The organism is Oceaniovalibus sp. ACAM 378, assembly GCF_008085915.1.
GTDB lineage: Bacteria > Pseudomonadota > Alphaproteobacteria > Rhodobacterales > Rhodobacteraceae > Oceaniglobus.
Map to the genome: position 1 here is coordinate 1 of NZ_VSJK01000022.1, position 57,671 is coordinate 57,671.

The following is a 57,671-nucleotide window of genomic DNA, read 5'->3' on the forward strand; positions in this document are numbered from 1 at the left end:
GGGATCGAGATCGTCTTATTGTCTGGCGTTTCGGCAGCCAGCCCCATCATGATCCGCGCGAACACCCCCATGTCACTCCACCGTTTCCAGCGGTTATAAAGTGTCTTGTGCGGACCATATTCCCTGGGTGCGTCCCGCCAGCGCAACCCATTGCGATCGATGAAGATAATACCACTCAGCACACGCCGGTCATCGACGCGTCGCCCCATGGCTCTTCGGGAAAGATCGCCGGAGCCGTGCCATCTGCGCTTCGCTCAGCCAGTAAAGATTGCTCATAAAGCCCCCCTCTCGATTTGGGAGCTTGAATCATGGAGAAATTGCAGCCTCAAGCCGTTTAATGGGTCCTGAGCCTAAGCCCCTCGACCACATCCGCAACACGACCGTGCAGATGGTCTTCATTCACGAAAACGCCCAGCGAAAATATGCGCCCTTCGTCAACGGCCCGCTGTGGAATCACACTGCGGCCTGTCAGGTTCGACAGCTTTTCAAAAAACGCAATTAAGTTTCATGTGTTAGCTATAACTGTCGCGTGCCGCAGAAGGGATGGGCAACTTACGAAATTCGGTCTACGCAAAATCGGCCCATTGCGGACGGTCGCATTTATGCCTCGAACGAGGGTCCCATCGTCCATAAAGGGCGGGGATGGGAGATTCGCTGCGGTTATTCTCGCCATTAGGTTTCAGTCTCACCTTAGACGGTGATGCCACCAATTTCTGATAGATGCGCAAGCACCTCTGCGAGTCCCTCTCCAGATTTAAGTGAGCAGAATACGGTTGGCAGCGTAGGTCTCATTCGGGCGCTGTCGCGGACCATCACATCGAGCGATGCACCGACATAAGGCGCAAGATCGGTTTTATTTATCACCAGTATATCGGACTTTGTGATCGCAGGGCCGCCTTTGCGCGGGATCTCTTCGCCGGCTGCGACGTCGATCACATACAAGGTCACATCGGCCAGTTCGGGGCTGAAAGTCGCGGACAGATTGTCACCACCACTTTCGATGAACACGATCTCGACACCCGGATGGCGTGCCACCATTTCCGCCACCGCCGCCAGATTGATTGAGGCGTCTTCGCGGATCGCGGTATGGGGGCAACCGCCGGTCTCCACCCCGATGATGCGGTCCTGCGGTAGCACCTGCATGCGCATCAGGGCTTCGGCGTCTTCTTGCGTGTAGATGTCGTTGGTGATCACCGCCACAGACAACTTGTCACGCAAGGCTTTGCACAGGGCGGCGGTCAGCGTCGTCTTGCCCGCCCCGACCGGACCACCGATACCCACCCGAAGCGGGCCGTTTCTGCCTGTCATGTGCGAAAAATCCTCGAATACTGGGTTTCGTGTTTCATTGATGCGATATCGCTCATGAAGGCAGTGGAGGAGAGGTCGTCCAAAGTGCCCTTCATGGCTGTATCAGCGATGTCGATGCATGTCGCTGCGAGGTCTTTGATCACGATCTGGCCCTCGGTCTGACCCAAGGGGATAAGCCGCATCCCAGCCGCCGCCAGATTTGAGATGAAGGCATGCAGAAAGACCTGCAGCGTCTGATCAAGGGGCAGGCTCTGCATCCGAGCAGCGCATCCGACAGCGACCGGATAGGTCATCGCGGGCATGTCGGTATCCCAGACATCACGGGTGGCGCGGCAGAAGGCCTCGCCTTGCAGGACCGTCTCCCTCAGCCGTTCGACGGAGGGCGCGAAGGCACGGGCAAGGGCGTCAACCTCGCTGGTATCCTCAGCCCTGTACGCCGCGCAGAGGAACAAGGCGTCGGTCCGGCCTGCACCGTGCCGCAAGACAGTTTCAAGCCATGCTTTCAGCGTTTCGCGGTCGGTAACTTGCCGCGCATCGACGGCCCATTCCAACCCGTGACTATAAGCAAATGCCCCGACCGGATAGGAGGGTGAGAGCCATTGAACCAGTGTGAGTAGCTGGTCAGTGCGCATGGTCGTGAACGTGACCATGATCGTGCCCATGCGTGCGCCCGTGACCATAGGCACCGCCCTCGGGCCGGAAGGGAGCTGTGACTTCGCGTACCTCGGCACCGATCAGGTGCAGCATCTTGCGGATCACATGATCGCGCTGGATCAACAGCTTGTCGGCCTCAATCTGGCAAGGGGTGTGACGGTTGCCCACATGCCAGGCGATCCGCACCAGATCGACGCCCGTCACCTCCAGCAGTTCCTCATCCGCCGCGACGACTTCGACAAGGCGACCATCCTCCAGTTCAAAGGCGTCCCCGTGATCCAGAGAGGTCGTATGCGCCAGATCAACGAGAAAGCGGGTGCCTTGGGTCGACGTGAGCACTTTGCGCCGCAGGAAACGGCCATCGTAGGTCAGTTCGATCGTATCGAAGGCATCCGTCCACTCGGCAGCGCGGCGGATATTCTGGCTTGGGATAGGGGGCATGGGATCTCTCAAAAAAGGAAGTATCGTTGGGCCATCGGCAGGACCGACGCGGGCTCGCAGGTCAGCAACTCGCCGTCGGCACGGACCTCGTAGGTCTCGGGGTTCACGTCGATCTTCGGGGTGGCCGTGTTGAGCAACAGGTCCTTCTTGCCGATGTTGCGGGTGTTGCGCACGGCGATGGTTTGCTTGGCGAGCCCGAGGCTTTTACCGATCCCGTCGGCTTGGGCCGCTTCGCTGACAAACACCACTGCCGAGTTCTCCACAGACCGCCCGAAAGCCCCGAACATCGGACGGGAATAGACCGGCTGCGGTGTCGGGATCGACGCATTCGGGTCGCCCATCTGCGCCATGACGATGCTGCCGCCGAGCAAGACCATTTCGGGTTTGACGCCGAAAAAGGCGGGCTTCCACAGCACCAGATCGGCGCGTTTGCCCTCTTCGATACTGCCTATCTCGCGGGAAATGCCGTGGGCAATGGCGGGGTTGATCGTGTATTTCGCGATATAGCGGCGGACACGGAAATTGTCATTGTCGCCGGTTTCCTCGGCCAGTCGTCCGCGCTGTTTCTTCATCTTGTCGGCGGTCTGCCATGTGCGGATCAGCACCTCGCCGACGCGGCCCATGGCCTGACTATCCGACGCGATGATGCTGAACGCGCCCATGTCGTGCAGAATATCCTCGGCGGCGATGGTTTCGCGCCGGATACGGCTTTCGGCAAAGGCCACATCCTCGGGGATGGATTTATCAAGGTGGTGACAGACCATCAGCATATCGAGATGCTCTTCGAGGGTGTTGACGGTAAACGGGCGCGTCGGGTTGGTGGAAGAAGGCAGGACATGCTCTTCGCCGCAGATTTTTATGATATCCGGCGCATGGCCGCCGCCCGCACCTTCGGTATGAAAGGCGTGGATCGTGCGCCCTTTCAGCGCCGCGATCGTGTGTTCGACAAAGCCGGATTCATTGAGCGTATCGGTGTGGATCATCACCTGCACGTCCATCGCGTCGGCCACTGACAGGCAACAATCGATGGCCGCAGGCGTGGTGCCCCAGTCTTCGTGCAGTTTCAACGCGCAGGCCCCCGCCTTCACCTGTTCCTCAAGCGCCGCTGGCAGCGAAGCGTTGCCTTTTCCTGCAAAGGCGAGGTTCATCGGAAAAGCATCTGCGGCTTGCAGCATGCGCCCGATATGCCAGCCGCCGGGGGTGCAGGTGGTCGCCAGCGTGCCATGGGCGGGGCCGGTGCCGCCGCCGAGCATGGTGGTCAGGCCGGAGTGCAAGGCGTCCTCGATCTGCTGCGGGCAGATGAAATGGATGTGGCAGTCAAAGCCGCCTGCGGTGAGTATCCTGCCCTCGCCGGCGATGATCTCGGTTCCCGGCCCGATGATGATGTCCACGCCCGGTTGGGTGTCGGGGTTGCCTGCCTTGCCGATCTTGGCGATCCGCCCGTCTTTGAGGCCGACATCGGCCTTGTAGATGCCCGAATGGTCCACGATCAGCGCATTGGTAATCACGGTATCGACCGCTCCGCCTGCGCGGGTTACCTGAGACTGCCCCATGCCATCGCGGATCACTTTGCCGCCGCCGAACTTGACCTCCTCGCCATAGCTGAGCGTTTTGCGGCCCGCCCGCTCTGCGGTCAGGTCCCGCTCCACCTCGATGATGAGTTCGGTATCGGCAAGGCGCACCTTATCGCCGGTCGTGGGGCCGAACATGGCGGCATAGTCGCCGCGTTTGATGGTTGCCGGCATCAGAGATCCCCCATCACGGCCTGATTAAAGCCGAATATCCGGCGCGCACCGGCGATCGGGATCAGTTGAACTTCACGACGCTGGCCGGGTTCGAACCGCACGGCAGTGCCCGCCGCAATGTCGAGACGGCAGCCACGGGCCGCGTCACGGTCAAATGTCAGGGCCGGATTGCTTTCGGCAAAATGGTAGTGGCTGCCGACCTGCACCGGACGGTCGCCGGTATTAGCTACCATCAGCGTGATCGCTTGCCGGTCAGGGTTCAGTGTCAGGCTACCTTCGGCGGGAAACACCTCGCCGGGGATCATGATCGCGAAACCGCTTTGCGGCGGTGCAGGACGACCAGTGAAATAATGCTGGCCGCGGCGAGACATGCCGCAAGCCAGTTGAATTCACCTGTGTGGGTGTGTGCCGATGGCTCGACATGCGCCATTGCGGGCGCGGCCATTACGGCAGCAAAAATGCCGGAAAGGAAAACCTGTGGACGGATCATTGTGGGCGGTCCTTATCTGATGGGGTTGTGAACGGTGACGAGTTTGGTCCCGTCGGGGAATGTGGCTTCCACCTGCACTTCCGGGATCATCTCGGAGATGCCTTCCATGCATTGCGCGCGCGTGATGACATGGGCTCCTGCCTGCATCATATCCGCGACGCTGCGGCCATCGCGCGCGCCTTCAACCACCGCATCAGTGATCAGCGCGATCGCTTCGGGGTGGTTCAGCTTCACTCCCCGCGCAAGACGCTTGCGGGCCACTTCGGCCGCCATCGAAATCAGCAGTTTGTCGCGTTCGCGAGGGGTCAGTTGCATGTCAGGTTATCCATGATCGGGGGAGCGCGTCGACGCTGAGTTGACGCAGGATCGGCATGAGCGATCGCCGCAATTCAAAGCTGTCTGGCGCAAGTATACGCGCCACCAAAAGATCGGGGCCGAGCAGGCTGGCCCCTGCCGAGTTAGGTAAAAGCGCGCGCAATTTGGGCAAATGCACCTCGGCATCGGGGGCGACATAGACGACCGTCGCCAATGCACCGGCCCCCGCAGCGATGTTCGCGGAGGCAAGATGCGCCGTCACATCGCCTTGCAAGGTGATGGCGTCGAGGTAAAGTGGCCGCCCTCCGCGCCGGACCTCGATGCGGTCTTTGAAGTTGATCTTGCGGAGCACCTCACCCATTGCGGCACGGCCAAACACCAAAGGCTCGACCAGCAACAGGGACGCCCCTTCGTCCAGATCGACCGACAACCGCCGCCGCAGCGCGCAGGCTTCATAGAGGATCGTCTCTTGCGGCAACCAATGGAGCGTCGCACCCTGTTTCACCATGAGCCGGTTGCGGATATTTGCGACTTGACCCGGCTGTGCGCGGTAGGCGCGTTCGGCGGCCTGAGTGGTCAGGGTGAGGAAGGCATCTTCTTCGGCGCAGGCTTTCAGGGCGAAGTCATCGCCCCCCGTCACCCCGCCTGCCGTGTTGATCACGATGGCCTGCAAGGCGGCGCTATCTGGCCGCGGGAAGAGCAACTTCATCGCGCCGGATTGGCGCAGATCGGCGATCGCCGAGCGGTCAGCCAGCCGCTTTGCCCGCACCATGACGGCACCGATGGCACGCGGTTGCGCCGCGGGACAGGCAGCTGTGGGTATGATCGCCTCGCGTGTAATCTGTCGCGTTCCATACATGGATTGGGCCTGTTCGTACCCACCACAGGCATGGTGCCGTGTCATCGATTCGGAGCATTTGCGCCTGTGCGCCTCGTGCGATGCAATAATTTTGAGCACCAATTTGCCGAACAGGTCAAAATTTAGGCATATGGTGACGAAGTTGACTGTGATCGGGGCATGACGCTTGCCAGTTTCGCTGCAACGCAGAAACGATCACCTTGCCATCCCGGCTGCTCACTTTGTCGGAAAAGGTGTGTGGTAACCGGACGAAGTGAAGCCCGACCCGGCCACCACACGGATTGCAACAATTAAGTTGCGGGATTGACGTAGGGCACTCAGCGCTGACGCGCAAGATCGCCTGCGCTCGTCCTGCGGGGAGAAACATCATGAATACCCTTAATTCCGTACTGGCCGGTACGCTTGCCTTTACCGGTTTTGCGGCTCCGGCACTTGCCGCCGATTGCCCGATCAAAGTCGGCGTCCTGCACTCGCTGTCCGGCACCATGGCTATTTCGGAAACAACGCTGAAAGACACCATGTTGATGTTGATCGAACAGCAGAACGCCAAGGGTGGCCTGCTCGGTTGCGATCTTGAGGCGGTTGTGGTCGATCCTGCCTCGGATTGGCCGCTGTTTGCCGAAAAGGCGCGCGAGTTGTTGTCTGTTCACGAGGTTGATGTGATTTTCGGCAACTGGACTTCGGTCAGCCGCAAATCGGTTCTGCCTGTGATTGAGGAGCTTAACGGTCTGCTGTTCTACCCCGTGCAATACGAGGGTGAAGAAAGCTCCAAGAACGTGTTCTACACCGGCGCGGCACCCAACCAGCAGGCGATCCCCGCCACGGACTATTTCCTCGAAGAGCTTGGCGTCGAAAAGTTTGCGCTGCTGGGAACCGATTATGTGTATCCGCGGACGACAAACAACATTCTCGAGAGTTATCTGAAGTCCAAGGGCATCGCCGAAGGCGACATCTTTCTGAACTATACGCCTTTCGGTCACTCTGATTGGTCCAAAATCGTGGCCGACGTCGTGGCTCTTGGCGCAGACGGCAAGAAGGTCGGCGTGATCTCGACCATCAACGGCGACGCGAACATCGGCTTTTACAAAGAACTGGCCGCAGCAGGCATTTCCGCTGACGACATCCCCGTTATCGCCTTCTCAGTGGGCGAGGAAGAACTCTCGGGTCTTGATACCACCAACCTCGTCGGCCATCTTGCCGCATGGAACTACTTCCAGTCTGCCGAAGCCGAGGCCAACACCAGCTTCATTGAAGCGTGGAAGGCCAGGATGGGTGAAGAGCGCGTGACCAACGATCCGATGGAGGCGCATTACATCGGCTTCAACATGTGGGTGAACGCGGCCACAGCGGCGGAATCAACTGAGGTCGACGCTGTGCGTGCCAAGATGTACGGGCAGGAATTTCCTAACCTGACAGGCGGCACCGCCGTGATGCTGCCGAACCATCACCTCGCCAAGCCAGTGCTGATCGGGGAAATTCAGGCCGACGGGCAGTTCGATATTGTCAGCCAGACTGCCGAAGTCCCCGGCGACGCATGGACCGATTTCCTGCCAGAAAGCGCGCGGCTGACCTCGGATTGGAAAGATCTGGACTGCGGGATGTACAACACAGAGACCAAAACCTGTGTCCAGACGTTGTCCAACTACTGATCACTGACACCGAGTAGCGGAAGGGGCGCGTTGTCCCTCCCGATCCTTGCGGGATTTTTTCATGAAACACCTATTGATTGTGGCCCTCGCTCTGGCGATGACCTGCTCGCTTGCGCGCGCTCAAGAAGCACCGATACAGGCGATCCTTCAGGCGCAAGCTGCGTTGATCATGGAAAATTCGCGCAGGACTGTCGCTCCGGCAATCGCCGCCGTGTCGGACAGCGGATTGCCTCAGGCGCAAGACGTTTTGCAGGCTTGGCAGGGCAAGAAGCTTTGGCAACGCACCTCGGATGGGCTGTTTTTTCGGGCCGAGAAGGCCGAGGGCAAGACCTATAAGCTCTATGATTTCGACACGCGCGAGACTGCCGGATCTGCTCCTGCCTCTGATCTGGAACAGATCAAACCCAATAGCGGCATCCGCGCTTTGATCGGCTCGGCGCTGGTCCAATTCCAGTTGCAGGATGCCGATCCCAAGAGGCGGCTTGCCGCACTCACGTCGGTGCAGCGCAACCCCAGTGCGGATGTGCTGGAACCGCTCAGAGGGTCGATCGCAGCAGAGACTGATCCGACGATCCGTGCCATGAAAGTCAGGGCCGAGCGTTTGCTGACCATCGCCTACGATCCCGATGAGGCCGAGCGGATCAAGGCCATTTCCGAGATGTCCGGCGACCTTGGTGTTGATCTTCGGGCCACGCTCAACCCTTTACTCGCAACCCGCAGGGCGGTTTTTGCGGGCGCGCCGCCAGAGACACTCAACATTGCCGAAACGCTGGTGCCGGGAGCCTCTGTCGAGGTGATGCAGGCCTATGACATGCTGGTGGAGGCCGACCTTGCCCCGTCCCGGGTGACGGACGCGCAGGTGCGCAACGCGCTGGCAGAGAACGCCAAGGGTGGCATGGTCGGGGGCATCCCGATCCGCCAATTGGATGATCCCGACATGCGGCAGCGCGCCTATCGTGCTTTGTCCGCTGCGGGCACCGTGCCGCCTGCACCGGATGCCGCGCAGATCGCAGGGGCGCTGGAGGCGCATAGCATCGTCGACGTCTATCTGGAGCCCTCGCGAACAATGACAAACGCCGTTTCCGAGGCGCTGGATACCATCGCGCTGACGGTCGGCGTGAACCAGACGGTCGACCTTATTCTTGATGGGCTGTCGCTCACGTCGATCTACTTTCTCGCGGCCATCGGGCTCGCCATCACCTTTGGCGTGATGGGCGTCATCAATATGGCGCATGGCGAGTTTATCATGATGGGTGCCTACACCGGTTATGTGGTGCAGCAGATTATCCCGAACCACACCGCCAGCATTCTCGTGGCGATTCCGGCGGCCTTTGCGGTGACCTTTGCTGCCGGTGTGGTGATGGAGCGGCTGGTGATCCGCTGGCTTTATAATCGCCCCTTGGAGACCCTGCTTGCGACCTTTGGCGTCTCCATTGCGCTGCAGCAATTGGCCAAAAACATCTTCGGGACGCAGGCGCGCCCGCTGACCGCTCCGGCGTGGCTGGATGGCGCCTGGGTGATCAACGATGTGGTGGCGATCAGCTTTATCCGCATTGCCATCTTTGTGCTCGCCGTGTTTTTCCTCGGCGTTTATCTGTTCATCATGCGGCGCACGCGGTTGGGCCTGGAGACTCGCGCGGTGACGCAAAACCCGCGCATGGCCTCGTCGATGGGGATCAACCTCAACAAGGTCAACATGCTGACCTTCGGCCTTGGCTCCGGCATTGCGGGGGTCGCTGGGGTTGCCATCGGGCTTTTTGCCAAGGTCACCTCCGAGCTGGGCAGCGACTATATCGTGCAAAGCTTCATGACGGTGGTTGTCGGCGGCGTCGGAAATATCTGGGGCACGCTGGCGGGGGCCGCGATGATCGGTTTTCTGCAAAAGGGCATCGAATGGTTCAACCCGTCCAACACGCTGGCGGCGCAGACCTTCATGATCGTGTTCATCATCATATTCATTCAGTTCCGGCCAAGGGGCATCATCGCCCTCAAGGGCCGCGCGGCGGGGGATTGACGCTATGCACCTTTTTCACAAGCGCGGTGCTTCGACCGTGATCTTTCTCGCGCTGTTGGTGGCCTTTACCATTGTCGTGACGCTCTTGTCCGAGGGCATGGGGGTCGGAATAATCTCCACCAGTTTTGTCAAGACGCTGGGCAAGACCCTCTGCCTCGCGCTTGTTGCAATCTCGATGGATCTTGTCTGGGGCTATGCGGGGATTTTGAGCCTCGGGCATTTCGCCCTTTTCGGGCTGGGCGGTTATATGATCGGCATGTGGCTGATGTACGAGCGCACTCGCGAGATCGTCGTCAGTTCTCTGGCCGACGCGCCAATTCCACCCACAGTGCAAGAGGTGTCCGACGCCATCGCCAATCAAATCTTTGGCGTGGTGGGAAGTACGGAATTCCCGTTGATCTGGGCTTTTGCGGACAGTCTGTTGGCACAGCTTATGCTGGTGGTTCTGGTGCCGGGGGTGCTGGCAGGGGTATTTGGCTGGCTGGCCTTTCGCAGCCGTGTGGCCGGTGTCTATCTGTCCATCCTGACGCAGGCGATGACGTTGGCGCTGTCGCTTTACCTGTTCCAGAACGACAACGGGTTGCGCGGCAACAATGGTCTTTCCGGTTTGCAAAACCTGCCGGGGCTGTCGGATGTGTCACAAGCCGTGGTGTCTGTCTGGTTCCTCTGGGGTGCAGCACTTGCGTTGGGGCTGGGCTATTTGCTGGCGGTCTGGGTCGTGTTTGGCAAGTTCGGCTCGGTCTTGCGCGGCATCAGGGACGACGAGGCCCGTGTGCGTTTCCTCGGCTATCCGGTGGAGACCTACAAGCTGGTGCTTTTCACCGGCACCGCCTGCATGGCCGGTATCGCAGGTGCGCTTTATTATCCCCAGGCTGGCATCGTCAACCCCGCAGAGATGGCCCCCATCGCCTCGATCTATCTTGCGGTCTGGGTCGCCATTGGCGGGCGGGGGCGGCTTTATGGCGCGGTGATTGGGGCGGCTTTTGTCAGCCTTGTGTCGTCGTGGTTCACCGGCGGTCAGGCACCTGACGTATCGCTGGGGTTTTACACGATCAAATGGGTGGACTGGTGGTTGGTTGTGCTCGGACTGTCCTTCGTTCTCGTCACGCTTTTTGCTCCCAAAGGGATTGGCGGTCTGTTCGACCTGTTGGAACGGCGCACCGCCCCTGACCGGCATGGCGCCGATCTGGGCCCTGATCAGGGTGCGCTGCGCGAAAAGGAGGCAAGCGAATGAGCACGTTGCTTGAAGTCTCCGGCGTTTCGGTCAGCTTTGACGGTTTTCGGGCCATAAATAATCTGTCGTTTCACATCGGTCCGGCAGAGATGCGCGCGATCATTGGGCCGAACGGAGCCGGCAAGACCACGTTCATGGATATCGTGACCGGCAAAACCAAGCCGGACAAGGGGCGGGTGATTTGGGGCGCACGCCACCTGTCATTGCTGGGACTGTCAGAGGCCCGCATCGCCAGAGAAGGCATCGGGCGCAAGTTTCAAAAGCCGACCGTCTTTGAAGACCAAAGCGTGCAGGAAAATCTGCTCATGGCGCTGAAGAACCCGCGCGGGCCGCTGTCGGTGTTGTTCTACCGCCCGTTGGCCGCACATCTGGCACGGGTCGCGGCGCTGGCCGAAGAAATCGGGCTGGCAGATCATCTTCACCGCAAATCGGGCGCGTTGAGCCATGGCCAGAAGCAATGGCTGGAGATCGGCATGTTGCTCGCGCAAGAACCGAAGCTGCTGCTCGTTGACGAGCCCGCCGCTGGAATGACCCCAGCAGAGCGCGAGCATACCACAAATATTCTGGTTGAAGCGGCCAAGACACGGGCCGTTGTCGTGGTCGAACACGACATGGAATTTGTCCGCCGCCTTGGCTGCAAGGTCACCGTTCTGCATGAGGGCTCTGTGCTGGCAGAAGGCAGTCTCGATCACGTTACGGCCAATAAGGAGGTCATTGATGTCTATCTCGGGCGCTAAATCATGTTGAGCGTGCAGGATCTGACCCTGCATTACGGTCGCTCTCAGATCCTCAACGGTATCAGCCTTGAGGCGGGACGCGGCGAAGTCACCTGTGTGATGGGCACCAATGGCGTGGGCAAGACCAGCCTGATCAAGGCGATCTGTGGGACGCATGCAAGATCCGGCGGCACGATCTCGCTCGATGGTGAGGTGCTGCCTGTACTGCCACCACACCTGCTTGCCCGGCGCGGTATCGCCTGCGTTCCGCAGGGCCGTGAGATCTTCCCTTTGCTGACAGTCAAAGAGAACCTCGAGACCGGCTTTGGGTGCCTGCCCGCTGCTGACCGGCGGATACCTGAAGAGATATTTGATCTCTTCCCGGTGCTGAACGAGATGAAATCACGTCGGGGGGGCGACCTGTCAGGTGGCCAACAACAACAGCTGGCCATTGCCCGCGCCTTGATCACCCGCCCCAAGCTGTTGCTTCTGGATGAACCGACCGAGGGCATTCAACCGAACATCATTCAACAGATCGGACGTGTAATCAGCCAGCTCCGCGAGGAAGGGCAGATGGCGATCGTGTTGGTCGAACAGTACTTCGAGTTTGCGTACGAACTGGCCGATCGATTCATCGCTCTGCAGCGTGGAGAAGTGATCCTCACGGGCGGGAAAGGCGATTTTTCGAAAGGGGATTTGCTGTCGAAAGTCTCGATATAGCATCGGACAATTAGAAAGCGCTGTGACGCTGTCTACCGTAAGCGCCAAAAGGTGATCAGCGATTTGTTGCAGTGGCGCCCTCTATTGCATCGGCGTTTGAGCTGGCTCTCTGCTTTGTAGTTCGCCCACTTAAAGCGTTATCGACAACGCAAAGGCCGCTTCCCGCTGTGCCCAATTGACTATGGCCGAGAGCGCCGCGAATGTCCGGTTCCCGCCGATTCTGTTGAAAAACTCCGTGCTGCCGCCGCAGAAATTGGCCCGTTGATTGGAGGCAAGCGCCTTTCCTGTCATGCGTTTTGCATTTGCTGCGGTGCAGGAAGGATCTTGGCGAGTTTGCGGAGGTTTTGGGCGGTGGCAGCGAGTAGAGATTCGTCATTTGCGCCATTTGGGCCGCGCAATCGGAGTCTTCCCAACCCCAGCATGCGCTTGAGGTGGGCGAACAGCATCTCGACCTTCTTGCGCAGTTTCATTGAGATTTCATATTGCTTGGTTTTGGCCCCTCTCGTGCATGTAAACATGCACTGCCGGGCAGTGGATGTCGCGTGCAACCTGACGGGCGTCTTCGTGATCTTCGTGGGTGATCTTGCGCGCGTCAGCACTCGGGCAGCATTTCAACTTGGATGGCATGCCTGGCAGGTCAGCTTCAGCGCCTGATACTTTGCGACACCCTTGCCGGTCGGGCCACGGTTCGGGTCCGAGTAGTTGCGGCGGAATTGCTTGAGTGCCTCGCCTTCAGGACAGATGTATTGGTTGTTCTCCGCGCCCCATTCAAAGTCGGCGCGAGACCATGTTTTCTTGTCTCCTTCATAGCAAACATTGCTCGAAAGAGACCGGAACTAAACCGTGGCAAGATCAACCTGGTCAAGAAACAGCCTTACTACCTACCGGGATGTGACACCTAGCTTCCACCACTACTATGGCACTGATAAATAGCCACCTCTCCACTTGACTATACTCCCGCCGGAGGCGCCGTCGCCCCCCCAAGTCAAGATAACTTTGCAATAATACAAGGCCCGTCCCGAAACCGGGCGCACTCCGATTTCGGTAAATTCAAGTCACCGTCTTCACGCTTTACAGCGCCAGGACCAGCACAATAATCGACACCGACAACAGTCCCATCCCCAGCCATTCGCGCCGCGATATCTTCTCCCGGAACACCAGAACCGAAGCTGCCAGCGAGAACAGCAGTTCCACCTGTCCCAAAGCGTTGACATAGGCGGCGTTCTGCAACGTGAATGCCGTAAACCAGCAAAACGACCCGATCATCGAAGTGACGCCGACAACACCGGCGATCCGCCAGGCACCGATCACCGCGCCGATCTGCCCGGGTTCGCGCCACCGCAGCCCCACCGCCATCACCAGACACTGACAGGCTGTGACAATTGCCAGAGTGCTGCCTGCCCGCAGGATTACATCGCCACTGTCCAGCGCCAGCGATGCTCCGCGATATCCTACAGCGGAAAATGCAAAGAATACGCCCGACAAAAGCCCCAGCCCGGCGGCACGGTTGAAAAATCGCCGCCGCCACGACCCCTGCCCGCCCGGCATGTCTGCCAACAGCAGCACCCCCAGAAACCCGAGTCCAATGGCCAGCGCTCCGCGCGGCGATACGGATTCCCCCAGAACCACGGTCGAAAGCAGCGCAGTCTGCACCACCTCGGTTTTTTTGAAGGTGATGCCGACCGCAAAATTGCGATGCGCGAACAGGGCAACGATGCACATGGTCGCCATGATCTGTGCCGCACCACCCACCATCGAGAACAGCCAGAACCGCGGGTTCGTCCCGGGCAGAGCCTGCCCCGAGATCTGCGCATAGCCAACGATCAGCACCGCCACCAAAGGTGCTGAAAACAGAAACCGCGCAAAGGTCGCCCCGGCGGTGGAAAGCGCCGTGGATTTAAGGTGCTTTTGCGCCATGAAGCGCAGGGTCTGCGCAAAGGCGGCGGCGAGGGTGATGGGTATCCAGGGGTCCATTCCGATCCCTTGCCACGGAGCGTGCCGCACCGCCAGTCCGGCACGCAGAGATATTCAGTTATACCCGTCCTGTTCGCGCAGATAGTCCCGTCTCAAAGGCACTCTATCCCCCGGAACCTGTTGCACCCGGATCACCGTCGGCCCACCGCACGGCCGATCCCCTCGGGACGCGGCAGGGCTGCGTGGGCTGCAGCAAGTGCCGCAATCCGGTCTGCCACAGGTGGTCGGGGCCGGACGACACGGCGGGTCTCCAACGACACGTGCAGCAGGAAATGCTCGGCCGTCGCCAACAGCCGGTCAGCTTCGAACATCTGATGAAACAGATGCATCTTGGCCCCCTCACCCCTCAGACACAGGGTCTCGATCCGAATGCGCGCAGCTGCCTTCACCTCGTCCACATGGCGGATATGGGTTTCTGCGGTAAAAAAGCTGTGGCCGGCGGCGATATAAGCGGCATCGCAACCGGCAATCTCCATGAAACGGTCCGTGGCATCGCCAAAGGCCTGAAGGTACCGCGCCTCGTTCATGTGTCCGTTGTAATCGGTCCAGTCCAGCGGCACCGCCCGGTCTGAGGTGATCATCGGTGCCTCGGGTTTCGCAACGACAGCCGCCAGTGCCTGTTCGTGGCGTCGCAGGACCGCGCCCGCGCCCCAGTTCTGCGCCTTCAACCCGCGCAGGATGGTGACAAGGTTCGTGTCTCGAATCCGCTGAAGCTCGCGGATCGAATGCAGGCCCGATAGCGCACCCGACTGTTCGGCAACCGTATTGGTCAGGCCGTCCGCCGGACCGGGTGCATCGTTCGGACCGCCCGACGGCTGTGACAGGCTGCGGCCAGATTGTTCTGTGCAAAGCCGCGTTCCGGCGTCGCCCCCGGCAATGCGACAGGATTCGAACAGCCCCATCTGTGCCCAGCGCAGGCCGAACCCCATGCGGATCGCGTCATCAATCTCGGACGTCGTTGCCACCCCGTCGCGGATCATCCGCAACGCTTCGCGCCAGACGGATTGCAGCAGACGGTCGGCGATACGCCCATCGGTTTCGGCGCGCAGCCGCAACGGATACATCCCCAGCGAGGAGAGAAGCGCACAAGCCCGATCGAGGAGCGGCCCTTCGGTGCCCGCCACCTCGACAAGTGGCAGCAGGTACACCGGGTTGCACGGATGCACGACAATGATCTGTCCGGGGCGCAGCGCCCCCTGGCTCAACTGCGACAGGCCGAACCCAGCAGTCGACGAGCCGATAACCGCATCGGGCCTGCAATCTGCCTGTATCGCCACAAAGACCCGGTGCTTCAGGTCCAAATGTTCGGGCACGCTCTCCTGCACCCAATCGGCACCCGACACTGCATCACCAAGGCAGGTGTGAAAGCTCAGCCGTCCCTCGGGCGGCATCGCCACGTCAATCAGACCGGGCAGCGCGGCGCGGGCATTGGTCAGAACCTCGGCCAGCTTGCGCTCGGCCTCCGGGTCCGGGTCGAACACCCGCACATCCCACCCCATCAGCAGAAATCGCGCCGTCCAGCCGCCGCCGATCACCCCGCTGCCGATGATCGCCGCGACCCGGCTCACTGTTTGTGCACCATCTCAAGCCGCGTCAGGTCATAGCCATTGAAATCAAGGATCTCCCGCGCCGCCGCCAGCCTGTCGGGCGGGATCACCGGGTCGCGGTTCAGGATCCACCCCGCCCGGCCCGACGGCACGCCAATCACTGCCGTGCGATATCCTTCGTCGACCCACAGCACCCAGTAAGGCGATGACAGGGACGGCGCAGAGTCGAACTGCACGTCAAGCCGCCCGGGCCCGATCATCCGTGCCGAGCCTTCGATCTGTCTGACCGGGCTGTCCGCGCCGCCCTCGCGACAGGTGTTCACCACCGCAAACGTGCCATCGGTGCGCGACGTGTATTGCGCCACGGTGGCACCGCACCCGTTCTGGAACGGAACAGGATAACGCGCGATTTCATACCAGCGCCCGGCGAACCGCTCCGGCTCGAACAGGGCGATGGATGAAAACGGCGCATTGGCATCACGGTAACTGGCGGATGGCCCCGGCGCAGGCGGATTGGCCGCGCATCCAGCCAAAAGTACAAACATCACGATCAATCGATGCATATTGTCGCCGCCTGTCCGCTTTGGGTCAGTACTTCGTTACAGCCAAACAAGGGCGTAACCGGCGCACAGGATTGCGACCGAGCCAGACACAGACCTTCGCAATCGCCCGCGGCCCGGCAAATCCTGCCGCCATCGCGCGTGTCGGTGTAGCAGGCAAAGCGCCCGCCGATGCCGCCCTGCCCCCACCGCCCGCCGCGGGCCGTACAGGCCGCCTGTTCCCGCTCGATCGCGCGGGGGTCATAGCCTTTCAGCCCCGTGTCAGGCGGCGCAGAATCGCCCTGACACGACCCCAGCCCGATCATCAGTACCAGCGCCAGTCGCATCATTCTTTGCCCCTTTTCCTGATCCGTTCGCGCAGGGCATCCGCCATCACCCGGCCCAACACCGCATGGGATTGCACCGAAAGATGCACGCCGTCCAGCGGATCAACCGCCACATGGGCGCCGGCATCGATGAAACCGGCGTCAAGTCGCGCAGTCTCCTGCATCATGTGCACGAACATCCCCGCGCCGCGCGCTTCCGCACCCTCGAACATCCCCCCAAGGCATCCGACCTCGCGCACTGCCGGAGGACAGATCACCATCACGTCCTTGGCCGTTCCGGTCGCGCGCACCGCTTCCACCAGCTTTCCGACGCTCAGCGCGATATCGATGGCAGGAACGTTGAATCGCAATTTCAGATCATTGGTGCCCAGCATGATGATCACGATGTCCAACGGCGCGTGGCTGTGCAGGACGGCGGGAAGCACCGTCAGCCCGTTGCGCCATGCGCCCTCGATCGGGTCGTCATGCACCGTGGTCCGCCCGGGCAGGGCCTCGGTGATCACCTCGAATCCATCGCCCAAAGCACGCGACATCACGCCCGGCCAGCGCTGCTGCGGTGGCATCCGCTGCCATGCGCCGCGCTCCCCCATGGGCGGGGTGCCATGGGAATTGCTGTCGCCGTAAATCAGGATCACCGTCATTGCAGCACTTGCGGGCTGCAGTTCTCGAACATGCCCGCACCGGTGACGATGCAGGCGATCAACACTTCGCGGTTCTTTTGCAATGGCATCGCGCGTCCCTCCCGGCTTTCCGCAGGGAAGGCGATTTTAGCGCCGCATGCAACCCTCGGTCCGCCACCGGCCGTCGGGATAAAGATCACTCCTGCCACATTCCTGAGCCGCACATCACATACACGGCACGGTCCAGCCATAATCGTCCCCTTTTCTGCCGCGTCAAAACGCAATCTGTTCCGTTAATTATTGAGAGCCTGTTGCCGCACCCCAGCAGAGACCAAAACCGGTCGAGCAGATACCGGCTTGAGCCATGGCAAGTCCCGTTCTTGCCTCGGCGTGACCGACCCGTGGGCCGAAAACCGCCTCGCTGCCCGGGGTCAGAAATCTAGGGCGGTGTATGCGGCCAGACACCACAGGCGCGGCAGCGCACAGCCCGGCGAGGGGGGACAGGGCGGGTGGGCGGACCTGCGAGACGGGCTGTCCCGCAACACCGCAGCCCATGCATCAACGCTTGATCAGGCTCCACTGGGTCACCGGAACAGAGGGACGCCACCCGCGCAATTCGCCTTCGGTTTCCGCCCGGCACACCTGCAACCGCACAAGAGTCCCGCCATGGGCGTGGTGCAGCGCAAACAATTCCGCCTCCGACTCCAACGTCACGGCATTGGCCACCAGTCGCCCCAACGGTTTCAGCGCAGCGTAAGCCGCCTCGAATACCTCACGCGACAACCCGCCGCCGATAAAGATCGCGTCGGGTGCGGGCAATCCGGTCAGGGCGGCGGGTGCCTCGCCCTCGATCAGATCCAGACGCGGCGCACCCAGAGCCAGCGCATTCGCGGCGGCCATGGCACGGCGGTCGGCCCGGGGCTCGATCCCGATGGCGCGCGCATAGCGTGCGGCGCGCATCCATTCCACCGCAACCGATCCGCTGCCGGTTCCGATGTCCCACAACAGCGCACCGCGCATCGGCATCAGCTTGGCCAACGTAGCGGCGCGCACTTCTTGCCGGGTCATCGTGCCGTCGTGCTGGAACAGATCATCGGACAGCCCCGGCACCCGCGGCAAAAGCGCCGCATCGGGTGCGGCAACACAATCGACCGCCAAGGTGGTAAAGGCCGGCACCTCATGCGCCCATGTTCCCGCCGTCCCGTCGAACCGTTGTTCCTGATCGCCCCCCATGGCGGACAGCACGGTCATCGGGCTGCGTCCGAAACCGCGATCTGTCAGAAACCGGGCGATCCGCGCCGGGGTTTCAACACCCGTGGTCAGGATCAGCAACCGCTGGTCGGGCTGAATGAACGCAATCATCTGCTCCACCGGGCGGCCATGCACAGTCAGCGTTTCAACATCCGCCATCGACCATCCCATCCGCGCCGCAGCCAGTTGGAACGCAGAAATCTGCGGATAATAAGTGATTTCGGAGGGCGCAATCGTTCGCCCGATCCGCGCCCCGATCGAAAACCACAAGGGATCGCCAGAAGCCAGCACGACCACCCGCCGCCCGGCATATCCTTTCAGCATGTCGATCAGCGCCTCAAAGGGCGATGGCCAGGAGACACGTTCGGCGGTGATCTGATCGGACAGACAGGCGTGCCGGTCGCCGCCGACGATGATCTCCGCCGCCTCAAGAATGGCCCGGGTGGCTGGAGCCAGCCCGCCCACGCCATCTTCGCCAATGCCGACGATGTGCAGCCACGGCGCGCTCATCGCTTTTGCCCGCCGTTTTTGTGCCACGAAGAGCGACCGACAGGAAGCGATGAGTGGTCCACCGGCGTGGCCGTATCCAGACCGACGGCCAGCGCATTCACCGCCGCCGCCGCCATTGGTGATCCGCCGCGCCTCCCGCGCAGCGCGACAAACTCACAGCCCCGCGAATTGCTCGCCAGTTCTGCCTTGCTTTCGGCCGCGCCAACGAACCCCACCGCAAACCCGAGGATCACCGCAGGCTTTGGCCATCCGGCATCCAACCCCTCAAGCAGGCGGAACAGCGCTGTGGGCGAAGTACCGATCGCCACCACCGCCCCCTCCAGCCGCTCCCGCCACAGGGTCACCGCCGCAGCCGAAGGCGTCATTCCCTGTTCGCGCGCCAGACCGGCCGTCGCGGGATCGTTCAGCGTGCAGATCACGTCGTTGTCCTTCGGCAATTGCGCCCTGACGATCCCCGCCGCCACGGTTTCGCAATCGCACAATACCGGCGCACCACCCAACAGCGCGCCGTGGCCCGCCCGAAATGCATCCGGCGAAAACGCCAGCCTGTCGGCGATTTCAACCATACCGCAGGCTTGGATCATGTGGATCGCCAAATTGTCCATCCCCGGCGGAAACCGCTCCAGCCGCGCCTCGGCCCGGACAGTGGCAAGGGATTTCGCAAGAATCGCGGCAGTGTCGGTTTCGTAAGGGCGCATGGCACTCTCAGTCTTTGGTCGGGTGGCATCCGGATCGAATAGCGGCTGCATGCAACATCTTCGGGCAGGTTCTGGCCGCACCGGGGTGTTCCTGCCTGCGCCGATAGGCCGACGCCCGGTACCCGCCGGGACATCGTCTGCACCGGGTATAGGCGGCGGCCCGAAGCGGTGCAATGACGGATGGGCAAGTCCCGACCAAGCGCGACCTGTGCCCTGATGCGCAGGTCCCGTGCGACCATGCGCGTGGCCGACTGCATCGATGCGCACTAGATGTCACAGCATCGCACAGGGAGAATGATATGGGACAGCTGGTCGACGGCGTCTGGACAAATGACTGGTACGACACGAAATCGACCGGAGGAAAGTTTGAGCGGCAGGACGCATCGTTCCGCAACTGGATCACCGCCGACGGCAGCGCGGGTCCGTCCGGCGACAAAGGCTTCCGGGCCGAGCCGGGGCGTTACCATCTTTATGTCTCCTACGCCTGCCCATGGGCCAACCGGGCTCTGTTCTTTCTGGCACTGAAAGGATTGACCGAGATGATCGACGTGTCGGTCGTGCATCCAGACATGCTGGACCAGGGCTGGACCTTTGACACGGATTTCCCCGGCGCAACCGGCGATCGACAGTTCGGGCTGCCCTTTGCCCGCGACATCTATCTCAAGGCTAAACCCGGCATGACCGGGCGGGTCACGGTGCCGATCCTGTGGGACAAACAGCGCGCCACCATCGTGAGCAACGAAAGCTCGGAAATCATCCGCATGTTCAACTCGGCCTTCGACGACATCACCGGCAACACCGATGATTACTGGCCCGAAGATCTGCGCGGCACCATCGAGTCGCTGAACGTTCGCATCTACGACACGGTGAACAACGGCGTCTACAAAGCCGGGTTCGCCACCGCCCAAAAGCCCTATGACTCGGCGGTCCACGCGCTGTTCGACACCTTGGATTGGCTGGAACAACGGCTGGGCGAAAACCGCTATCTGACCGGCGACAGGATCACCGAGGCCGACTGGCGCCTGTTCTCGACGCTGGTGCGGTTCGATCTGGTCTATCACCTGCATTTCAAATGCAACCGTAACCGGATCGTCGATTTCCCCAACCTTTGGGCCTATACGCGCGAATTGTACCAATGGCCGGGAATTGCCGAGACCGTAAAGTTCGACCACATCGTGCGCCACTATCACTACAGCCACGACACCATCAATCCGCACAGGATCATCCCCATCAACCCCTCGCCCGACTGGCATGCGCCCCATGGCCGTGATCGACAGTGACTCCGCTGGCGGCACGGGATCGCCTGAAACGGTGGTGAGTTTGCGTCTGGTCAGGCTCGGTGCTGCGCTGGATCACGTCCTGTCAACGGTCTGCCGGGCAATCAGTCGGAATATCGACATGGCATTTCGCGAAATCGCCGTTTCGTCTCGACGGCACGGCGGCGCCCGGTTCAGTCGGTCGGCCTAATGTTTGGTTATGTTCGAATTTTCGAACAGATCGGGGGCCCCAACCGCGATCCGGGCCGTTGCATTCGTCAACAGCGTCATAAATTTGCGCCGGGCAAAACCCGACGTTGCGCTGACGGGCCACGGCGACCGGCTGTCCGCAAGCAACGGCTGATCGCCCATGAAGTCGAAAGTGCGGCGCGAGTATTTCGACAAAGAAGAAGTTGAAGTTGATGTACCGGCTTCTTCTTTGCCTAAATACTCGCGCCGCAGGCAATCCGCCCTATGCCGCCCAGTCCCAACCATTGGTAAAGTTGCCCAATACCTCGGCCACCTTCGCGTCCTCGGTGTCCTTGTCGCGCGTCACTTTGGCAACAAGGCCGCGTTTCTTGTCCTCGACCACTTCGACAATCCGCGCCGCGACGCCCGCCTCGGTAAGGGCGGCGTCATAGACACGCGCAATGGCGCGTTTGCGCAGATCGGGTTTGAAGACCTTTCCCACTGCGGTTTTCGGCAATTCATCGACGATTTCGATGTATTTCGGCATGGCGGCGCGTTCGTGGACGTGGTCGCGGGCATATTGCATCAGGGTTTCCACCGTGCAGTCCGAGCCGGTCACCAGCTCGACATAGGCGCAGGGCAATTCGCCGGAATGGGCGTCGGGCTGGCCTATGGCACCGACAAAGGCGACCGCCTCGTGCCCGGCCAGCGCCTCTTCGATTTCGGCGGGGTCGATATTGTGACCGCCACGGATGATCAGATCCTTCGCGCGACCGGTGATCCAGATATATCCGTCGGAATCGATCCGCCCCAGATCGCCGGTGCGCAGATAGATGTCATCGTGGAAAAGATCGTGGTTCTTGTCCGTTTCGGTATAGGTCGAACCGGCGAAAACTCCCGGGCTGGCGACACAGATTTCGCCAACCGTATCGACCTCGCATTCCTGCATGCCACCCGGCAACCTTTTCAGGATTTTCACTTCGCAATAGGGAAACGGGATACCGACCGAGCCGATCTTCTTCACGCCATCGATCGGATTTATCGACACCAGACAGGTCGCCTCGGTCAATCCATAGCCCTCACAGACCGCCACTCCGGTTGCCTTTTCGAACCGTTTGTACAGTTCGACCGGCAAGGGCGACGACCCCGAAAATGCCTGTTTGATCGATGAAACATCGGCGTTCACCGGTCGTTGCATCAGCGCGGAAATCGCTGTTGGAACGGTGATCACGAAGCTGATCTTCCAGCGTTCGACCAGTTTCCAGAAATTGTCGAACACGCCTTCGCCGCGATACCCCTGTGGTGTCGGAAACACCACATGCGCCCCCGATGAAATCATCGCCATCAGGATCACATGGCAAGCAAAGACATGGAACAGCGGCAGCGGACAGATCACGTTGTCCTTTTCCGTAAACAGCAGCTGATGCCCCAGCCAGCCGTTGTACACCATCCCCGAAACCTTGTGCTGTGCCACCTTGGGCATGCCGGTGGTCCCACCCGTGTGGAAGAATGCCGCAACCCGGTCGGTTTCCGGGTCATCGAAGGATAGAGTATCGCGCCGTTTGGCCAATTCGGTCATGAAATCCAGCACCTGCGCGCTGTGGCTGACCGGGTTCCTTGGCCGGATGAACGGCACGATCCAGCTTTTCGGCGGGGTCAGATACCGGTTCAGGTCGACCTCAAGAACGGTTTTCACGTTCGGCGCCAGTTTCAGCGCAGCAGCGGTTTTCTGGGCGACGTCGGTCTTCGGAAAGGCCTTGAGCGTCACCAGCACCTTTGCCCCGGTTTGGCGCAGGATCGCGGCGATCTGTTCTGTATCCAGCAGCGGATTGATCGGATTGGCGATGCCCGCAATGGTACCGCCGAGCAGCGTCACCGCCGCCTCAAGGCAGTTGGGCAGCACATAGGCCACCACGTCGTCCGGTCCGATTCCGAGATCGCGAAACAGGTTCGCCGCCTGTGTGCATTGGCGGTGATACTGGGCCCAGGTCAGGGTTTCCGCCTTGTCGGTTGGCCCCGACTGCAATTGAAAGGTAATCGCCCGGCGGGCCCCGTGCCGTTCGGCAACCGATGTCAGGAACCGGTGCATGGTGCGCGCAACATCGCGCTCTTCCCAAGTCGATTCAGCCTCGATTGCGGCGCGATCAGCATATCCGGCAAACTGGCCCATTGCGGCGTCTCCTCCCGTTCTTCGGCGCGATTTCGCTCACGCTCGTGTGGGGCAGGATGATCGGAAATCCAGCGCGGGGCAAGCGGCGCGACGTTGCGTCGGCCTTTGGCGTGACGAAAGGTTACTCGGCGGCCAAACCATCGGTAAATTGCATCCGCGCCAGCCGGGCATACAGCCCGTCCTGCGCCACAAGATCGTCATGGGTGCCCTGAGCGATGATCCGGCCGTCTTCGAACACCAGAATGCGATCGGCCTTCTTAACGGTTGCCAGACGGTGCGCGACGATCAGCGTCGTGCGCCCCTCGCTCAGCCGGTCCACTGCCTGTTGCACCGCGCGTTCGGATTCAGCATCCAGCGACGATGTCGCCTCGTCCAGCAACAGCACAGGCGCATCGCGCAGGATTGCGCGGGCGATGGCGATCCGTTGCTTCTGGCCGCCCGACAGCATCACGCCGCGTTCGCCCACATAGGTGTCATACCCTTCGGGCAGCGCGGCCAGAAAATCATGGGCGGCGGCGGCGCGGGCGGCGTCTTCGACCTCAGCGTCCGTGGCATCGGGGCGACCGAAACGGATGTTTTCCCGCGCGCTGGCTGCAAAAATTACCGGATCCTGCGGCACCAACGCCATATGGGCGCGGAACGCGTGGCGGTTCATCGTCGAAAGCTCGGTGCCATCCAGCGTGATCCGTCCGCTGTCGGGATCATAGAACCGCAGCAAAAGCTGAATGACCGTCGTCTTGCCTGCCCCCGAAGGACCGACCAGCGCCACGGTTTCCCCCGGCGCAATATCAAGCGACACACCGTCCAGCGCCGCAGTTGCGGGCCGGGAGGGATAGCGGAACACGACGTTGTCGAAGGCGATTGCGCCCCGGACCGGGCTGGCAGGCGCAACCGGTTCCGCCGGATCGTTCACCGTATCCACCGTGTTCAACAGCTCGACCAGCCGTTCTGTCGCCCCCGCCGCACGCTGCAATTCGCCCCAGATCTCTGACAATGCGGCAACCCCACCGGCCACCATCACGGCATAGATGACGAATTGCACCAATTCTCCGACGCTCATCAGGTCGGCGCGCACATCCCGCGCACCGATCCACAGCACACCGACGATGCCGGTAAAGATCAATGCAATCACGATCACCGTCATCGACGCACGGGTTGCGATGCGTTTTCTTGCGGCGTCAAAGCTTTTCTCGGTCACGTCGGAAAAGGCCCGGCGACTCAGGCTTTCGTGGGTAAAGGCCTGCACCGTCTGAACCGAGGTCAGGGTCTCGCTAGCGCTGCCCGAAGACGCCGCGATCCAGTCCTGATTTTCACGGCTCAGCACGCGCAACCGCCGGCCCAGCACGATGATCGGAACGATCACCGCAGGCACGATCAACATGACCATCGCCGACAGTTTGACCGAGGTGAAAAACAACAGGACCAGCCCGCCAATCAGAATAAGCGCATTGCGCAGGGCAATCGACACCGAAGAGCCGATGACCGACAGGATCAGCGTTGTATCGGTGGTAATGCGCGACAGAACCTCGCCCGTCATGATCTTTTCATAAAACGCCGGCGACATGCCGATCACCCGGTCGAACACCGCCTTGCGGATATCGGCCACCACACGTTCACCCAGCCGGGTGACAAAATAATACCGCAGCCCGGTCCCCACGGCCAACAGACCGGCAATCGCCAAAGCGGCCAGAAAATATCCGTCAAGCAGCCGAACAGCACTGGTTTCGAACCCGTCGACCACCCGGCGCACGGCAATCGGCAGGATCAGCGACACACCGGCGGTCAGACACAGAGCGCCGAGGGCAAGGACCATCAACACCCGATACGGCTTTACGAAAGGCCAGAGAGACGCCAGCGCGCCAATCTTTTTTGACCGCGCACGGTCCTTGTCGTTGCTGGTGATCGCCATTGTCTGTCCCCGTTTTCCGCGCACCCCGCTTAGCGCCTGCACCCCCCCGGGGCAAGACAAGCATGGCGGGACATGCGGTCCACCGATTTTCCGGGGCGTCGCAACCTGCTCCAATTTCGTGGCCCCGACAGAAAAACGGGGTGCCCGGGCGCCTCTCCTCAGCGAGGTTGCGATCATCCAATTTGGGGTTTTCGCCTGTTGTCCGTCGGCGGCCGGTACCCGGATCCCCGGCGCGACGACCATGCTGAAGGAGAAAGCATGATCAAAAGCCGGGCATTCAAATAACCCGGTGAAAGGCCAGTACTGAGAAAGGAGTGGAGCGGGCGGCGGGAATCGAACCCGCGTCTCTTGCTTGGAAGGCAAGGGTCTTACCATTACACAACGCCCGCGCTGATCATTTGACTAAACCATGATTTGAGCGGTTGCAAGTCACCCGATCACGTCACGCCATGGTGTCACCTGCGCGACGAAATCACTCCGGTGTTGAAACCGCCCATCCGCAGTTCACCGAACAACCGCTGATATTCGATCTTCGGGCAGCGGTTTTGAATAACCGTCACCCCCTGCGCCTCTGCCATAGCCGCTGCTTCGGGGTGGGTCACACCGATCTGCATCCAGATCACCTGCGGCACATGATCCAGCGCCAAGGCCGATTCGACGATCTGCGGCACATGTTCGGGGCGTCGAAAGATGTCGACCATGTCGATATCGCCCGGAACTTCGGCAAGATCCGCCACCACCGTCTGCCCGAACAGGATTTCACCGGTATGCATCGGGTTCACCGGCGTTACCTGAAACCCTTTCAGCGAGAGATAGCGCGCAACATAAAAGCTGGGGCGCACAGGATTCATCGACACGCCGATACAGGCGACGGTTTTCACCCGGGTCAGAATTGAACGGAGCAGCTCGTCAGAATATTCCATGATCCGACCTTCGGACAAAAAAGCGCCCGAAGCAATCTCCGGGCGCAGTGTGGAACGAGGGACAGTGAAGGACATCGGGAGTTCCGAACCCGCGTCCTGATTGTGACATGGGCACATCGCCACCTGATAAAAAGCCCGATCAGCTATTTGTGATCAGGAACCGTTGGGGCGGAGTGCTCACAGCACCCTGCCCATGCCCGATGGCGTCAACCGGAACTGGCCGCAAACAGCGACACAGCCGCAGCATTCGACACGTTCAGCGACCCGAATTCACCCGCCGAATCGATCCGCGCGACCACGTCGGCGGTCTCGCGTGTCTTTTCGCGCATTCCCGGCCCCTCGGCCCCAAGAATCAGCGCCACGGGTCGCCCCGCCGCCTGAGTTATCGCCGTGGCCAGAGTGATGTCGCCAGTGCCGTCAAGGGCGATCAGGACATAGCCCATGGCACGCAGACGCTCCATCGCGTCGGCCAGGTTGGTGACCCTCAGATAGGGTTGCCGCTCCAGCGCGCCCGATGCCGTCTTGGCCAGTGCGCCGGTTTCGGGGGCCGAGTGGCGGGTGGGCGCGATCACGGCGCAGGCCCCAAACACCTCGGCGCTGCGCAACACGGCGCCCACGTTATGCGGGTCGGTGACCCGGTCCAGCAGCACTGTGATCGCGCGCCGTCCTTCGGGTGCGATGCAGCGGTCCTCGATCCGTCCCCAGTCCAGCGGCTTAACCTCAAGCGCCGCGCCCTGATGGACCGAACCGGGGTCGAGCGGTGCCGTAAATTTACGCGGATCCGCAATTTCAGGCGTCATGCCTGAAACGGCAACGGCATCGGCAATCCGGTCAAGCGCGTTCTTCGTCACCACGAGACGCAGCCGCTCGCGCTGTGGATTGATCAGCGCATCGCGCACCGCATGCAGTCCGAACAGCCAGACGGTCTCGGCCGCAGCCGCGCGCTTGTCCTGTTCTTTTTCGACAACCCATTTCGGTTTCTTCATCCCGCGCCCCCGACTGCCCGCCTGTTTCCGACAAAACCCACTAGCGCGATTGCGCCCGCAACGCCAGCACGGCACATGCCCCAAATGCCTGACAGATCAATTTCACACGTTTCATGCTTGACGATGAAATGTCTGACAGTTATCCACCGCCTCGCTGTCCTGACCCGCCAATCGGCAATCGGGACATGTGGGCGACAGGCCGCAAGGTGTGGCAGGGGACTGTAACTCCCTCGCGGAGACGCACGCCAGGTTCGATTCCTGGGTCGCCCACCATTTCCTTTCAAATTAGTGAGTTACGGACCGCTTTTCTCAGGTGCAACACTGACCATGTCTGCGACGCAGCGAGTCTCGCCATTTGCCTGGCCTGAAGCGCAAGGCGTTGAAGGCCTGCGAACCGGGCAGGCCTGTCACAGAGATCGGCGGCTAAGCGCGCTTGGCTGAAAGCGAGCGTCTACTGGGCGTCGTTGACTGCCGGGGAAACCTCAAAATAGTCAGGCAGGGCCGCCGCCAGGGTTTTCAGATCATCCAGGACGCGCCGCAAGTGTTGACGCATTGCTTGTTCGGCTCGTCCTTCGTCGCCTGCCTCGATTGCGTCCACGATCGCTTCGTGTTGCTGTATGACGCGATCCAGCGGCAGTTCCTGAGCGGTCAGGTGGCGCACCCTGTCCATATGCATTTTAATCGGCTGAAGATGCGCCCAGGCAGCCTCTTGCCCTGCAGCGGCGGCAAGGCTTCGGTGAAACCGTTCATCAAGCCTGATGAATTGGGCGCCGCCCTTCGCAATATCCCTGTACTGGTCTTTGATCTGCGCCCGGAGATCTGCGAGAATGTCGGGTCGCACATTGCCGGCGACAAGTTTGGCGATATCAGCCTCGACGGCCTCGCGCACAAACCGCGAGGCGCCGACTTCGGCCAGATTGATCTTGCAAATGAACGTGCCGCGCTGCGGTCGGATTTCCAACAGCTTTTCTGCGGCAAGCTTGATGAACGCTTCCCGCACGGGTTGGCGTGACATGCCGAAGGAATTGGCGATGTCCTGTTCTGACAATCGCGTTCCGGGGGTCAAATCGCCAGCCACAATCTGATCCCGCAGAATTGTTATCAGTTGCGCGCCAATCGGCGCGGTCGCGTCGAATGTCATGCGTGCTCCACCATACAAAGTTTGCCCAAGTCTCGGCGAAAGCAACGGCGCCGTCGACAGGATCTAAATGATTTTATACTACCATACTTGTCAACAACCGATTACTGCGATAGCAAGATGTGCAGTATTCGGAATCACGGACGAGAGGAGAACGCGATGCGGCAGGCTTGGCGCTGGTTCGGCCCGAACGATGGGGTCGGGATTGACGATATGCTTCAGGCAGGCGTCGAGGGTGTCGTCTCGGCACTGCATCACGTTCCCACCGGGGAAATCTGGACCGCCGAAGAAATCCGTCGTCGTCAGGATCAAATTGCAGTGCGGCGTGATGGCAGTGCATCGGGCCTGCGCTGGGAAGTTGTCGAGAGCCTGCCGGTGTCCGAGGACATCAAGAAGCAGCAAGGCGCGTGGCGTGCCCATATCGAAGCCTATCGCGCGAGCCTTCGCAATCTGGCGGATGCCGGTATCGAAGTGATCTGCTATAACTTCATGCCGGTCCTCGATTGGACGCGGACCGATCTGGCGTGGCGTGTGGGCCATGGTGGCACCGCGATGCGTTTCGACCTTGGTGATTTCGCCGCCTTCGATATTCACATCCTGAAGCGCCCCGGTGCAGCCGAGAGCTTTACCGATGCCATCACAGAGGACGCCAACAGGCGTTTTGCCGAGATGTCCGAGGCCCGGCGTGAAGAGCTTATCGCAAATGTTGTCTTTGGACTGCCGGGTGCTGCCGAGAATTTCAGCCTTGCCGACGTGCGTGTGCATCTGGCGCAATACGCCAATATGTCGCCCGAGACGTTGCGCCAACACCTTGTGGATTTTCTGTCCGAGGTCGTGCCCGAAGCCGAGAAGTTGGGCCTGAGGATGTGTTGTCACCCGGATGATCCGCCGTTCCCCCTTATGGGGCTGCCACGGGTCATGTCGACCGAAGCAGATTACCGCGCCACCATGGATGCGGTCGATCTGCCAGCGAACGGGATAACCCTGTGCTCTGGATCGTTGGGCGCGCGTGCAGACAACGATTTGCCGGGAATGATGAAGCGGCTTGGTGACCGGGTGCATTTCCTGCATCTGCGCAATGTGGCGCGGGACACCGACACCACGCCATGTTCGTTCTATGAGGCCGAGCATCTGGGCGGCGACACCGATATGGTGGCCTTGGTAAAGGCCGTTCTGCAAGAAGAGAAACGGCGTCGCGCCGCAGGCCGCAGTGACAGCTCCATCCCGTTCCGGCCCGATCACGGACAGGATATTCTGGACGACCTGAACCGCAAAGCGCAACCCGGATACCCGGCCATTGGCCGTCTCAAGGGATTGGCCGAGTTGCGCGGCGTGATGACGGCCCTGGAACATGTTGAGGGAGCAGAGGCTTGACGAAACTCACACAGGAAACGGCCAGGGACTTACCGGCTGCGCTCTCCCCCGGCTATGTGCCCGGCGATCATGGCGTAGGTATCCTTCATCTGGGCTTGGGCGCATTTCACCGCGCCCATCAGGCGGCTTATACTGATGCAGCGCTTGCAGCCGAAGGCGGTGATTGGCGGATTCTGGGCGTCAGCCTGCGCTCGACCGGGATCGTGGATGCGCTTGCGGCACAGAATGGACTCTTCACCCTGACCGAGCGTGGCGACGGCCCGGACAGAACCCGCGTCATCGCCTCTATCGCGGAAACGATTGCCGCAAGTCGCGACACAGAGGCGGTGCGCCGCGCATTCGAGCGGCCTGAAATCCGGGTCGTGACCCTGACAGTCACCGAAAAGGCCTATGGCTTTGATCGCGCTGCGATGGATATTGATCCCGCACACGCCGATGTCGCCACCGATCTGAAAGATCCCCGGAATGCGTCAGGGGTACTGGGCCTGCTGACCGAAGGTTTGCGGCGGCGGCGCGACGCCGGTCTGGCAGCGCCTGCGATACTGTGCTGTGACAACCTGCCTGAAAACGGTGCCTTGCTTGCCGCGGGCGTGTTGGGATTTGCCCGCCGGGTCGATCCGTCGCTTGCGGAATGGATCGAGCGCGAAGTGTCGTTCCCGTCGTCCATGGTTGACCGGATCACCCCTGCCGCGACGGAAGAAACCACCGCCCGCGTACGTGACCAGTTCGGGATTGATGATGCCGCGGCGATCGAATGCGAAGCCTTTACCCAATGGGTGATCGAAGAGGATTTCCCGCAGGGCCGCCCGAATTGGGAAGCCGGCGGCGCGTTGTTTGTAAAGGATGTCGCGCCCTACGAGCGGATGAAGCTGCGCATGCTGAACGGCGCGCACTCGCTGATTGCCTATGCCGGGTTTCTTGCAGGTCATGTCTATGTTCGCGATGCGATGCAGGATGCGGCGCTGGTCAGACTGGTGGATCGGCATATGAAAGCCGCCGCACTGACAGTGGGCCACCTGCCGGATATCGACTTGGACACCTATCGCGGTGAACTTCTGGCGCGTTTCGCAAATCCGTCGATTGCGCATCAGACGTTTCAGATCGCGATGGACGGGACGCAAAAACTGCCGCAACGCATCTTTGCCCCCGCCATCGAGGCGTTGGAATCGGATGCGGACATGGCACCTTTCGCCTTCGCGACAGCCGCGTGGATGTGTTATTGCACTGGCATCGCAGAAGATGGCACGCCCTATGACCTTCGCGATCCGCGCGAGGTAGAAATCCGCGCGGCCATTGGTAAGACCGACAAGCAGGACGCCAAAGCCATTTGCGACGCGCTGATGTCCTTACCCGATTTCTTTCCCGCTGCCCTCACCAACAACGCCACTTTCAAAGACGCCTGCACAACGCGTCTGCAGGTAATCCTGACCAAGGGGATGGCCGCGGCGATATTGCAGGAAGCTGGATGACGCCGCGCCAAGGGATCAAGATTGCGAAACGGACCATCCGGTCCCTGAACGCGATCCGCGACCGGGCTGGCCAAGCGGCGCCAGGCTGAAAACAACCAATACGGGAGGGGGAGCCGATGACACGACCGGATTCTAATAACGCTGCAAATTCCTTTGCTTCGCAGTTCATTCCTGCCTGGCTCGACGTTGCCTTGCCCCATGGCGAAGGCCCCTCTGCCGTTTGTGAAAGCATCGGCGCGTCTGATGCAGCGCCAACCACACTGACGCAGGCCCGCACCGTTTTCACCTTGGCGCATCTGCATCTGGTCACCGGCACACCCGGGTTGCTGAAGGCAGCGGACCGGATTTATCGGCACATGGTTGCACAACTGCGTGACGCGGATGGCGGGTTTCGGTTTTCGGTCGGACCAGAGGGCGGTATCCGGCGCAGTTATGACCAGTCCTTTGCGCTGTTGGCGCTGGCCACCCTGCGCCGGGCGGATGCCGGATTGGTCAGTTCTGCCGAAATCGAGGCCTGTTGGGATTTTATCGCCAAACGACTGACCGAACCGGATGGGTCGCTCTGGGAGAACGACCGCGGCCCGAGCGCGGATGGCGTGCGGTCGCAAAACCCGCATATGCATATGCTGGAAGCGGTCTTGCAATGCTATGAAATGACCGGCGCACCGATCTGGCTGGATCGCGCAAAGATCTTTGTGGATCTGGCGCAACGCTTTTTCATTGATCCTGAAACTGGTGCGGTGCGTGAATTTGTCGGGCCGGATCTTATGCCTCTCGATTCCGAGGCGGGACAGCGCCGTGAGCCGGGCCATCAATACGAATGGGCCTGGCTTTTGCGCCGCTATGCCGGTTTCAGCGGTGATCCCGCACCGGTCGCATTGGCCGACCGGATGCAGGTCTTCGCAGAACAATTTGGCTGCCGTGGCAATGGCCCGATGGCTGGCGCGCCCTATGATGCGCTTGATGCCAAAGGCGCTGTGGTTGAGGCAACCCATCTGCTTTGGCCGCTGACCGAAGCAGGAAAACTATACGCCGCGATCTACCGCGACACCGGCGATGCTGATGCGGCGCGCGCCGCGCACCAACTCGAACGGCTTGTGTTCGACAGGTATTTCATCCCAGCAGATCAGCCGCTTTGGGTGAACCAGCTTGATGGCGACGCGCAGGTGGTATGGGACGCCGCACTGTCGCGCCTGCTTTATCACATTGCCCTTTTCGTGACCGAGGGCATTTCAGCCAATCTTTGGCAAGACGCAGGCACCGAAATGCCCGCTGGTGCCAAATTTTAACAACGAACGATCCAGCTATAAACCGGAGGAGAAACTATGAAACATCTCGTATGGAAAGGCGCGACTGCCGCGCTTGCAACCCTTATCGCAACGCAGGTTGCAGCAGCAGACTTTGAGCTTGCGCTGTCCACGTCGCAGCCGCTGACCGATCCGCTTGTGATCGCGATGAAAGGTGCCGAAGAAAAGATCGAGGCACGTTCTGACGGCCGTCTTGTCATCACGATCTATCCCAGCTCGCAATTGGGCGAAGACAATGACGTTCTGGAGCAAATTCGCGACGGCGCCCCGATTGCGGTTCTGGTGGATGCAGGCCGTCTGGCACCGTTCAAGAAAGAACTGGGCATCCTGTCGGCTCCCTATCTTGTGGACGACTATACCGGATATGCCGCAATCACCGCCTCGCCGGTTTATGACGAGTGGGTTGAGGATCTGGCGGACAGCACCAGCCTGCGTCTGCTGAACTATAACTGGTTCCAAGGCACTCGGCAGATGTTCAGCAAAAAGCTGATCGAAAAGCCGGAAGACCTGACCGGTGTCCGTGTCCGCACGATCGACGCGCCAAGCTGGGTTGCGACGATTGACGCGATGGGGGCGACCCCGGCACCAATGGCATGGTCCGAGGTGTATTCCGCTCTTCAGTTGGGTGCCATCGACGGGGCCGAAGCCCAGTTGACCGGCGCTTTCGGCATCAAGTTGCACGAAGTTTCCACCAACGTCGCGTTCACCAACCATATCCAACTCTACACTGGACTGGTGACCTCGGAAACATGGTTCAAGACCCTGCCCGAAGATCTGCAGGTGATCCTGACCGAAGAACTGGCGGCAGCGGGCGATGCTGCTACGGCTGGCACAGTGGCAAAACTGGGCGAGGTTCAGGCCGAAATGGAAGCGGCTGGCGTCACGTTCAACGAAGTCGATATGGCACCGTTCCGCGAAGCAACCAAAGGCGTCTATGACGAACTCGGTCTGTCGGAAGCGCGTGAAGCGCTGCAGCCCTACCTCAAGGGCGCAAACTAAGTCCTGACAGCGCATGTCATGTGCCCGGTCCCTTTGCGGGGGCCGGGCCACCAAAACCCGAGGAGAAAGCGATGAGGCTTTTCAAGATCTATGACGCCATAGAGACAGCCGTGGCACTTTGCGCGCTGGCCGGGGTGGTCTTGGCGGTGCTGATCGCAGCCGTTGGGCGCAGCCTGGGCTGGCCCGTCGCCTCCGCGCCTCAATTTGCACAGCTTTTCCTCATCTGGGCCTGTATGCTTGGGGCGGATATCGCGCTGCGACAGGGCGAACATATTCGCGTTTCAGCACTGTCCGACATGTTGTCGCCCAAGGCGCGTGCGGCGCTTTCGCTGTTTGGTATTGCTCTTATTTTGCCGTTTCTGGCGTTCATCGCCTGGCATGGCTGGCATCTGGCCCTTGGCAACTGGGAGCGTGAGTTGGGTGCGTCCGGTCTGTCCTATGGGTTGGTCACGCTGGCTCTCCCGGTCTGTGCCGTGCTGATTGCCATGTCGATCATCCGCCGGTTGTTCGAGACAAAACTGGCGCAGTTTTTCGAACCCGATGGCCTCGCCGACACAACGCACCGGGCTGACGCCCAGCATTCCGCGGAGGATCTGCTATGATTTCAGGCGCCATCCTATTTGCGACGCTGTTCTTCATCGCGATCGGCCTGCCCGTGGCCTTTGCGATCGGAATAGGCGGAAGCGCTTATTTTCTGTTGCCATCGACCTTCCTGCCGGATTCCACGGCGGTGCAGAGAATCGTCGCTGTCAGCCAGTCGTTCCCGCTTCTTGCCGTTCCGCTGTTCATCATGCTTGGCAACCTGATGAACGGTTCCGGCATCACCCATCGCCTGATCGCGCTTGCCACCGTTCTGGCAGGCTGGATGCGCGGCGGACTTGCCCAATCGTCATTGTTGCTCAGCGCATTGATGGGGGGCGTTTCCGGCTCGGCTGTGGCCGATGCTGCGATGCAGGCGCGGGTTCTTGGCGTGCCGATGGTCGCAAAAGGCTATAGCCCCGGTTTTGTCGGTGCGCTTTTGGCCATTGGCGGGCTGATCACTGCGACGATCCCGCCCAGCCTTGGTCTGATCCTCTATGGATATCTTGGCGAAGTTTCGATCGGCAAACTGTTCATTGCCGGCATCGTGCCGGGCATCATGCTGACTGTGGCGTTGATGACCACGACGACAATCGTCGCACGCCGTCGCAACTATGTGCCCGAAATGGATCGTCGCCCCACAGCAAGGGAAGTCTGGCTGGCCTTCAAAGAGGGATTTTGGGCGATCCTGTTCCCGGTCTGGTTGTTGCTTGGCATCCGTTTTGGTTACTTCACACCATCCGAGGCCGGGGCATTCGCCATTGTCTATACTCTGATTGTCGGAATGCTGATCTATCGCCAGCTTTCGGTGCGTCAGGTGATCGAGGCGATGCGTCAGACCCTTGTTGATATCGGGATGATCATGCTGATCATTCTGTTCTCGGGCACCTTCGGCTATGTCATCACATTCGAGCGCGTGCCGCAGAGCATTGCAGAATTCGCCCTGACCGCTTTCAACGACCCCACGGTGCTGCTGTTTGCGATTTCCGGATTTCTTCTGGTGCTTGGCATGCTTGTCGAAGCCACGGTTCTGGTGATGCTGCTGACGCCGATCCTTGTGCCCGTCATCACGGCGGCAGGGCTTGACCCGGTGCATTTTGGGCTGGTCATGATGACCCTTGTGACCTTTGGCGGCATGACGCCCCCGGTCGGGGTGTCCATGTTCACGGTCTGTGGGATCCTGCGCTGTTCATACAAGGATTATACGATTGAATCGCTGCCTTTCGTTGCTGCGGTCCTTATCACCGTCGTTGTGATGATCCTGTTCCCCGGGTTCGTCATGTATCTTCCCAATCTGTTGATGTGATCCCATGACCCTGCACCCAGACCGCCTTTTTCCGACCGATGCACCCACCCGTCAAATGGCGCGGGCGCTTTATGACTGTGTGGCGTCAGCGCCCATCGTTTCGCCCCATGGCCACACCGACCCGCGCTGGTGGGGCGAGAACACGGCGTTTTCGGACCCTTCCAGTCTGTTCGTGACACCCGATCACTATGTGACCCGGATGTTGATCAGTCAGGGTGTGCCGTTCGAGGCGCTTGGGATCGGAGAAGGTGGCGAACCCGATCCGCGCAAGATCTGGCGCAGCTTTGCCGCGCATTACTATCTGTTCGCGGCAACCCCTTCGCGGATCTGGGTTGACCATGCGCTGGAGGAGGTTTTCGGCGTCACCGACCGGCTTTCAGAAAAGACCGCCGATACAATCTACGACACGATTGCCGAAAAGCTGGCGCAACCGGAGTACCGGCCCCGCGCGCTGTACCAGCGCTTCAACATCGAAGTGATCGCGACAACCGACAGCCCGCTTGACGATCTGCGCCACCACAAACAGGTCGTGTCTGACGGATGGTCGGGGCGTGTCGTGCCCACCTATCGTCCCGACGCGGTTGTCGACCCCGATACCCCCGACTTCCTGCGCAACCTTGATCTTCTGGCGAATATTTCGGGCTGTGACACCGCGTCATGGCCGGGGTATCTCGCCGCCCATCGTCAGCGGCGGGCGTTCTTCAAAGAAATGGGTGCCACCGCCACGGACCACGGCCACCCCTCGCCCCGCACTGCCGATCTGCCCGAGGCCGAGGCACGGGCCTTGTTCGACCGTCTGCGTGCAGGCAAATCCATGCCCGGCGATTCAGAATTGTTTCGTGCCCAGATGCTGACCGAAATGGCCCGCATGTCGGTTGACGATGGTCTGGTGATGCAGATCCACCCCGGATCATCGCGCAGCCACAGCGACGCGGTGCGCGCCCAATACGGAACGGACCGTGGCTTCGACATTCCTGTCCCGGTCAGTTTCACCGAAGCGCTGCGCCCCATGCTGAACGCTGTCGGAATGGAGCCGGGCCTGAAGATCATCCTCTTTACGCTGGACGAGACGACCTATGCCCGCGAACTGGCGCCGCTGGCCGGGGTTTGGCCCTGCCTGCTGATCGGACCACCGTGGTGGTTTCACGACAGTTTCGAAGGAATGCGACGTTTCCGCCAATCGGTCACGGAAACCGCCGGGTTCTGGAATACTGCGGGGTTCAACGATGATACTCGGGCGCTCTGCTCGATTCCGGCGCGTCATGATGTGGCCCGACGCTGCGATGCAGCCTTCCTTGCAGAACTCGTTCTGAGCCATCGGCTGGGTGAAGAGGAAGCATTTGAAATCGCACCGTTGCTGGCGAATGGACTGGCGAAAAAGGCATACAATCTCTGAACGGCGCTTTTACCTCGTTGTGACGTGACGGGGGTTCATCCCCGTGTCTGTCTGTTTCGCTGCCACCCCTTGGCGATTGCGAAGTCGCAATGGACTGTACAGCAAACCGCGCCTCCCCCGACGGATCGGCCGGATAGGATAACCCAGCCCACCGGCATCGCCATGCCGGCTGCGCTGGCGCGCGGTTCCGGCTGATATGGTGTCCGAACCTTGGGGGGGGGCGAATGTACGGCAAGACCAGACACGTCACCATCAGCCAGGTCGCCGATGCGGCGGGCGTCGCCCGTTCGACGGTGTCGCGCGCCTTTACCCGACCTGACCTAATCAAACCCGAGACGACCCGCCATGTCCTGAGCGTCGCCAAGCGGCTGGGCTATGCACCCAACCGCATGGCGCGGGCGGTGTCTACCAGACACACCGCCAATATCGCGCTGGTGGTGCCGCATCTGACGAACCCCTTCGTGCCACCGCTGATTCTGGGCATCCAGCGCGAGGCGGATCTTTCCGATTACTGTGTCTTCATTGGTGGATGTGGCAATCGACTGCAAGGTACCGGTCGGGGATGCGGTGGTGCGGGTTCCCAGAATGGAACAGGATATCGCCGCGATTTCCACCTTTGCCAACGCCTTTGCGCTGAACTCACTGGTCATTCACACCGTCGCCTTGCTGACCGAACGCGGCATCGAGCCGCCGGCCTGGCGCAGCGGCAACGCGCCCGGTGGCGACGAGTCGAGCGCGCGGTTTATCGGTCGGTTTCGCGGCCGGGTCCGGGCGCTGTGAGCCAGCCAGCGGAATACTCCGGGCACGATCCCGCCACCGGCCGAATGAAAACCGTGGGTGTCGCGGACGGGTGGATCGCCGCCATTTCGGATGCGCCAGAGCAGCAGGGCGCGCCGTGGCTGTCGCCGGGTCTGGTTGACCTGCAGGTCAACGGCTTTGCCGGTCTTGACCTGAATGACGGCGCGCTGACCGTGCCGACGGTGGTGGCCCTGTGTCACCGTCTGGCCGACGAAGCGGTGACACGCTTCCTTCCCACGGTTGTTTCGGCATCGGAACCCCGGTTGATCCAGAGTCTACAAACCCTCGCAAAGTCGGTCGAAACCGATGCTCTGGCAGCGCGGATGATCGCCGGAATACCTGTTGAGGGGCCATTCATTTCGGTCGAGGACAGACCGCGTGGCGCCCATCCTGCCGCCGATGTCAGAGCAGCGGACAGCGCTGAAATCCGGCGCTGGCAGGAAGCGGCGGGCGGCTTGGTGCGGATCGTCACGCTCGCCGCGGAATCCCCCGGGGCTTGCGATGCCATCGGTTCGTCGATTTCCATCGTCGCCACTTCGGCGATTGCGGGCTATGTCGTCGCCAAGTTTCCGTTCCGCAGCATCAACATCGTGTTTTTCCTGTTCCTCGCCACGGCCAATGTGCCGTTCGAAGTCTATATGATCCCGCTCTATTTTCAGGTCAAACAACTGGGGCTGCTGAATTCGGTTCCCGGCCTTCTGGTTGGTTATCTGGTGATGAGCTTTGGCATCTTCCTGATCCGTCAGAACGTGCTCAGCTCGATCCCTGACGAATTGATCGAAGCGGCCCGGGTCGACGGCGCGGGCGAGTTCTGGATTTTCTGGCACATTGTCCTGCCACTGTTGCGCGGGCCGCTGGCGGCGCTGGCGGTGCTGGCGTTCTTCCAAAGCTGGACCGCCTTTGCCTGGCCGATCATCGTTGCAACCAAGCGGTCGGCTTATACGATCGAGGTCGGGTTGGCGCTGTTCCAGACGGGTTATACTGTCGATCTGCGGCGGTTGTCGGCGGCTTCGGCCTGTGTGCTGGTGCCCTCGCTGCTGGCTTTCGTACTTTTGCGGCGCAGCTTTGTGCAGGGCGTTGCGGCGTCGGGGATGAAAGAATGACGATTTCCACCAATGAATTCCGCGCCGGAGCCGTGGCCCGCTATGAGAATGCCAACCGCGAAACGCTGGAATGGATGCTGGCCCGCCCTGCCCTGCACTGCGCATTTCTGGACACCAAGGTCGATGCTCTGACCGGACGGGGCTATGGCGCCGCCGACGGATTGCGCGGCCCCGACTGGACCTATGGCTGGATCCAGGGCCGCGGGGTGGAGGCGCTGGCGACGTTCGCCCACCATTATCGGACACATGACCCGGCGCTGGCCGAGCGGCTGACCGACCGGCTGCGCCCGCTTTATGAACGGCTGGCGGAAACGGCGAAGGGCGGACATGCCTATTTCCTCTATGATAACGCGCTGCGATCAGTGCGGTTTGAAGGCGATGGCCCGGTTGCCCAAGCGCGGCCCAACGACATTTTCACATTCTCGGATGCATTCGTCGCCATTGGCGGCAAGGTGGTCAATGAGGTCGAACCGAAGCACCGCGTTATCGCAATGGTGTTCCAGAACTATGCGCTTTACCCGCATATGACAGTGGTCGACAACATGGGCTTTTCGATGCGACTGTTGAGCCACAGCAAGGCCGAGCGTCGTGCAGCAGTAGAGCGTGCAGCGACGATCCTTGGGCTGACCGATTATCTTGATCGTCTGCCGAAACAGCTTTCCTGCGGGCAGCGGCAGCGAGTAGCGATGGGTCGCACCATCGTGCGTCAGCCGCAGGTGTTCCTGTTCGACGAACCGCTATCAAACCTTGACGCGCAGTTGCGGGTGCAGATGCAGGCCGAGTTGAAGACGCTTCATTCGCGGCTGAAAGTGACGACGATCCATGTGACCCACGATCAGATCGTGGTGATGAAGGACGGCGATGTCATTCAGGCCGGTGCGCCGCTGGAAATCTATCACCGCCCGATCGAGACCTTTGTGGCCAGCTTTATCGGCTCTCCGGCGATGAATCTTTTTCCGGCCTCTATCGAAGACGACGGCGTGATCTTTGCCGGTCGCTGTTGGCGCGACGCGCGTGCGGGTGTGTCGGGCAAGGTGCAACTGGGTATCCGGCCCGAACATCTGCAGATTGACCCAGAGGGTGTGGCGTTGGAGGTCGGCAACGTGGACCCGACCGGATCAGAGAGGCTGATACAGGGTCAGATCGGCGAACATGCAGTGACATTGCTGCTGCGTCAGCGCGTCGATGTTCGCCCGGGCCAATCGCTCAGCGTTTCAGCCGATCCCGAACCGCTGCATCTGTTTGATGCCAAAGGGATACGAATGGCCTGAGGGCGGTCAGGAACAGGGCGATCTCCTATGTCGCTTTCGGGTGACCGGCTGCCGTCACAAAACCCGCGCACGGTTAACTACCGTGATTGGCGAAAATGACTGTTCCGCGGAGGCTGCAATGCCGTGCAAACTATCACTTATGTGCCGGATTTGGACCGATCACGCCCGAAAAGTCGTGCCGGCAGTGGGTTTTCAATTACCCTCACCCGTAGTTGGCGGATCTTTCGCATCAGATTGCACCACTTCGGCGGACGCGCCCCAAAACTCGACTGCGCTGTTGAACTCTGCGACGTAGAAGGCTGAAGCTTCAGGTCCCGAAGGGTCGCCGTCGAAACGTCCGACCCGCCGTGCACATTCGAAAAAACCTGGCGCCGGCAATCCGCCCCGTGTCTTGCTGATCACAAGCGCTGCGATCAACGGGCGGGCGGCCGCGGCGTCCTCTTCCATCAGGCATTCCAACGCGACGGTAAGTTGATGGATGGTATTTGGCGGCGAGATCGCCAAGGCCTTGGCAAGAGCTTGGTAGGTGATGGCAGCCCCCTGCCCGACAATCTGGCCGAGATAAGCCCGGACGCGTGGCACCAATACGTCGGTCGAGCGTACCGTTGAATCAACAAGTCGCAATGAATTACTCCGGTCATCGCCCCGTTGCCAGCGAGGTGCGGTTGCAGAATCTTGCGGCCATTTTCAGCTTCTGTCCGGCGATGATACCACCGATGTCAATGTTCGGGCAGTCGTTGCTGTAAGGCCAGACCACTGTTATCGATCTGTGCAGCGGTTAGCGCCGGATCGTTGAAATCCACCCCGGCGCATCCGTTGACATGAAGATCAAAACGCCCCTGCGATCGTCTGTGTTCAGTCTGCCGGGGGCTTGCGCAGGCTCGCGGAATCAACATCCAGATGTAATGCACAGGCGCCATGACGCTGCAGAATCGACGCGGGCGCGTCGACCGTCACACTGCCTTCGACAGCGGCCACCACAGCCTTCGCCTTGCGCTGATCGGGGACCGAGATAATCAACTTTTTCGACTTCATGATCTGGTGAATGGACATGGATACGGCGCGTTCCGGCACATCCTCCAAAGTTGCAAACCAACCCTCGCCCATTTGCTGGCGGCGGCAGGCCTCGTCCAGCGTCACGACGATAAACGGTGTTTCAATCTCGAAATCGGCCGGAGGGTCATTGAATGCCAAGTGACAGTTTTCACCAATTCCGGCAAAGCACACCGCGATTTCTTCCTGCGCGATACGCCCGTTCAATGCAGAAATCGCCGCATCAAGATCATCTGCAGAGCCATCAACCGGTACAAATTCTTTCAGACCGTCAATCCGATTGACAAAACGATCCCGCAGATAGCCCCGGAAACTCGCAGGATGGTCGGCATGCACGCCCACATATTCATCAAGATGAAAGGCGGTCACCTTTGACCAGTCGATTTCCTCTTGAATCAGGGCGTCCAGCACCTCGAATTGGCTGGCTCCGGTTGCGACAATGATTGACGCTTTTCCCTCTGCCTCGATTGCGGCGCGGATCGCTGCAGCACCCTCCGCAGCGGCAGCCCGCCCCAACGCGCTTTTATCTTCATGAACTGTGATATGCATCAGGCGATCCACCTTTGAGAACATAATTGTTTGAAATCAATGACCATCATGCCAAGGAATAGTCAACCACAGCGCTGTTTCAGCGACCTTGCCGGATATGCGTGGATGTTACTTTTGACGTGGGGGTTTGCTGACATTTTGAACGTTGGTTGAGTGCTTACATGCGTCATACGTCTTTATGCGGCGTCCACAAACCGCGGGTCGGTAGGGTGATGGACGGGTCTGTTGCACAAATCAGCTGACGGAAAACGCTCACCTTTCCTGAGGCGGAGTCATGCCGTGGCTTTTGTGACAGGAATGCCAAGGGCGGTGTAGCCGTTCAGGATCGCGATGCGCACCTGAACCTCCGCGACCTGTCGGTCGAAGTCGCGCGCCATGCATTGCCCGGCAGTCGCTGCTTGCAGCGATGAGAGGGAGGCGTTGGCCGAGCTGTTTCACACAATGCATCCGTTGCCCGGCGGTCGATTGCAAAGCAATCGATGAGAGGGTTTGTTTCGACGCGGCTCCGGCGGTGGTATCCGCTCCAGGTCCGCCAGAGTGATCGACCCAGATACTTCGATGCGCGCAGCGCATCGTTCCTGGCGACGGCACCAGCGGTGCATGGCTTCCACGGCTGGGCATTCTTGCGTGGCGGAATGACTGCGGCTGCACCGCGGTCAGCCCCTCTCATGCATGTAAACATGCACTGCCGGGCAGTGGATGGCGTTGTGGCATCTGCGCGTGTTGTATGCGCCATCCGCGGTCACGCTGCCAATCTCCTGATCGCGCGGAATCTGATTAAGCCGATGAAGCAACATCGGTGCTTCACCCGTGTTGCTACCCGTGATCTCGACCGCTCTGACGTCCAGTGTCTCTTCATCAATGCCGATATGGATCTTGCGCCGGACACGTTGTTTGGGGCCGCCCTGCTTGCGTGCGTTCCATTCGCCTTCCCCTTCGATCTTGATGCCGGTGCTGTCCACTGCCCGGCAGTCGCTGCTTGCAGCGACGAGAGGGGCTAAGCAGATGCAGCGGCCCCTGCGCGCCGTGATACGGAATATTGACTGCAAGTATCCTCTGACGACGGCAGATGGTGCTGAAGTCAGGCACGGCCCAAGCGAGACCCGCCAGCCGGAGGAGGCTTTCCACAAAGCCAGTCGTCTGCCGAAGTGCCATCCCGAACAGCACTTTCATGGTCAGGCAAGTCTGGATCGCGGCGTCACTGAGTACGCGATCTGCCCCTCCTGCCGGAAGGTTCGCCATCCCAGTTCATCTCGGGATCAAACCACCCTCTCATCGCTACAAGCAGCGACTGCCGGGCAGTGGATCGTCAGTGACCCGCGGCACTTCAGCGCCTCATTGTAGGCGGTCCAGTTCGTCGTCTTGCAGGCCGGAGGCGTCGGTTTATTCATGCGGGCCAGCTATCACACTGGATTCACGACATGAATCCCTCAACCGATTTGTGCAATAAAGCCTCGCCGGAATAAAAAAGGGGCGCCACAAGGGCGCCCCATAGGTTCACTGGAACAGGCTCAGTTGGTTCACCGCTCGGTTTGTTTTATGCCTGCGGCCTGTCCAGGCTACAGAGCAAGCGCACCTGCTCTGGATCTCAGTGTTCAACGCCAAAGACTGGCTTGTGGCGTTCTGACCCTTGGACGGGGTCTAAGTCGGGCCATCCGTCGAGCGCTTGCGACCTTTGGACAGTCCTCATCTCCTCAGCTGCACCCGCTGGTTCCCCCGCAGGTATTGCACTTCATGCAGGTGCCGTTGCGCACCAGTGTATAGTTGCCGCATTCACCGCAGGCCTCGCCCTCGAAACCCTGCATCTTTGCCTTGGCCCGTGCATTTATTGCCGTGCTTGCGACCACTGATCCGCGCGCCGTCACCTCGGGCGCGCGGGCTTGCAGGACCGCGACCGTGTCGGTGGCCACGCCGCCCTGCAGAAGGGTCAGTTCCTTCGGCATGCGGTTGCGCAGATATCCGGACGACGCCACCTGCTTCAGCACTTCCAGCGGTGAGTTGCCGTTGCTGCCCGGGACTTGGGCGAAGTTGCGTTTGCCCTCTTGCTCGCCCCGGCCGATGTCGTCGAAAGTTGCGCCGGTGGGTTGAACATGGGCCAGATCGGTGCGGTCAAGATAGCTTACGGCCAGTTCGCGGAAGATATAGTCAAGGATCGATGTGGCGTTCTTGATCGTCTCGTTGCCCTGCACAATGCCCGCCGGTTCGAACTTGGTGAAGGTGAAGGCATCCACGAACTCTTCCAGCGGTACGCCGTATTGCAGGCCGACCGACACCGCGATGGCGAAGTTGTTCATCATCGCGCGGAAACCGGCACCTTCCTTGTGCATGTCGATAAAGATTTCACCCAGTTTGCCGTCACGGTATTCACCGGTGCGCAGGTAAACCTTATGCCCGCCGATGATCGCCTTCTGGGTATAGCCGCGGCGCCGTTCGGGCAGTCTTTCACGTTCTTGCGCGACCTCCTTGATGATGATCTTTTCGATCACTTTTTCGGCCAGCACGATGGCCTTTTCGCGGTCGCTGCCGCTGGCCAGTATTTCCTGCGCCTCTTCGTCATCCTCGACCAGAGATGCCGCCAGCGGCTGACTCAGCTTCGAACCGTCACGGTACAGCGCATTCGCCTTGACCCCCAGCGACCAGGACAATTCATAAGCTTTCTGGCAATCCTCGATGGTCGAATCGTTTGGCATGTTGATTGTCTTGGAGATCGCGCCCGAGATGAACGACTGCGCCGCCGCCATCATGTGGATGTGGCTGTCGACCGAAAGGAACCGCCTGCCCTTCTTGCCGCAGGGGTTGGCGCAATCGAAGATGTGATAGTGATCTTCCTTGAGGAACGGCGCGCCTTCCAGCGTCATGGTTCCGCAGACGTGATCGTTCGCCGCTTCGATATCCTGTTTGGAAAACCCGAGCGAGCGGAGCAGGTCGAACGTGGGATCAGCCAGCTTTTCAGCCGGGATGCCAAGGGTTTCGCGGCAGAACGCCTCGCCCAGCGTCCATTGATTGAATACGAAACGGATGTCGAAGGCCGACGGCAGGGCGGCTTCGATCTTGGCGATCTCGTTCGCGCCGAACCCGTGGCCGATCAGCGTGCTTGAATTGATCGAAGGCGCATTGCCGATGGAGCCGTGGCCGACCGCATAGGCGATGATCTCTTCGATCTGCGCGCTGCCGTATCCAAGGTTTTCCAACGCGGCAGGGACCGACCGGTTGATGATCTTGAAATATCCGCCGCCCGCCAGTTTCTTGAACTTGACCAGCGCGAAATCAGGCTCGATCCCTGTGGTGTCGCAATCCATCACCAGACCGATGGTGCCGGTGGGGGCAACGACGCTGACCTGTGCGTTGCGAAAACCGCTCTTTTCGCCCAGCGCGAGGGCTTCGTCCCAAGCGCCTTTGGCAATCGCGATCAGGCGCTGATCGGGGCAATTGCCGTGATCCAATGCCACCGGAAGTGTCGCAAGCGCCTCGTATCCGCCTGTTTTGCCATAGGCTGCGTTGCGGTGGTTGCGGATCACCCGCAGCATGTGATTGCGGTTCTTGCCATAGCCGGGAAATGCACCCAGCTCGCCCGCCATTTCGGCGCTAGTGGCATAGGATACGCCGGTCATGATCGCCGTCAGCGCGCCGCACAAGGCGCGGCCCTCATCGCTGTCGTATCCATGGCCCATATTCATCAGCAGCCCGCCGATATTGGCATAGCCAAGGCCAAGCGTCCGGAAATCATAGGACCGCTGGGCAATTTCCTTGGACGGAAACTGTGCCATCATGACGCTGATTTCCAGCGTCACTGTCCACAGACGCGTGGCATGCATGTAATCCGCGACCTGAAACTCACCATCCTTGAGGAAGGTCAGCAGGTTCATCGACGCAAGATTGCAGGCGGTGTCGTCGAGGAACATATATTCGCTGCACGGGTTCGAGCCACGGATGGCGCCGTCTTCGGGGCAGGTGTGCCAATCGTTGATCGTGTCGTGATACTGGATGCCCGGATCGGCGCAGGCCCATGCGGCATGGCCGACCTGCTCCCACAGATCGCGGGCCTGAATGGTTTTCGCGACCTTGCCGTCCTTGCGGTTGATCAAATCCCATGTGCCGTCAGTTTCGACCGCCTTCAGGAACGCATCGGTCACCCGGATCGAGTTGTTCGAGTTCTGGCCCGAAACGCTGCTGTATGCCTCGGAGTCCCAATCGGTGTCATAGGTCGGGAATTCGATGCTGGTGTGGCCTTGCTTAGCGTAATCCAGCACGCGTTTTACATAGGTTTCCGGGATCGCGACCTTCTTGGCGTCCTTGACCGCTGCCTTCAGCGCCTCGTTCACCTTGGGGTCACAGGCATCCTCGACCTTGCCGTCCCATGCCTTGATTGCGGCGAACAGGGCGTTCAGCTTTTGCTCGTGCATCTTGGAGCCGGCAACGATGCTGGCGACCTTCTGTTCCTCGATGACCTTCCAGTTGATGAAGTCCTCGATATCCGGGTGATCGGCATCGACGATCACCATCTTGGCCGCGCGGCGCGTGGTGCCGCCCGACTTGATCGCGCCAGCCGCCCGGTCGCCAATCTTAAGGAACCCCATCAGGCCCGAGGATTTCCCGCCACCGGACAATTTCTCGCCCTGCCCGCGCAGCGAGGAAAAGTTGGTGCCGGTGCCGCTGCCGTATTTGAACAACCTCGCCTCGCGCACCCACAGATCCATGATTCCGCCGTCGTTGACCAGATCATCGGCCACCGACTGAATGAAACAGGCGTGCGGCTGGGGATGCTCATAGGACGACTTTGAACGGGTCAGCTTGCCGGTCTTGTAATCGACATAGTGATGCCCTTGTGCCGGGCCGTCGATACCGTAAGCCCAGTGCAGCCCGGTGTTGAACCACTGCGGGCTGTTCGGCGCCGCCTTCTGGGTGGCCAGCATGAAACGCATCTCGTCGAAATAGGCGCGCGCGTCGGATTCGTTGGTGAAGTATCCACCCTTCCAGCCCCAATAGGTCCAAGCGCCCGCCAGCCGGTCGAACACCTGTTTGGAACTGGTCTCACCGCCATACCGGTGAGATTCGGGCAGCGCCGACAAAGCCGCTTCGTCGGGAACCGAGCGCCACAGGAATTCGGGCATGTCTTTTTCACGCACACGCTTCAGGGCCGCAGGAACGCCAGCCTTGCGGAAATATTTCTGGGCGATGACATCGCTTGCAACCTGGCTCCAGCTTCCCGGAACCTCCACCTGGTCGTTGTGAAACACGACCGTACCGTCAGGATTGCGGATTTCCGACGTGATGGTCGAGAAATCCAGCCGGGCATAGGGGTCCGATCCTGCCTTGGTGAAATTGCGTTCGATTTTCATGTCGCTGCCTGCCCCATGTTCAGATTTTCACATCTCTCCCGCACGGTTCTGCGAGAGCGTTCTTCATCGCCTTCGAAAGGCACGAGTCAAACTTTTGGGCATGACCATTTCAGGTCAATCGCACCGTCAGGTCGGCCCGCCCATCCTGTTTGCTTCCGACCATCCACCACATCTGGTGGAGTCCCTGTCGATTTCCACAAACTGACGTATCCGGCCCCAGACGGTCAACGTTAAAATTGTGACGAAGATGAGAAATTTCAATTGACGATTTGTCCAAGACGTCATCGCGCAAAGCCTATTGCGCGCCCGGTTAAATTAACCGTCACAATGCGATTGGAAATTTCCGTTTTCTTCGGCAGGTTTAAACAGCATCACGCAGAATCGAAACTTTGCCGTACGGCCAACCGGCGCCGGCAATTCTGTCGCTTTATCGAACTGACCAGTGTCATTTGACAATCGCAGCCCAGCGATATCTCGCCCAAAATGCCACATATCTAGACCCCGCCCCAAAACAGACACAACATGTGGTTGACGTGGGTCGATTTCGGCAACATAGGCCGGCGCATCTTGACCCTGCCGCTGCAATCTCCATGCTTGGCCATCATGCAGCCGCCCACATTTAGGTTGGGCCGGGCAATGGAAAACGGACAATTCAGATGAAAAAGACAGCATTGGTCACTGGTGGCGGTTCGGGAATCGGACGGGCCTGCGCCGTGGCTCTGGCAAGCAGCGGGTTCCACGTCATCGTCACCGGGCGGCGGATCGAGGCGTTGGAGGAAACCTGCGCCCTGATCGAAGGCGCCGCCGACGCCATAGCCTGTGACGTGACCCAGCCAGAACAGGCGAAAGCGCTGTTCACCCGGATCGAAGCCGACCACGGGCGGCTGGATCTGCTGTTCAACAATGCCGGAACCAACGTCAAAGCCCAACCTCTTGGCGATGTGCCGATCGAGGACTGGCTGCATGTCATCAACGTAAACCTGAATGGTGCATTTATTTGCGCCCATGGCGCGTTCAATCTGATGCGGCAACAATCGCCACAGGGCGGACGGATCATCAACAACGGCTCGATTTCGGCCCATGTGCCGCGCCCGGGTACGGCCCCCTATACCGCGTCGAAACACGCGATCACCGGTCTGACCCGCAGCCTGTCGCTGGACGGGCGCCCCTGGTCCATCGCCTGCGGGCAGATCGATATCGGCAACGCGGCCTCGGACATGACATCGGCGATGCTCAACGGTGTGCCACAGGCTGACCTGTCGATCAAACCCGAGCCGGTGATGGATGTGGCCCACGTTGCGAATGCGGTGTGTCATATGGCCGGTTTGCCGCTCTCGGCCAATGTGCAATTCATGACCGTGATGGCCACCAATATGCCCTTCATCGGGCGCGGATGATTCTCCGCAGGTCGGCTCACCGTCAAGAACCGACATCAAGAACCGGCGCGGCTTTGCGGAGGCGGCTTCTCTCTTGCCGCCCCCGCCCATCCGCTTAGGTTCACGCCGAACAACAACAAGGACATAGAATGAGCTTCGACGAAATCATCGACCGCCACGGCACCCACAGCAGCAAATGGGACATGATGGAGCCGTTGTTCGGAGTCCCGCGCGACGGCGGATTGGCGATGTGGGTCGCCGACATGGATTTCCGCCCCCCCGCCTGTGTCGGCAAGGCAGTGCAGGACATGGTGGATCACGGAATCTACGGCTATTTCGGCGATGAATCCAAATACCGGGCCGCGATTCAATGGTGGATGGAGACGCGCCACGGCTGGCAGGTGGACCCGGACGGAATTTTCACCACCCACGGGCTCGTCAACGGAACCGCCATGTGCATTGACGCCTTTACCGCGCCCGGTGACGGAATCGTTTTGTTCACGCCAGTCTACCACGCCTTCGCCCGGGTCATTCACGCCGCAGGACGTCGGGTGGTGGAATGTGAATTGGCGCTGGACAACGGGCGGTATGGTCTGGATTTCGATCGCTGGGAAAAGCAGCTCGACGGGTCCGAAACCATGCTGCTCCTCTGTTCGCCGCACAATCCCGGCGGTCGCGTCTGGACTCGGCAGGAACTGGAGCAGGTGGCCGATTTCGCCCGTCGTCACGATCTGATTCTGGTCAGCGACGAGATTCACCACGATCTGGTATTCCCCGGTCATCGCCACACGCCCATGGCGCTGATCGACGGAATTGCCGACCGGTTGGTGATGATGACCGCGACGACCAAAACTTTCAATATCGCCGGGTCGCACTCTGGCAATGTGATCATCTCTGATCCCACCCTGCGCGCCCGTTTTGCCGCGCGAATGGCGGCGCTGGGGCTGTCGGCAAATTCGTTCGGGTTGTTCATGGCGACGGCGGCCTATTCGCCCGAAGGGGCGGCGTGGGTCGATGATCTGATCACTTACCTTGATGGCAACCGGCAGTTGTTTGACGCGGGAATCAAGGCGATACCCGGCCTGTCGTCGATGCCGCTGGAATCGACCTATCTGTCCTGGGTGGATTTTTCGGGCACTGGCATGGACCGGGCCGAGTTTTCCGACCGTGTGGCAAAGCGCGCAAGGATCGCAACAAACGCCGGCCCGTCCTTCGGCAAGGGTGGCGAATCCTTCCTTCGGTTCAACATTGCGACACCGCGCTCGCGGGTCGAAGAGGCGGTCGCGCGACTGACCGAAGCATTCGGCGACCTGCAATAAGGGTGCGCCGGGCACTCCGCGCTCCTGACGTCGCTTGTCGTGCCACCGAGCCGAGAAGCGACGTCAGGAGCGTGGAGGCCGCGGTTAAACCAGTGCGCCGTCCTTCAGCCGCAGCGTGCGGTCCATCCGCGCGGCAAGCTCCAGATTGTGTGTCGCAATCACTGCCGACAGACCGGTTGTGCGGACCAGTTCCATCAACGCAGCAAACACCGCGTCCGACGTGCCGGGGTCAAGGTTGCCGGTCGGTTCATCGGCCAAAAGCACCTTTGGCTGGTTGGCCAGCGCCCGGCAAACCGCGACGCGCTGCTGTTCGCCACCCGAAAGCGCGCCGGGTCGGTGATCAGCGCGGTGCCCTACCCCGACCCTGTCCAACAGATCGCGGGCGTGGGCGCGCGCGGCACTATCCGAAACACCGGCCGCCAATTGCGGCAGAACGATATTTTCAAGCGCGCTGAACTCCGGCAACAGGTGATGAAACTGATAGACGAAACCGATATCCGCCCGGCGTGCGCCGGTGCGGCGACGATCGGACAGGCCGGTCATATCTTCGCCCCCGAGAATCACCCGGCCCGCATCGGCCGTGTCCAGCAGTCCGGCGATATGCAGCAGCGTCGATTTACCGGCACCCGAGGGCGCGATCACCGCCACCACCTCACCCCGGTCAACGGACAAAGACACATCGTCCAGCACCTTCACCTCGTTGACCGCACCGGGGTTATAGGTCTTGGCGATGCCATCAAGCACCAAAACAGGATCACTCATAACGCAGCGCCTCGACAGGGTTCATTCGCGCGGCACGACGCGCAGGAAAGATCGTGACGACAAAGGACAGCCCCAGCGACAGCGCCACCGCGGACATCACATCGCCAAATTCCAGCTTGGCGGGCAGCGCATAGATGCCACGGATCGATGGATCCCACACCCCGCCGCCCGACACGTAGTTGACCAGAGAAAAGATCGGATCGATCCAGATTGCAAAGGCACAGCCAAGGATCACGCCCAGCGCAGTGCCGATGATCCCGGTCGCGGCGCCACAGATGAAAAATATCCGCAACACACTGCCCTCGGACAGCCCGATGGTGCGCAGGATGCCGATGTCGCGCCCCTTGTTCTTGACCAGCATGATCAGCCCCGACACGATGTTCATCGCCGCAATCAGCACGAGGATCGACAGGATGATGAACATCACGTTGTCCTCGACATCCAGTGCGCGCAGGAAGGCACCGGATGAATCGCGCCACGTCCAGATCAGCGCGTTCTCTCCCCCCGCTGCCAGCAGAGGCAGAGTCAGGCTATCGACCTCTTCGGGGTTCTCGACAAAAACCTCCAGCTCATCCGCCACACCTTCGCGGTTGAAATAGCTCTGCGCCTCGGCAAACGGCATGTAAACGCGGGTGCGGTCGATGTCATAACGCCCGGCGGTGAAGATATAGGTAACCTCATAATTCGACACCCGGGGCGAGGTTCCAAAGGCGGTCTTGGCGCCGTCGGGCGAAATCAGCTTGATCCGGTCACCGATAGAGACGCCTAATTCGCGCGCCACGCCGGAACCGATGGCGATGCCGTCGTTGAAGTTGGCGATATCGCCCCAGAATTCCTCAGGGTTTGCGACCCGCGGGATCGTGGCCAGATCCGCGGCCGAAATGCCGAACACCTCGACCCCTGAATTTTGGCCGCGATGGGTCGCCATCACCTGCCCTTTGATCAGCGGTGCTGCGCGGGTCACACCGGGAACGGCCCGCACGCGTTCCGACATGGCCTCAAAATCGGCGATCGTGCGGCTCGTCTGACCGCTGTCGCTGACCCGCATCCCGGAATAGACGGTCACATGGGCGTTGGCGCCCAGAATCGTGTCGACGAATTCTTCGCGAAACCCGGACCGCACGGACAACGTCGCGATCAAGGCAAACACCGCCAGCGTGATCCCGGCAAGCGAGATCCAGGTCATTGTCGAAACCCCGCCCTCGGCGCGTTTTGCACGCAGGTATCGCCAGGCGATCAGCCATTCAAAACGGGCAAACGGGGGGGTAGATCCGGCCAATGTCGGCTCCTGTCGCTGTTCAGGCGCGGGTCGGAATGGTTCGGGCGCCGTTGCCGCGACATGCGCAAAACCGCACGCAATGGTCAAGGGCGGGCGGGATCACCGTGGCGTGCGGTCAATCGCTTTCAGCTCCAAGCGATGTTTCTCGACAATCTCGGAAAGCCTTTCGAGCTCAGCGGAGTCCACCCCGTCGGGCGCACGGTTCAGCGTTGCCGCCAATTCGGGATCGATCCGCAGCCGCGCCACCATGGGGAAGTGATCAGAGCCCACATACGGCCCGCGTGCAAACGAGACCACCGCGATATCCGGGGTCACATACAACTGATCGATGGGAAACCGCAGGATCGGATGGTTCGCGTCGAAACTGGGCAGCAACCCGCGTCCAATTCTGGGATCGAGATACTGCCCGATCCGCTTGAACCGGCGGGTGACATCGGACCAGACGACGGCATTGAAATCGCCCATCACAATGACCGGCACATCCGAATCGCGTGCAAACCGGGCGGAATAGACCAGTTGCGCATCCCTCTCCTTGGTATCGACGCCCGGCACCGGCGGCTGCGGATGCAGGCCAACAAAGCGGAACACCTGCCCCCCGGGCGCTTCCAGCTCGCCAAAGGCGGTGGGGGTGGGATCGGTGGTCAGATATTCGATCCGCAGATCGTGCACCGGCAACCGGGTGGCAGCGATCAAGCCATAGTGGTTGTCTTTGGCGTGACGCAGGACCGAGGGGTATTGCGCAAGAAGCGGCTCCAGCGCCTGCTCCCAGGCGTCGTTGATCTCCATCAGGAACAGGATGTCGGGGTCTTCTGCCTGCACCGCCGCAATCACGTCGCCATAACGTTCGTTTTCCCGCAGCACGTTCAGCGACATCACAGATATCGCGCCCGCCGCCTCGGGAGCCAGGCGGATTTCTTTCGGCCAGATCGGAGTATAGGGCAGGATGCGCGAGACCTGCCACGCCAGACAGGCCAGCAACAGCGCAACCACCACCCAGCGCCCCGGAAATCCAAAGGCAAGGCACACAGCCAGAACCGGCAGAATCGCGACAACATATTGCGCACGCGGGAAATCCATCGCCCGGATCCACCACAGATGGCTGTTCGACAGGGGCAGAACCGTGACGGTGACGAAAACCGCCGTCAGAAGCCACAGGAGAGCGGCAACAACGATCATAGCGCGACGTAGCTGCATGCAGGATCGTCGCCACGACCGTTGTCGTCGGTCGTGGCTTCAACAAGGGAATTGGCTGGGTAGAGAAACGGGCAAAATGGTACGGAGAGCGCTGCGCTCGCCATTGAGGTCGCGATCATCAAAGGGGCTTTTGCCGGTTCCACCATAACTGAACATGGTGCACCGACAAAAGTTCCCTACCAACCGTTCTCCAAAATCGCCCCGCGCCGATCACTCCCCGGCAAAAAGCCGATCATTTCCCGGCATAGATCTGTGCCACCCGGTCGATTGCCGCCTCGGGTGTCATCTCTTCGGATTCGCCCGTGCGGCGCGATGTCAGTTCCACCACCCCGGCGGCCAACCCACGCGGCCCGACGGTGATCCGCCAAGGCAGGCCGATCAGGTCCATCGTCGCGAATTTGCCCCCGGCCCGTTCTTTGCGGTCATCATAAAGCGGCTCGAGCCCCTTGGCGGTCAGGGCGGCATACAGCCCCTCACAGGCCGCATCCGCAGCAGAATCGCCCTGCTTCAGATTGACGATCCCGCAATGGAACGGTGTGACACCTTCGGGCCAGATGATGCCCTTGTCGTCATGGCTTGCCTCGATGATTGCCCCCATCAGGCGCGACACACCGATTCCGTGGCTGCCCATCTGGACCGGCACTTTGTTGCCGTCGGCGTCCTGTACCGTGGCGCCCATCGACTCGGAATATTTGGTGCCGAAAAAGAAGATCTGTCCAACCTCGATGCCCCGCGCCGTACGGCGACGGGCCTCGGGGACTTTCGCAAACTCTGCCGCATCATGGGTTTCGTCAGTTCGGGCATAACGAGAGGTGAATTCCTCAAGCACCGCCTGACATTGTTCAACCGAATCATAGTCGATCGTCCGGTCGCCGAATTTCAGTTCGGTGATCTCGCTGTCATAGAACACTTCGGATTCGCCGGTTTCGGCCAGCACGAGGAATTCATGTGTGTCATCGCCGCCAATCGGCCCGGAATCCGCGCGCATCGGAATCGCCTGCAAACCCATCCGCTCATAGGTGCGCAGATAGCTGACCAGATGACGGTTATAGGCGTGCAGCGCATCCTCTTTCGTCAGATCGAAGGTATATCCGTCCTTCATCAGAAATTCGCGCCCTCGCATCACACCGAAACGCGGCCGCATCTCGTCGCGGAATTTCCACTGGATGTGATACAGCGTCAGCGGCAGTTCCTTGTAACTGCCCACATGCGAGCGGAAGATGTCGGTGATCATCTCTTCGTTCGTCGGACCATACAGCAGATCGCGGTCCTGCCGGTCGCGAACGCGCAGCATTTCCTCGCCGTAATCGTCGTATCGCCCGGATTCGCGCCACAGGTCGGCGGGTTGCAGCGTGGGCATAAGCAACGGAATGTGGCCCGCGCGCTGCTGCTCCTCGTGAACGATTTTTTCGATGTTGCGCAGAACCTTGTACCCCAGTGGCAACCAGGAATAGATCCCCGCCGCCGCCTGTTTGATCATGCCCGCGCGCAGCATAAGGCGGTGACTGACGATCTGCGCCTCAGACGGGGTTTCCTTGAGAACTGGCAGAAAATAGCGGGACAGGCGCATTGATTAGACCCCATAAGGCAAGTGGCGTTGCGACCGGGTTTAGACGCGGACGCGCGGGCAGGCAAGGCGGCGCGAAATCCGGTTATGCCCCGACCCGGTCCTTGTACAGGCACCGGAACTTTGCCCGACCCGCATCGGTCGCGCGATGTTAACGAATTTTTAACGGATGGTGGAGGAAGGTATAGGTGTGGCGCAGGAGACGGAGGGCCAGATCCACCGCCCCCCGCGCCACATGCGACCGCCCGGGGGAACGGGTTTGGCCGCGAATCTTCGTCCGGCGGGCCCAAAAGGCCCCTGTTGCAAGCCGGGACAGCCTGCGTCGGACTAAGGCGGATAGCCAGGCAATCTAAATGCTTGATTACGCCAGCTATCCGGTTGTTCCCGGGTAAAATTCCCCGCTCACGAAACAAGATTACAATGCCCTAAGGTCACCGCGCATGAAAGTAGGGGATTCCTTACCCTGCCCCGCCCACATTGCACTTGGCCCTGCAATCACAAGGCGCGGCATTACAGGGCAATACCACCCTGCGCCGCCCCAGACGCGGGTGCAGCCGCCCCGCGACACCCCAGCAAACAAGCAGCCCGACACCCGCGGCGGCAAAGATCCCGGCGAGGGGTGCAACGCTCAGCACCACCCAGGCGGCACCGGGGGTCAGGATGCCCGACACATCGCGATAGGTTGAATATATCGCCGACATTTCGGTTCGCTCGGATGGTTTTACGGCCAGAAGGAACGGCAGCCCCGCCGAGATATCCAGCAGAATCATGAAAAACGACCCGGTCATCAGACAGGCAACAGCAAGCCACGGCACCCCCGACACCAGCGCGGCACTGACAAACATCAGCCCGGAAACCGCAAATCCGGTACGGACAACAGCGCGCAATGTGCGTCGCTGCATCCATGGCAACATGAAAGGCGTCAGAAACAGCGCGCAGTTGGTCAGTGACAACATGATCCCACCCAGCCGGTCCCCCAGACCCGACTGGATCGCGAAAATCGGCAGATAGACAATATAAACCCACCACCCGCAGGACCGCAGCACGGCAAACATCCATCCCGCCACCAGCCGCGGCTGCGCCGTAAAGCGTGGCAGAAACGCCAAGGGATTTACCGGAGGCGCCGTGCTTTTGACGATCAGACGTCCGTTGCCCAGCCGCATCCACCAGAACAGCCCCTGCATCGTCAAAGAGGCCGCAATCGACACTATAAACGGCGCGGGCGCCCAAAGCCCGTGCAGCGTGACCCCCAGCAATGGCCCCACCGTCCAGCCTGCCGCGCTGTAGAACATGCGCGAGGTTTCGCTCCGCCCCAGATCGAATTTTGCAATGTAATCCAAAACATAGGCGTTGAAACAAACGAATGTGGTCACCGTACCCATGGTCGTCATGGCCAGTCCGGCCACCGCCGCCGCCGGGCTGCCGGTCATCGCCGTCAAGGCCCCGGTGGCATAAAGCGTCGCCCCCGCAGAATACACGAACCGGCGCGGAATCAGCCGCGTGATCCAGGGCACCAGCAGCCCCGTTGCCAGAGACATCAGGCCCACAACAAAATATACCGACGACACCAATGCCACGTCGCCCAGTGAGCGAAACATCACCAGCGGAAAGACCGAAATCAACACCCCGCGGGCAATCGAATCGATCCCGTTCAGAACGGCGAACCCCCGCACTCCGGGCGTTGGGGCATGGCGCAGCCATTCGGGTATGCGGCGCTCGTGCATTCTGTGAACCGCCCTTTGCGCTGTTTATCCGGGGGCGGTCACGCGACGCCCCGCACCCGGATCCGTCAGCGGATCATCTTGAAGTCAGAAAGCCGGGCCTGTCAGCGTCGCTGTTTGGCCCGGTCGATGGCTGTGTGTGCAGGTCAACCCGACATCATTGGTCGCCAATATGTGCAACGATGCGCAAAGGCCCACCCGATCCACCCTCGATCTTCATTGGCAGGGCGATGATCGTGCTTCCCGTGGGTGGCAGAGCGCTCATGTCGGCCACATTTTCGAAAGCGGCAATGTTGTTGGTCATCAGCATGACATGTGTTGCGAAATCGCCCGACTGGCCAAAGTCGATCGAGGGGGTATCAAGCCCAACCGCATTGATCTTTCGCTCGACCAGAAGTTCGGCACCATCCACACCCAGCCCCGGAAAATGCAGCTTTGCCACCGCATCGTCGCCGCGTTCAGCCGTACCCATATAGCTTTCGCGATCTGGATAAAGCCCAGCGCGACCGGTGTTCAGCAGAACAATCGCCCCGGCGGGTATCGTGCCATGTTCTGCCTCGAATGCGCGAATATCATCTGCGGTGACCAGATAGTCGACATCGCTCGCCGCCTGTTTCGTGACATCAATCACAAAGCCCGGCCCGACCAACTGGCTGATCGGTACCTGATCCGCAGACAAAGCGCCTTCTGCGAAATGCACCGGAGCGTCCAGATGGGTGCCGCCATGTTCGGACGCCGCAAAGTTGTAGGCGGAATAGTAATAGCCGCCTTCCGTTTCGCCCGCGAAAACTTCGGTTTGTTCAAAGGTATCGGCGGTTGGCCAATAGACCGACTCGGCGTTGAACGAATGGGTCAGGTCGATCCATGTTCCCGCCGTGAAATCCTGAGCCATGGCAACGGTGGCCGACAGACATACCGTAGCCGCAATCAACGAGATATTTCGCATGAAAACCTCCACTATCGCGTGTTTGTCACGCGCCACCATCATGACCGGTTGAACCAAGGCCGCAAGCCATTTCCGGTCAATATTCACCACCCCACCCATGGCTCAGCAAAGGACAGCCGATCCGTGATCGTACCCCGCATCTATCCGGTGGCTTTGCGCACACTGGCGCGTCCGCTGATTTTTGCGCTGTCCCATCACGCAATCCGGCCCCTTGCACCGAACGCCGCCATAAGCGACAAGTCCCGCGTCAGGAGAAATGCATCATGGCCCTGCCAGCCCGCCAACAGTTGAAATACTGGGGCATCGCCGCGGCGGTGTTTCTGTTCGTGCTCTGGTGGCTGGGCGATGTGATCCTGCCATTCATTCTGGGCGGCGCCATCGCTTATTGCCTCGATCCGCTGGCCGACAGGCTGCAACGGCTGGGCTTGTCGCGCGTGGCCGCGACATCGGTGATCACGGTCATTGCAATCCTGCTTTTCGTGGTGCTGGCGCTGCTGGTCATCCCGACGCTGATCAATCAGGCGGTCGGGCTGGTCGAATCGGCGCCCAAGATCGCCACCAACCTGCAAACATTCCTGACCGAACGCTTTCCCGATCTGATCGACGAGGGCTCGGTCCTGCGCAAATCGCTGGTAGGGATCGGCGAAACCGTGCGCGACCGGGGTGGACAGCTCTTGAACGGGTTGCTGGCCAGCGTCGGCGGGATCGTCAACGTGCTGGTTCTGTTTGTGATTGTGCCGGTCGTGGCGTTCTATCTGCTGC

At 60.5% G+C, this 57,671-nt stretch carries 50 protein-coding genes, 2 tRNA genes and 3 pseudogenes (1 of these 55 running past the window's edge); 21 read left to right on the forward strand and 34 right to left on the reverse strand.

The window, feature by feature from the left end; genetic code table 11:
- The 8 genes and pseudogenes from FQ320_RS21595 to FQ320_RS21630 all read right to left on the reverse strand — a co-directional run.
- Window positions 1-276: pseudogene (locus FQ320_RS21595) on the reverse strand (transposase); the annotation flags it as partial.
- 414 nt (window positions 277-690) lie between these two features.
- Entirely contained in the window at window positions 691-1,308 is a 618-nt protein-coding gene (ureG, locus tag FQ320_RS21600; protein WP_148475381.1) for an urease accessory protein UreG, read from the reverse strand.
- Entirely contained in the window at window positions 1,305-1,940 is a 636-nt protein-coding gene (locus FQ320_RS21605) for an urease accessory protein UreF (protein ID WP_148475432.1), read from the reverse strand. Before FQ320_RS21605 ends, ureG begins: the two co-directional genes overlap by 4 nt.
- A complete protein-coding gene (ureE, locus tag FQ320_RS21610; RefSeq protein ID WP_148475382.1) occupies window positions 1,930-2,403 on the reverse strand; it encodes an urease accessory protein UreE in 474 nt (157 codons plus the stop codon). Before ureE ends, FQ320_RS21605 begins: the two co-directional genes overlap by 11 nt.
- Before the next feature lie 8 nt (window positions 2,404-2,411).
- Window positions 2,412-4,148, reverse strand: coding sequence for an urease subunit alpha (gene ureC, locus FQ320_RS21615; protein WP_148475383.1), 1,737 nt, complete (start codon window positions 4,146-4,148; stop codon window positions 2,412-2,414).
- Window positions 4,148-4,453 (reverse strand): urease subunit beta, encoded by a 306-nt coding sequence (locus tag FQ320_RS21620; RefSeq protein ID WP_148475433.1) that lies wholly within the window; start codon window positions 4,451-4,453, stop codon window positions 4,148-4,150. The genes ureC and FQ320_RS21620 overlap by 1 nt, the downstream gene beginning before the upstream one ends.
- Window positions 4,454-4,650: 197 nt before the next feature.
- Entirely contained in the window at window positions 4,651-4,953 is a 303-nt protein-coding gene (locus FQ320_RS21625; RefSeq protein WP_138934716.1) for an urease subunit gamma, read from the reverse strand.
- A gap of 1 nt (window position 4,954) precedes the next feature.
- A complete protein-coding gene (locus tag FQ320_RS21630) occupies window positions 4,955-5,857 on the reverse strand; it encodes an urease accessory protein UreD (RefSeq protein ID WP_370513090.1) in 903 nt (300 codons plus the stop codon).
- A 323-nt stretch (window positions 5,858-6,180) separates the two neighbouring features.
- On the opposite strand from FQ320_RS21630, the gene urtA reads away from it, so the two are divergent.
- From urtA to urtE, 5 genes are all read left to right on the forward strand, one after another.
- The gene (gene urtA / locus FQ320_RS21635) at window positions 6,181-7,461 is read left to right on the forward strand and encodes an urea ABC transporter substrate-binding protein (RefSeq protein ID WP_148475384.1); all 1,281 of its coding nucleotides are present in this window, start codon (window positions 6,181-6,183) and stop codon (window positions 7,459-7,461) included.
- A 61-nt stretch (window positions 7,462-7,522) separates the two neighbouring features.
- Window positions 7,523-9,475, forward strand: a complete 1,953-nt coding sequence (gene urtB, locus FQ320_RS21640; protein ID WP_187394025.1) for an urea ABC transporter permease subunit UrtB — start codon at window positions 7,523-7,525, stop codon at window positions 9,473-9,475.
- Window positions 9,476-9,479: 4 nt separating this feature from the next.
- Window positions 9,480-10,709, forward strand: a complete 1,230-nt coding sequence (locus FQ320_RS21645) for an urea ABC transporter permease subunit UrtC (protein ID WP_148475386.1) — start codon at window positions 9,480-9,482, stop codon at window positions 10,707-10,709.
- Window positions 10,706-11,446, forward strand: a complete 741-nt coding sequence (gene urtD, locus FQ320_RS21650; protein WP_148475387.1) for an urea ABC transporter ATP-binding protein UrtD — start codon at window positions 10,706-10,708, stop codon at window positions 11,444-11,446. The genes FQ320_RS21645 and urtD overlap by 4 nt, the downstream gene beginning before the upstream one ends.
- A 3-nt stretch (window positions 11,447-11,449) precedes the next feature.
- Window positions 11,450-12,145, forward strand: coding sequence for an urea ABC transporter ATP-binding subunit UrtE (gene urtE / locus FQ320_RS21655; RefSeq protein WP_187394026.1), 696 nt, complete (start codon window positions 11,450-11,452; stop codon window positions 12,143-12,145).
- A gap of 287 nt (window positions 12,146-12,432) precedes the next feature.
- Here the strand turns inward: urtE and FQ320_RS25845 are convergent.
- The 9 genes and pseudogenes from FQ320_RS25845 to FQ320_RS21700 form a co-directional block, all read right to left on the reverse strand.
- Window positions 12,433-12,936 (reverse strand): annotated as a pseudogene (locus FQ320_RS25845) (transposase); the annotation flags it as partial.
- 280 nt (window positions 12,937-13,216) lie between these two features.
- Window positions 13,217-14,119 carry a DMT family transporter gene (locus tag FQ320_RS21665; protein WP_148475390.1) on the reverse strand — a complete coding sequence of 301 codons (903 nt, stop codon included), beginning with the start codon at window positions 14,117-14,119 and terminating at the stop codon, window positions 13,217-13,219.
- A gap of 131 nt (window positions 14,120-14,250) precedes the next feature.
- Window positions 14,251-15,687: a carnitine 3-dehydrogenase gene (locus FQ320_RS21670; protein WP_148475391.1), complete on the reverse strand. Its 1,437-nt coding sequence runs from the start codon at window positions 15,685-15,687 to the stop codon at window positions 14,251-14,253.
- Entirely contained in the window at window positions 15,684-16,229 is a 546-nt protein-coding gene (locus FQ320_RS21675; protein ID WP_148475392.1) for a lipocalin family protein, read from the reverse strand. The genes FQ320_RS21670 and FQ320_RS21675 overlap by 4 nt, the downstream gene beginning before the upstream one ends.
- Window positions 16,217-16,555 (reverse strand): hypothetical protein, encoded by a 339-nt coding sequence (locus FQ320_RS21680; RefSeq protein ID WP_148475393.1) that lies wholly within the window; start codon window positions 16,553-16,555, stop codon window positions 16,217-16,219. Before FQ320_RS21680 ends, FQ320_RS21675 begins: the two co-directional genes overlap by 13 nt.
- A complete protein-coding gene (locus FQ320_RS21685; RefSeq protein WP_148475394.1) occupies window positions 16,552-17,193 on the reverse strand; it encodes an SGNH/GDSL hydrolase family protein in 642 nt (213 codons plus the stop codon). The genes FQ320_RS21680 and FQ320_RS21685 overlap by 4 nt, the downstream gene beginning before the upstream one ends.
- Complete coding sequence (locus FQ320_RS21690) at window positions 17,190-17,372, reverse strand: hypothetical protein (protein WP_148475395.1); 183 nt, start codon at window positions 17,370-17,372, stop codon at window positions 17,190-17,192. The genes FQ320_RS21685 and FQ320_RS21690 overlap by 4 nt, the downstream gene beginning before the upstream one ends.
- Window positions 17,373-17,730: 358 nt before the next feature.
- Complete coding sequence (gene cbiE, locus FQ320_RS21695) at window positions 17,731-18,933, reverse strand: precorrin-6y C5,15-methyltransferase (decarboxylating) subunit CbiE (RefSeq protein WP_148475396.1); 1,203 nt, start codon at window positions 18,931-18,933, stop codon at window positions 17,731-17,733.
- Entirely contained in the window at window positions 18,930-19,631 is a 702-nt protein-coding gene (locus tag FQ320_RS21700) for a precorrin-8X methylmutase (RefSeq protein WP_148475435.1), read from the reverse strand. Before FQ320_RS21700 ends, cbiE begins: the two co-directional genes overlap by 4 nt.
- A gap of 299 nt (window positions 19,632-19,930) precedes the next feature.
- On the opposite strand from FQ320_RS21700, the gene FQ320_RS21705 reads away from it, so the two are divergent.
- Window positions 19,931-20,911 (forward strand): glutathione S-transferase family protein, encoded by a 981-nt coding sequence (locus tag FQ320_RS21705; protein WP_148475397.1) that lies wholly within the window; start codon window positions 19,931-19,933, stop codon window positions 20,909-20,911.
- Between the two features lie 448 nt (window positions 20,912-21,359).
- Here FQ320_RS21705 and FQ320_RS21710 read toward each other — a convergent pair whose 3' ends face one another.
- The 5 genes from FQ320_RS21710 to rlmB all read right to left on the reverse strand — a co-directional run bounded on the left by FQ320_RS21710 (window position 21,360) and on the right by rlmB (window position 27,064).
- A complete protein-coding gene (locus FQ320_RS21710) occupies window positions 21,360-23,246 on the reverse strand; it encodes an acyl-CoA synthetase (RefSeq protein ID WP_148475398.1) in 1,887 nt (628 codons plus the stop codon).
- 121 nt (window positions 23,247-23,367) lie between these two features.
- A complete protein-coding gene (locus tag FQ320_RS21715) occupies window positions 23,368-25,155 on the reverse strand; it encodes an ABC transporter transmembrane domain-containing protein (protein ID WP_148475399.1) in 1,788 nt (595 codons plus the stop codon).
- A 315-nt stretch (window positions 25,156-25,470) separates the two neighbouring features.
- A tRNA-Gly gene (locus FQ320_RS21720) sits at window positions 25,471-25,544 on the reverse strand.
- A gap of 66 nt (window positions 25,545-25,610) precedes the next feature.
- A complete protein-coding gene (locus tag FQ320_RS21725) occupies window positions 25,611-26,078 on the reverse strand; it encodes a CoA-binding protein (RefSeq protein WP_148475436.1) in 468 nt (155 codons plus the stop codon).
- 206 nt (window positions 26,079-26,284) lie between these two features.
- Window positions 26,285-27,064, reverse strand: coding sequence for a 23S rRNA (guanosine(2251)-2'-O)-methyltransferase RlmB (gene rlmB, locus FQ320_RS21730; RefSeq protein ID WP_148475400.1), 780 nt, complete (start codon window positions 27,062-27,064; stop codon window positions 26,285-26,287).
- A gap of 189 nt (window positions 27,065-27,253) precedes the next feature.
- On the opposite strand from rlmB, the gene FQ320_RS21735 reads away from it, so the two are divergent.
- Window positions 27,254-27,337: transfer RNA gene (locus FQ320_RS21735), tRNA-Tyr, on the forward strand.
- A gap of 178 nt (window positions 27,338-27,515) precedes the next feature.
- Here FQ320_RS21735 and FQ320_RS21740 read toward each other — a convergent pair.
- Window positions 27,516-28,205, reverse strand: a complete 690-nt coding sequence (locus tag FQ320_RS21740; protein WP_148475401.1) for a GntR family transcriptional regulator — start codon at window positions 28,203-28,205, stop codon at window positions 27,516-27,518.
- Between the two features lie 156 nt (window positions 28,206-28,361).
- Here FQ320_RS21740 and uxuA point away from each other — a divergent pair, with 156 nt between their 5' ends.
- From uxuA to FQ320_RS26790, 11 genes and pseudogenes are all read left to right on the forward strand, one after another.
- Complete coding sequence (uxuA, locus tag FQ320_RS21745; RefSeq protein ID WP_148475402.1) at window positions 28,362-29,576, forward strand: mannonate dehydratase; 1,215 nt, start codon at window positions 28,362-28,364, stop codon at window positions 29,574-29,576.
- A complete protein-coding gene (locus tag FQ320_RS21750) occupies window positions 29,573-31,045 on the forward strand; it encodes a mannitol dehydrogenase family protein (RefSeq protein WP_148475403.1) in 1,473 nt (490 codons plus the stop codon). The genes uxuA and FQ320_RS21750 overlap by 4 nt, the downstream gene beginning before the upstream one ends.
- 116 nt (window positions 31,046-31,161) lie before the next feature.
- The gene (locus tag FQ320_RS21755; RefSeq protein WP_148475404.1) at window positions 31,162-32,334 is read left to right on the forward strand and encodes an AGE family epimerase/isomerase; all 1,173 of its coding nucleotides are present in this window, start codon (window positions 31,162-31,164) and stop codon (window positions 32,332-32,334) included.
- Between the two features lie 36 nt (window positions 32,335-32,370).
- Entirely contained in the window at window positions 32,371-33,351 is a 981-nt protein-coding gene (locus FQ320_RS21760; RefSeq protein WP_148475405.1) for a C4-dicarboxylate TRAP transporter substrate-binding protein, read from the forward strand.
- A gap of 71 nt (window positions 33,352-33,422) precedes the next feature.
- Entirely contained in the window at window positions 33,423-33,953 is a 531-nt protein-coding gene (locus FQ320_RS21765) for a TRAP transporter small permease (protein ID WP_148475406.1), read from the forward strand.
- A complete protein-coding gene (locus tag FQ320_RS21770; RefSeq protein WP_148475407.1) occupies window positions 33,950-35,236 on the forward strand; it encodes a TRAP transporter large permease in 1,287 nt (428 codons plus the stop codon). Before FQ320_RS21765 ends, FQ320_RS21770 begins: the two co-directional genes overlap by 4 nt.
- A gap of 4 nt (window positions 35,237-35,240) precedes the next feature.
- Window positions 35,241-36,632, forward strand: a complete 1,392-nt coding sequence (gene uxaC / locus FQ320_RS21775; RefSeq protein ID WP_148475408.1) for a glucuronate isomerase — start codon at window positions 35,241-35,243, stop codon at window positions 36,630-36,632.
- Window positions 36,633-36,856: 224 nt separating this feature from the next.
- Window positions 36,857-37,006 (forward strand): annotated as a pseudogene (locus FQ320_RS26940) (LacI family DNA-binding transcriptional regulator); the annotation flags it as partial.
- Window positions 37,007-37,217: 211 nt separating this feature from the next.
- Complete coding sequence (locus FQ320_RS26630) at window positions 37,218-37,412, forward strand: hypothetical protein (RefSeq protein WP_255509660.1); 195 nt, start codon at window positions 37,218-37,220, stop codon at window positions 37,410-37,412.
- A complete protein-coding gene (locus FQ320_RS26145) occupies window positions 37,409-38,533 on the forward strand; it encodes an ABC transporter permease subunit (protein WP_255509661.1) in 1,125 nt (374 codons plus the stop codon). Before FQ320_RS26630 ends, FQ320_RS26145 begins: the two co-directional genes overlap by 4 nt.
- Window positions 38,530-39,804 (forward strand): ABC transporter ATP-binding protein, encoded by a 1,275-nt coding sequence (locus FQ320_RS26790; RefSeq protein WP_305080837.1) that lies wholly within the window; start codon window positions 38,530-38,532, stop codon window positions 39,802-39,804. The genes FQ320_RS26145 and FQ320_RS26790 overlap by 4 nt, the downstream gene beginning before the upstream one ends.
- A 192-nt stretch (window positions 39,805-39,996) precedes the next feature.
- On the opposite strand, the gene FQ320_RS21800 is transcribed toward FQ320_RS26790, so the two are convergent.
- From FQ320_RS21800 to FQ320_RS21815, 5 genes are all read right to left on the reverse strand, one after another.
- Window positions 39,997-40,428 (reverse strand): hypothetical protein, encoded by a 432-nt coding sequence (locus FQ320_RS21800; protein ID WP_148475409.1) that lies wholly within the window; start codon window positions 40,426-40,428, stop codon window positions 39,997-39,999.
- 231 nt (window positions 40,429-40,659) lie between these two features.
- The gene (locus tag FQ320_RS21805; protein WP_148475410.1) at window positions 40,660-41,406 is read right to left on the reverse strand and encodes a 6-phosphogluconolactonase; all 747 of its coding nucleotides are present in this window, start codon (window positions 41,404-41,406) and stop codon (window positions 40,660-40,662) included.
- A gap of 656 nt (window positions 41,407-42,062) precedes the next feature.
- The gene (locus FQ320_RS26945) at window positions 42,063-42,368 is read right to left on the reverse strand and encodes a transposase (RefSeq protein ID WP_370513091.1); all 306 of its coding nucleotides are present in this window, start codon (window positions 42,366-42,368) and stop codon (window positions 42,063-42,065) included.
- Window positions 42,265-42,648: a transposase gene (locus tag FQ320_RS26950; protein ID WP_370513092.1), complete on the reverse strand. Its 384-nt coding sequence runs from the start codon at window positions 42,646-42,648 to the stop codon at window positions 42,265-42,267. The genes FQ320_RS26945 and FQ320_RS26950 overlap by 104 nt, the downstream gene beginning before the upstream one ends.
- A 452-nt stretch (window positions 42,649-43,100) precedes the next feature.
- The gene (locus tag FQ320_RS21815; RefSeq protein ID WP_148475411.1) at window positions 43,101-46,745 is read right to left on the reverse strand and encodes a vitamin B12-dependent ribonucleotide reductase; all 3,645 of its coding nucleotides are present in this window, start codon (window positions 46,743-46,745) and stop codon (window positions 43,101-43,103) included.
- 656 nt (window positions 46,746-47,401) lie between these two features.
- Here FQ320_RS21815 and FQ320_RS21820 point away from each other — a divergent pair.
- Both FQ320_RS21820 and FQ320_RS21825 read left to right on the forward strand, forming a co-directional pair.
- Window positions 47,402-48,142, forward strand: coding sequence for an SDR family oxidoreductase (locus tag FQ320_RS21820; RefSeq protein ID WP_148475412.1), 741 nt, complete (start codon window positions 47,402-47,404; stop codon window positions 48,140-48,142).
- 128 nt (window positions 48,143-48,270) lie between these two features.
- The gene (locus FQ320_RS21825; RefSeq protein ID WP_148475413.1) at window positions 48,271-49,440 is read left to right on the forward strand and encodes a MalY/PatB family protein; all 1,170 of its coding nucleotides are present in this window, start codon (window positions 48,271-48,273) and stop codon (window positions 49,438-49,440) included.
- Between the two features lie 84 nt (window positions 49,441-49,524).
- Here FQ320_RS21825 and FQ320_RS21830 read toward each other — a convergent pair whose 3' ends face one another.
- The 6 genes from FQ320_RS21830 to FQ320_RS21855 form a co-directional block, all read right to left on the reverse strand.
- Window positions 49,525-50,202, reverse strand: coding sequence for an ABC transporter ATP-binding protein (locus FQ320_RS21830; protein WP_148475414.1), 678 nt, complete (start codon window positions 50,200-50,202; stop codon window positions 49,525-49,527).
- Window positions 50,195-51,481, reverse strand: a complete 1,287-nt coding sequence (locus FQ320_RS21835; RefSeq protein ID WP_148475415.1) for a lipoprotein-releasing ABC transporter permease subunit — start codon at window positions 51,479-51,481, stop codon at window positions 50,195-50,197. The genes FQ320_RS21830 and FQ320_RS21835 overlap by 8 nt, the downstream gene beginning before the upstream one ends.
- 99 nt (window positions 51,482-51,580) lie before the next feature.
- Window positions 51,581-52,675: an endonuclease/exonuclease/phosphatase family protein gene (locus FQ320_RS21840; RefSeq protein WP_148475416.1), complete on the reverse strand. Its 1,095-nt coding sequence runs from the start codon at window positions 52,673-52,675 to the stop codon at window positions 51,581-51,583.
- Between the two features lie 232 nt (window positions 52,676-52,907).
- The gene (gene proS / locus FQ320_RS21845) at window positions 52,908-54,245 is read right to left on the reverse strand and encodes a proline--tRNA ligase (RefSeq protein WP_148475417.1); all 1,338 of its coding nucleotides are present in this window, start codon (window positions 54,243-54,245) and stop codon (window positions 52,908-52,910) included.
- Between the two features lie 455 nt (window positions 54,246-54,700).
- Entirely contained in the window at window positions 54,701-55,966 is a 1,266-nt protein-coding gene (locus FQ320_RS21850) for an MFS transporter (protein WP_148475418.1), read from the reverse strand.
- Between the two features lie 154 nt (window positions 55,967-56,120).
- Entirely contained in the window at window positions 56,121-56,909 is a 789-nt protein-coding gene (locus FQ320_RS21855; RefSeq protein WP_148475419.1) for a cyclase family protein, read from the reverse strand.
- Window positions 56,910-57,172: 263 nt separating this feature from the next.
- Between FQ320_RS21855 and FQ320_RS21860 the strand changes: the two genes are divergently transcribed.
- Window positions 57,173-57,671, forward strand: partial view of an AI-2E family transporter gene (locus FQ320_RS21860; protein ID WP_148475420.1) — the 5' end (the start) only. Its footprint extends 569 nt past the window's final position; 499 of the gene's 1,068 nt are visible here — the first part of the coding sequence; its start codon is at window positions 57,173-57,175; the stop codon falls past the right edge of the window.

Excerpts from the sequence above, each read along its gene's own strand:
- ureE (WP_148475382.1), bottom strand. The coding sequence starts at position 2,403 with ATGCCCCCTATCCCAAGCCAGAATATCCGCCGCGCTGCCGAGTGGACG.
- FQ320_RS21625 (WP_138934716.1), bottom strand. The coding sequence starts at position 4,953 with ATGCAACTGACCCCTCGCGAACGCGACAAACTGCTGATTTCGATGGCG.
- FQ320_RS21725 (WP_148475436.1), bottom strand. The coding sequence starts at position 26,078 with ATGGAATATTCTGACGAGCTGCTCCGTTCAATTCTGACCCGGGTGAAA.
- FQ320_RS21855 (WP_148475419.1), bottom strand. The coding sequence starts at position 56,909 with ATGCGAAATATCTCGTTGATTGCGGCTACGGTATGTCTGTCGGCCACC.
- FQ320_RS21680 (WP_148475393.1), bottom strand. The coding sequence starts at position 16,555 with ATGATGCGACTGGCGCTGGTACTGATGATCGGGCTGGGGTCGTGTCAG.
- FQ320_RS21740 (WP_148475401.1), bottom strand. The coding sequence starts at position 28,205 with ATGACATTCGACGCGACCGCGCCGATTGGCGCGCAACTGATAACAATT.
- urtD (WP_148475387.1), top strand. The coding sequence starts at position 10,706 with ATGAGCACGTTGCTTGAAGTCTCCGGCGTTTCGGTCAGCTTTGACGGT.
- uxuA (WP_148475402.1), top strand. The coding sequence starts at position 28,362 with ATGCGGCAGGCTTGGCGCTGGTTCGGCCCGAACGATGGGGTCGGGATT.
- FQ320_RS21840 (WP_148475416.1), bottom strand. The coding sequence starts at position 52,675 with ATGCAGCTACGTCGCGCTATGATCGTTGTTGCCGCTCTCCTGTGGCTT.
- uxaC (WP_148475408.1), top strand. The coding sequence starts at position 35,241 with ATGACCCTGCACCCAGACCGCCTTTTTCCGACCGATGCACCCACCCGT.
- FQ320_RS21710 (WP_148475398.1), bottom strand. The coding sequence starts at position 23,246 with ATGGGCCAGTTTGCCGGATATGCTGATCGCGCCGCAATCGAGGCTGAA.
- FQ320_RS26950 (WP_370513092.1), bottom strand. The coding sequence starts at position 42,648 with ATGGCGAACCTTCCGGCAGGAGGGGCAGATCGCGTACTCAGTGACGCC.
- FQ320_RS21825 (WP_148475413.1), top strand. The coding sequence starts at position 48,271 with ATGAGCTTCGACGAAATCATCGACCGCCACGGCACCCACAGCAGCAAA.
- FQ320_RS21770 (WP_148475407.1), top strand. The coding sequence starts at position 33,950 with ATGATTTCAGGCGCCATCCTATTTGCGACGCTGTTCTTCATCGCGATC.
- FQ320_RS21705 (WP_148475397.1), top strand. The coding sequence starts at position 19,931 with ATGGGACAGCTGGTCGACGGCGTCTGGACAAATGACTGGTACGACACG.
- FQ320_RS26790 (WP_305080837.1), top strand. The coding sequence starts at position 38,530 with ATGACGATTTCCACCAATGAATTCCGCGCCGGAGCCGTGGCCCGCTAT.
- FQ320_RS21815 (WP_148475411.1), bottom strand. The coding sequence starts at position 46,745 with ATGAAAATCGAACGCAATTTCACCAAGGCAGGATCGGACCCCTATGCC.
- FQ320_RS21700 (WP_148475435.1), bottom strand. The coding sequence starts at position 19,631 with ATGCGCCCTTACGAAACCGACACTGCCGCGATTCTTGCGAAATCCCTT.
- FQ320_RS21850 (WP_148475418.1), bottom strand. The coding sequence starts at position 55,966 with ATGCACGAGCGCCGCATACCCGAATGGCTGCGCCATGCCCCAACGCCC.
- FQ320_RS26630 (WP_255509660.1), top strand. The coding sequence starts at position 37,218 with ATGGAACAGGATATCGCCGCGATTTCCACCTTTGCCAACGCCTTTGCG.
- FQ320_RS21820 (WP_148475412.1), top strand. The coding sequence starts at position 47,402 with ATGAAAAAGACAGCATTGGTCACTGGTGGCGGTTCGGGAATCGGACGG.
- FQ320_RS21755 (WP_148475404.1), top strand. The coding sequence starts at position 31,162 with ATGACACGACCGGATTCTAATAACGCTGCAAATTCCTTTGCTTCGCAG.
- FQ320_RS21620 (WP_148475433.1), bottom strand. The coding sequence starts at position 4,453 with ATGATCCCCGGCGAGGTGTTTCCCGCCGAAGGTAGCCTGACACTGAAC.
- FQ320_RS21675 (WP_148475392.1), bottom strand. The coding sequence starts at position 16,229 with ATGCATCGATTGATCGTGATGTTTGTACTTTTGGCTGGATGCGCGGCC.
- FQ320_RS21830 (WP_148475414.1), bottom strand. The coding sequence starts at position 50,202 with ATGAGTGATCCTGTTTTGGTGCTTGATGGCATCGCCAAGACCTATAAC.
- FQ320_RS21685 (WP_148475394.1), bottom strand. The coding sequence starts at position 17,193 with ATGACGGTGATCCTGATTTACGGCGACAGCAATTCCCATGGCACCCCG.
- ureC (WP_148475383.1), bottom strand. The coding sequence starts at position 4,148 with ATGCCGGCAACCATCAAACGCGGCGACTATGCCGCCATGTTCGGCCCC.
- urtA (WP_148475384.1), top strand. The coding sequence starts at position 6,181 with ATGAATACCCTTAATTCCGTACTGGCCGGTACGCTTGCCTTTACCGGT.
- rlmB (WP_148475400.1), bottom strand. The coding sequence starts at position 27,064 with ATGAAGAAACCGAAATGGGTTGTCGAAAAAGAACAGGACAAGCGCGCG.
- proS (WP_148475417.1), bottom strand. The coding sequence starts at position 54,245 with ATGCGCCTGTCCCGCTATTTTCTGCCAGTTCTCAAGGAAACCCCGTCT.
- FQ320_RS21605 (WP_148475432.1), bottom strand. The coding sequence starts at position 1,940 with ATGCGCACTGACCAGCTACTCACACTGGTTCAATGGCTCTCACCCTCC.
- ureG (WP_148475381.1), bottom strand. The coding sequence starts at position 1,308 with ATGACAGGCAGAAACGGCCCGCTTCGGGTGGGTATCGGTGGTCCGGTC.
- FQ320_RS21665 (WP_148475390.1), bottom strand. The coding sequence starts at position 14,119 with ATGGACCCCTGGATACCCATCACCCTCGCCGCCGCCTTTGCGCAGACC.
- cbiE (WP_148475396.1), bottom strand. The coding sequence starts at position 18,933 with ATGAGCGCGCCGTGGCTGCACATCGTCGGCATTGGCGAAGATGGCGTG.
- FQ320_RS21645 (WP_148475386.1), top strand. The coding sequence starts at position 9,480 with ATGCACCTTTTTCACAAGCGCGGTGCTTCGACCGTGATCTTTCTCGCG.
- urtB (WP_187394025.1), top strand. The coding sequence starts at position 7,523 with ATGAAACACCTATTGATTGTGGCCCTCGCTCTGGCGATGACCTGCTCG.
- FQ320_RS21805 (WP_148475410.1), bottom strand. The coding sequence starts at position 41,406 with ATGCATATCACAGTTCATGAAGATAAAAGCGCGTTGGGGCGGGCTGCC.
- FQ320_RS21715 (WP_148475399.1), bottom strand. The coding sequence starts at position 25,155 with ATGGCGATCACCAGCAACGACAAGGACCGTGCGCGGTCAAAAAAGATT.
- FQ320_RS21630 (WP_370513090.1), bottom strand. The coding sequence starts at position 5,857 with ATGACACGGCACCATGCCTGTGGTGGGTACGAACAGGCCCAATCCATG.
- FQ320_RS21765 (WP_148475406.1), top strand. The coding sequence starts at position 33,423 with ATGAGGCTTTTCAAGATCTATGACGCCATAGAGACAGCCGTGGCACTT.
- FQ320_RS21760 (WP_148475405.1), top strand. The coding sequence starts at position 32,371 with ATGAAACATCTCGTATGGAAAGGCGCGACTGCCGCGCTTGCAACCCTT.
- urtE (WP_187394026.1), top strand. The coding sequence starts at position 11,450 with ATGTTGAGCGTGCAGGATCTGACCCTGCATTACGGTCGCTCTCAGATC.